The sequence below is a fragment of the Gemmatimonas sp. genome, assembly GCF_044345575.1.
In the GTDB taxonomy this organism is placed as follows: domain Bacteria; phylum Gemmatimonadota; class Gemmatimonadetes; order Gemmatimonadales; family Gemmatimonadaceae; genus Gemmatimonas.
In genome coordinates, this window is the sequence record NZ_JBIJAW010000004.1 from 1 (window position 1) to 41,163 (window position 41,163).

A 41,163-nucleotide genomic window follows, 5' to 3' on the forward strand; every position below is an offset into this window, starting at 1 on the left:
TCTTCACTTCGACGACCGGCTTGAGGTTGTTCAACGCCTGCTTGAACACCCCCACGCCCGGCTGGCTGGTCTTCGCCTCGACGATGTCCATGGCGGAGTAGAAGATGCCTTCGGCAGTGCTCTTCTTACCCTGGATCATCAGGTTGTTGATGAACTTCGAGACGGTCTGGCTGTCGTAGCGTGCATCAGGCAGCACGGTACGCTTCACGGCACTCTTGCGACGGCTCACTTCTTCTTACCTCCGGCGGCGGGCGCAGCGCCCTTCTTGGGACGCTTGGTGCCGTACTTGGAGCGGCTCTGGTTACGGCCGTTGACGCCCGAAGCGTCGAGCGTGCCGCGAACAATGTGATAGCGTACGCCCGGAAGGTCCTTCACACGGCCACCACGCACGAGCACGATCGAGTGCTCCTGGAGGTTGTGGCCTTCGCCGGGGATGTACGCCGTGACCTCGAGCTGGTTCGTCAAGCGAACACGCGCAACCTTGCGCAGCGCCGAGTTGGGCTTCTTGGGCGTCGTGGTGTAGACGCGGGTGCACACGCCACGCTTGAACGGATTGCTCTTGAGCGCGGGCGCCTTGGACTTCTCCACCACGTCCTTACGGGCGCGGCGGACCAGCTGGTTGATCGTAGGCATCAGGTTCTGGTAGCCCGGCGCATGGTGTGTACGCCGGGAAGTTCGTACTCCGACTTCTACGTGGATCGCCCCCGGCAAAACCGGGAACGGCACGGAACAGAACCCTGAGCTTAAGCTGGCCGGGGGCCCCAGTCAATTGGCGCCCCGGGCCATTTCACCGTTTCCCGCCGGGTCGCTTCCCCGATCAGCCGCCGGTGAGGGTCTTCCTGACCAGCTCGCCGATCCGCTTTTCCAGCGCCCCCAGGGAAGCACACCGGACCTCGTTCGAGGCGGCCGTCGTCGGGTTACGCCCGGTCCCCTCGAGGGTCGTGAGGATCACACTGCCACCGGCATCACTGGGCACGACCTTCGACTGAATGGTCAGCGTGAGCTGATAGGTCTCGGCGTTCGGCATCCCCGAGTCTCCACCGCAGTCGAGCGCCCGGAGGGTGGGCACGTCGCCGACACGGCGGCGCGTGCGGAAGGCGCTGTTGCCGATGGTGCGAGCCTGTTGGTTGATGTCCGTGACCGGGATATTGAGCGCGGCATACGCGGCGGAGAGCGCCTGGAATGCGCGCTCCGGCGGCGCGGCCACGAGCGTGCGGTTGACCTCGGTGATGCTCACCATGTTCATCCCGCGCGCGCTGCCGGACGCGTTCGAGAGCACCGCCGTCTGTACCGAGGACCCGCCCATCTCGGTAGACGCCTTCGACGCACTGGCGCTCGCACAGGCACCGGTGAACAGCGTGGTCGGCACCAGCAGCCACGTCGCGAACGACGCGTGGCCACGGCACCACCGCCGCGAGAGGGTTTGGCGGAACGTCTTGGGCATCGAATTAGCGCTGAAGGGGTCTGACCAGAGGGGAGGCGGTCACCGGGATCGGACTGCCACGATCTGCACGCTGCGAACGTATGATTGAGAGGGTGGGTGCGCCATCCCCGGTGTGCGCCCGGTTGACACCATCGGCGCGAGTTCGGCCTTCAGGAGACACGTGAGCGACTTTCAGACCCGTCTACAGCACGCCCTTGCCGGCGCCTTCCGGATCGAACGCGAACTGGGCGGTGCGGGAATGTCGCGCGTGTTCGTGGCGACGGAGACGGCACTGGAGCGGCGCGTGGTGGTGAAGGTACTCCCGCCGGAACTCGCGGCCGGCGTGAACGTGGAGCGCTTCCGGCGAGAGATTCAGCTGGCGGCGCAGCTGCAGCACCCGCACATCGTGCCGCTGTTGGCCGCCGGCGACGACGATCAGCTCCTGTGGTTCTCGATGCCCTACATCGAGGGCGAATCGCTGCGCGGTGCCCTCACCCGTCATGGGCGCTTACCGCCGCGCGATGTCGTGCGCATCCTGCATGACGTGGTGGATGCGCTGGCCTACGCCCACGCGCGGGGCGTGGTCCATCGTGACATCAAGCCCGACAACATCCTCACCTCGGGGATGCACGCCCTCGTCACCGACTTCGGCGTGGCCAAGGCGCTGAGCGCCGCCATTCCGGTGCACGGCGGCACCACCACCGGCATGGCCATCGGGACCCCGGCCTACATGGCGCCCGAACAGCTGGCCGCCGACCCGGCCGCCGATCATCGCGTGGATCTCTACGCCGTGGGATTGCTCGCCTACGAACTCCTCACGGGCAGCAGTCCCTTCACGGGCGCGTCGCCCCAGGCCACCTTGGCCGCGCAGCTCACGCAGGTGCCGGAGCCGCCACACCGGACGCTCAGGGACATTCCCGAGCCCCTGTCCGCGCTCATCATGCACTGCCTCGAGAAGGACGCCGACAGGCGGCCGCAATCGGCGCTGGCGCTGCTGGGCCAGCTCGAGGCCCTGCCGCTGATGTCCGCGACCACATCGGGGGCCGCGAGCGTCCTGGGGAGCCGCCCAGGAGGGCGTCAGCCACGGGCGGCGGTGCTGGCCGGGGCGCTGGCGCTGGTGGCCATGGCCGCCTGGGCGCTGATTCCGCGCGGCGGCGGGCCCCCAGGCGAGCAGGTCGGTCTCGACGCGCGTGATGCCGGCCCCGGCGGCGATGTGCGGTCGCGTCTTGCGCCGCGCCGCGCCAACGGTGCGGCGTCGGTGGCGGGTGACTCGGCCGCGGCGCTCGCCGCCAACGATTCCGTCGCGGGCTACCAGGCGATCACCGATGCCGCGTCGGGCACGGTCGTGCCCTTCGTGATTACCCGCGCCGAGTCGCTGGCCATCGCAGAGGCGGTGAGCCGGCGCGTCGGCACCCAACGGGCCGAAGTGGACCGTGCAGAGCTGGTCGCCGAGGTGGGGCGCATTTTTGCCGACTCCATGTCGCGGGCCATCAAGGAGATGGAGACGGCCATGCAGCGGGCGCCGCAGTTCGTGCGCCCCCCCGAACTGTCCCCGGCGCCGGGTACGGCAACGCGGGTCGAAGCGCGCCGCGATGGGTTCGACGCCCGCACCGCCCCCAAGGCGACGGCGTTCATGACGCCGCTGTTGGCACCGCCCAGCGATGATCGGATTCGCGTGGTCGTCACCACCTTCACCAACGCCACCGGCCGCCGTGAGATCGGTGTCATCGCGCGCGATGCCGCAACGCAACTGCGGAGCGCCGTTCCCGCCGACCGCTTCGACGTCGTCTCCGCCGACGTGACCGAACGCGCGACCCGCTCGCTCCCCGACAAGATGTCCGTCGGCTGGGCGCTACGCGCCGACTTCGTGGTGAGCGGCTGGGTGATCGCCCGCGGCGACTCCCTGTCGATGGTGACCATGCTGACGGATGTGCGCACCGGACGCTTCCAGCGCGCCACCGAGAGCGTCACCGCGCCGGACGTCGCCAGCACCAAGCCCGCGCTCGAAAACGCGAGGAAGCAGATGGGGGCGTGGCTGGACACGGCGGCGACGCTCGCGGCACGGCGGCGGGCGGCGGATACCGTGCGACGCTGAGATCGGTGACGTGAGCGGGAGAGTCGAGGGGCGAGTCTGAGACATGAGCCCGGATAGAAGCGAGACGTCAGCGTTCTCGAGGTGAGAAGTCAGGTGGTTCTGGTGGTGGCAACGCGGCAGTGTCTTGTGCCGACAACACGCGCTTGCGGAAGCCGTAGGTCATTTTTCTGACTTCGATGACCTCGTCGATGAGGGGATCGTATTCCGATGGGATCGCGCCGAGTGCACGCGCGAGACGGAGTTGCAGTTCGACTTCGTTGCAGGAGCCGATGGCGATGGCGCAGAATGTGGCCGTCTTCCCGGGGCTTTGGTGTCCTGCACCTTCCGCGAGATTGAGCGCGATCGAGTTGACGGCGCGTAACAACTGATTGCGCATCCCGGGCGAGAGCCGCGCGATGGCGGGCTGATGGCGGTCGGCCATGCGGTGCACATCGACCGACAGGACGAAGGCGCGCTGCACGACCTGCAGCCGGTGTGGGTTGTGCGACATGCGCCACGATAGGCGATGGCCGCGCATCACGTCTCACCCGAAACTCACGCATTGTGCCAATGCAACGCCCTCACTTCTCACCTCGAGGACGCTGACCTCTCACTTCTATTCGGGCTGATCTCTCCCGCTCACATCTCCATTCCTGATCTCACGTCTCGGATCTCACGTCTCATGAGGCGGGAAAGACAAAGGGGAGGCCAAATGGCCTCCCCTTCGTCATTCCCGTTCTCACTCGTCCGGCATCGTGAACGCCGACGGTTCGAAGCTCGGCAGCAGCGCATCGAAGTTGGGTTCGAGCGGCTCCGGCAGCGGTTCCGGCTCGGGGAGCGCATCGCTCTCGACGTCCACTTCCTGGTAGCGGTACATGCCTGTACCGGCCGGGATGAGGTGACCGATGATGATGTTCTCCTTGAGCCCCAGCAGGTCGTCGCGCGAGCCGCGGATGGCCGCGTCGGTGAGGACGCGCGTGGTCTCCTGGAAGGAGGCCGCCGACACGAACGACTGCGTGGTGAGCGAGGCCTTCGTGATACCAAGGAGCAGCGGCTCCGCCGTCGCCGGCGCGATCTTCCGCTTCTTGGCATCCTCGTTGACTTCGCGGAACTGCGAACGATCGACATGCTCGCCTTCGAGCAGTTCGGTGTCGCCCGAATCCGCAATGCGCACCTTCTGCAGCATCTGCTTCACGATCACGCCAATGTGCTTGTCGTTGATCTTCACGCCCTGCAGGCGATAGACCTCCTGCACTTCGTTGAGCAGATACTCCTGCACCGCGCGCGGGCCCTTGATGCGCAGAATGTCGTGCGGATTCACGGGGCCTTCGCTGATGCGGTCACCGGCGCGCACGCGGTCACCCTCGTGCACACGGAGGTGCTTACCCGACGGCACTTCGTACACCTGCTCCGCCTGGGCTTCGTCCACCTGCCACACACCCTTGTCGATGATGGCCGGGCGCACGAACACCTCGCGCTTGCCGCGCTTGATCTCGCCGAAGCGGACGAACCCGTCCACCTCGGAGATCGTCGCGGGATCCTTCGGACGGCGCGCTTCGAAGAGCTCGGCAACACGCGGCAGACCGCCGGTGATGTCGCGCGTCTTGTAGGCTTCGCGGCTGATCTTGGCGAGGATGGTACCCGCCTTGAGTTCCGAACCGTCGTCGATCGTGATCACGGCGCCCACCGGGAGGATGAAGTCGCGCACGCGCTTCTCCTTGCCACCCTTGTTCTGCCAGATCTCGATGTGCGGGTGCAGCTTCTTTTCGCGGTCTTCGATCACGACGCGCTGACGGAGACCCGTGAGTTCGTCGAGCTCTTCGGCCAGCGATTCGTCTTCGACGAGGTCCACGAAGCGCACCGTACCCTCGACGTCCGCGATGATCGGATTCGAGTACGGGTCCCACGTGAACACCGTGTCTTCCTTCTTCACGGCCTGACCATCTTCGACCATGAGGTACGCGCCGAGCGGTACCTGCAGGCGGGCTTCGATGGCCGCGTTCTTGTCGGCCGAGGCCTTGATGATCAGTTCGCCTTCGTACGACGTCACGACCTTCTGGCCGTCCGGGTTCACGACCGTCACGAGACGATCGCCGAACTCGATGACACCGGCCTTCTTCGTCTTGCGCGCCGTCTGCTCGGCGATACGCGCGGCGGTACCACCGACGTGGAAGGTACGCAGCGTCAGCTGCGTGCCCGGCTCACCGATGGACTGCGCGGCGATGATGCCGACGGCTTCGCCCAGGTCCACCATCTGCATGGTGGCGAGGTTGCGGCCGTAGCACATGCGGCAGAGACCACGCTTGGCTTCGCACGTGAGCACGGAACGGATCTTCACCGTCTCGATGCCCGCGTCTTCGATCATCTGCGCCATCTCTTCCGAGATGAGCGTGCCGGCTTCCACCAGCAGCTTCTCACGACCCGCTTCATCGCGCTCCATGGGATCGTACACGGCCTCCGCCGCGACGTTGCCCGTGATGCGCTCAGCGAGCGGCTCGATCACGTCTTCGCCTTCCTTCAGCGCACTCGTGTCGAGGCCGAGGATCGTGCCGCAATCCTCTTCCGTGATCGTCATGTCCTGCGCCACGTCGACGAGACGACGCGTGAGGTACCCGGCGTCGGCCGTCTTCAGCGCCGTGTCGGCCAGACCCTTACGGGCGCCGTGCGTCGACGAGAAGTACTCGAGCACCGAGAGGCCTTCACGGAAGTTCGACTTGATGGGGTTTTCGATGATTTCACCGATACCACCCGTCAGCTTCTTCTGCGGCTTCGCCATGAGGCCGCGCATACCCGCCAGCTGGCGGATCTGGTCGCGGCTACCACGTGAACCGGAGTCGAACATCATGAACACCGGGTTGAACCCGCCCTGCGACTCGCGCATGGTCTTGATCATGGCGTCCGCGATGTCCGTATTCGCGTGCGTCCACGTGTCGATGACCTTGTTGTAGCGTTCGCCGTTCGTGATGTTGCCCGTCGCGTAGGCACGCTGGAAGCGCTCCACGCGCTCCGACGCTTCCGTGAGAAGCACCTGCTTCTCCTTCGGAATGTGGAGGTCTTCGATACCGATGGAGACACCGCCGCGCGTCGCGTTGCGGAAGCCGAATTCCTTGAGGCGATCGAGCATGGCCACGGTTTCCGCGAGCCCCGCCGAGCGGTAGCTCTCGAACACCAGTTCGCCGAGCGCCTTCTTCTTCATGTCCTTGTTGAGGAACGGCAACGCTGCGGGCACGATGCCATTGAAGAGCACACGGCCACACGTGGTACCGATCCACTCCGACCCCGACTCCGTCTCCAGGCGCCAACGGATCGGCGTCTGGTAGTTCGCACGCCCGTTCACGATCGCCATTTCCACCTCGGCGGCGGACGCGAACGCGGGCAGCGTCTTCACGAAGTTCGGATCTTCCTTCTTCTTGTCGAAGTCGGCCGACGGCGCCTTGGTGGCAACGTAGCAACCGAGCACGATGTCCTGCGACGGCTCGGCCACCGGACGACCGTCCGACGGCTTGAGGATGTTGTTCGAGGAGAGCATGAGCACGCGCGCCTCGATCTGCGCCTCGAACGACAGCGGCACGTGCACGGCCATCTGGTCACCGTCGAAGTCGGCGTTGAACGCCGTCGTCACGAGCGGGTGAATACGAATGGCCTTGCCTTCCACGAGCACGGGCTCGAACGCCTGAATACCCAGACGGTGGAGCGTCGGCGCGCGATTGAGCAGCACCGGGTGGTCCTTGATGATGCCTTCCAGCACCTCGTAGACCATCGCGTTCTCGCGCTCCACGATCTTCTTGGCGCGCTTCACGGTCTCGGCTTCGCCGCTCTCCACCAGCTTGTGGATGATGAACGGCTTGAAGAGCTCGAGCGCCATGGCCTTCGGCAGGCCGCACTGGTGCAGCTTGAGCTCGGGACCCACGACGATGACCGAACGGCCCGAGTAGTCCACGCGCTTGCCGAGCAGGTTCTGACGGAACCGGCCCTGCTTGCCCTTGAGCATGTCGGACAGCGACTTGAGCGGACGCTTGCCGCGGCCACGAATGGCCTTCGAGCGGCGACCGTTGTCGAAGAGCGCGTCGACGGCTTCCTGCAGCATGCGCTTCTCGTTGCGCAGGATCACTTCCGGCGCGCGGTGCGAGATGAGCTTCTGCAGGCGGTTGTTGCGGTTGATGACGCGACGATACAGATCGTTCAGGTCGGACGTCGCGAAGCGGCCGCCATCGAGCGGCACGAGCGGACGCAGGTCCGGCGGAATGACCGGGATGACGTCGAGGATCATCCACTCCGGGCGATTGCGGATCTCGCCGCCCTCACCCGACGTACGGAACGCATCGACGATCTTGAGACGCTTGAGCATCTGCTTCTTGCGATGCTGGCTCGTCTCGCCCACCACGGAGCCGCGCAGCTCCTCGGCCGTCTTGTCGACGTCGAGCTTCTTGAGCAGTTCACGCACGGCCGGCGCACCGATGTCGCACTGGAACGCCGTGTCGCCTTCGGCCTTCGCCTTCTGGCGCAGCGTGAGGTACTCGTCCTCGTCGAGCAACTGGCGCTCACGCACCTCCTGGTTGCCCGGCTCGATGACGATGTAGTTGCTGTAATAGATCACCTTCTCAAGGTCACGCAGCGTGACGTCGAGCAGGTTGCCCATCGGGCTCGGCAGGGTCTTGAAGAACCAGATGTGCGCGACCGGCACGGCCAGTTCGATATGGCCCATGCGCTCGCGACGCACCTTGCTCAGCGTGACTTCCACGCCGCACCGGTCGCAGATCACGCCGCGATAGCGGATGCGCTTGTACTTGCCGCAATGGCATTCCCAGTCCTTCACGGGACCGAAGATGCGCTCGCAGAACAGGCCGTCCTTCTCAGGCTTGAAGGAGCGGTAGTTGATGGTTTCGGGCTTGGTGACTTCGCCCCACGACCACCAGGTGCGCAATCCGGCCATCTCGAGCCGTTCGCGCTCCTTGGGGTCCTTCGGGCCGCGGATCTCTTCCGGAGAAGCGATGCGGACCGACATGTAGTCGAACGCCGACGCGCGGGCTTCGCGCGAGCTGCGGAAATCGATCATGCGTTATTCCTCTCCGCCGTTACCACCGTTGTTCCCGCCGGCGTCGATCAGTTCGACGCCGGTGCCATCGCTGGCACCGAGCGTGACCTTGATACCGAGGGCCTGCAGTTCCTTCACGAGCACGTTGAACGACTCCGGAATGCCCGGCTCGGGCAAGTTCTGGCCCTTCACGATCGCCTCGTAGACACGGCTGCGGCCGTTCACGTCGTCGGACTTGACCGTGAGGATTTCCTGGAGCGTGTGCGCCGCGCCGTAGGCCTCGAGCGCCCACACTTCCATTTCGCCGAAGCGCTGACCACCGAACTGCGCCTTGCCCGCGAGCGGCTGCTGCGTGACGAGGGAGTACGGTCCGATGGAGCGCGCGTGGATCTTGTCGTCCACGAGGTGCGACAGCTTCAGCATGTAGATCTCACCGACCGTGACCGGCGAGGTGAAGTACTCACCCGTACGGCCGTCGCGCAGCTTGGCCTTGCCCGTGGGCGTGAGGCCGGCGAGACGGATGAGCTCCGCCGCCGCCGCATCCACATCGTTCTCGCCGGCGAGCAGTGCGGCAAGCGCCGGCTGACCGACACGACGGAGCGTGTCCGCCGGCGACAGGGCCGCTTCGGCTTCGAGGGCCGTGATGGCCGCCGCCGCCGAGGCCGCCGTGGCGTCGCCCGGCAGCTCATCACCAGAGCGATGCACGGCGATCGCCGCCTGCACCGCCGCCACTTCGCGCTCGGCGAGCGCACGCGCCGACGCCGACACGAAGCTCTTCACCTTGTTGAACAGCGCCTTCGTTTCGGCGCTCATCCCCTTGGCATTGAGATCGTTCAGCGTCGAGTCGGCGAGCAGCTCGACCTTGTCCGGCAGACGACGATCCGGCTTGATGTCGGCGAGCAGCGCGCGCACTTCGGCCGGCGTCGCATCGTGTGCGGCGTCACCGAGCACCAGGGTTTCCCGCGCCCAGCGCAGGCCGGCGAGCTTGAGCAGCAAGCCGATTTCGCGCTCGTTCGCGCCTTCGAACACCGGCGTCTTCGCGTAGAAGTTGAGCAGCTTCGCCGCCCAGCCGAGGTGCGTCTCGAGGATCTGCCCCACGTTCATTCGCGACGGCACACCGAGCGGGTTGAGCACGATGTCCACCGGGCGACCGTTCGGCAGGAACGGCATGTCTTCCTCGGGGACGATACGCGCCACGATACCCTTGTTGCCGTGACGGCCGGCCATCTTGTCACCCACCGAGATCTTGCGCTTCTCGGCGAGGTACACCTTCACGAGCTGGATCACGCCCGGCGGCAACTCGTCGGGCTGCAGGATGCGGTCGATGCGCTCTTCCGCACGCTCCTCGATGCGGCTCTTCTCTTCGTTCGCGGCGTCGATGATCTCGCGCACGCGCTCGTTCGCGCCCTTCTTCTCGACGCGGAACGTCTTGAGGTCGAGCGTCGCGAAGCGCAGGCCGGCCAGGATCTCCTTCGTGAGCACGGTACCGGCGGGAATCGCTTCCTCGACGGTGCCGGCCTTGAGGGCGAGCTGGATGGTTTCGCCTTCGAGCAGCGTCGCAAGTTCGGCATCGCGCACTTCGTTGACGCGGATCTTCTCCTCGCCCTCGAGACGACGCACTTCACCGATGCGCTCACCACGATCCTTTTCCACCACCTGATCTTCGACGCGCGAGAAGATCTTCACGTCGATGACGGTGCCTTCCATGCCGGGCGGCACCTTGAGCGACGAGTCCTTCACGTCCTTCGCCTTCTCACCGAAGATGGCCGTGAGGAGCTTCTCTTCCGGCGACAGCTCGGTCTCACCCTTCGGCGTGATCTTGCCGACCAGGATGTCACCCGGCTTCACCTGCGCTCCGATGCGCACGATACCGCGTTCGTCGAGGTCGACCAGCGACTCTTCGGCGACGTTCGGAATTTCGCGCGTGATTTCTTCCTGGCCGCGCTTCGTGTCACGCACATGGAGCTCGAGCTCCTGGATGTGGATCGACGAGAACACGTCGAACTTCACCAGGCGCTCGGAGAGCACGATGGCGTCTTCGAAGTTGTGACCGTACCAGGGCATGAAGGCCACGGTGACGTTGCGGCCGAGCGCCAGCTGCCCCATTTCGGTGGCCGCGCCGTCGGCGAGCACTTCACCCTTCGCGACCTGCTGGCCCATGCGGACGAGCGGACGCTGGTTGATGGCCGTGTCCTGGTTGGTACGCCAGTACTTCTTGAGCTTGTAGCGATCGAGCTGGCCAAGGCGCGCCAGCGGACGGTCGCCGTCCACCGGACCGGCGATGAGACCGGCGTCGACAATGATCTCGTCGGCGGTCACGCTGGTGACGATGCCGGCACGACGGGCGATGATGACCGCGCCCGAGTCGACCGCCACCGTGGCCTCGAGCCCGGTACCCACGAGCGGGGTGGCCGGGTTGAGGAGCGGCACGGCCTGACGCTGCATGTTCGAGCCCATGAGGGCGCGGTTGGCGTCGTCATGCTCGAGGAACGGAATGAGCGCGGCAGCGATGGAGACGAGCTGCTCCGGCGCCACGTCCATGTAGTCGATGTCCGTGGGCGGTACGAGCGGCAGGTCGCCTCGCTTACGCGAGAGCACCAGCCCGTCGACGAACGTGCCGTCGGGATTGAGCTTGGAGTTGGCCTGCGCGATGATCGCGTCTTCTTCGCGGTTCGCGTCGAGCCACACGATTTCGCCCGTCACCCGGCCGTCCTTCACGATGCGGTACGGGGTCTCGATGAAGCCGAGATCGTTCACGCGGGCGAAGCAGGCAAGCGACGTGATGAGGCCGATGTTCGGACCTTCCGGCGTCTCAATGGGGCACATGCGGCCGTACTGCGAGTAGTGCACGTCACGGACTTCGAAGCCGGCACGCTCGCGCGTGAGGCCGCCCGGTCCGAGCGCCGAGAGACGACGCTTGTGCGTCAGTTCGGCGAGCGGATTGGTCTGGTCCATGAACTGCGACAGCTGCGACGAGCCGAAGAACGCCTGGATGACCGCCGACACCGTCCGGGCGTTGACGAGGTCGTCGAGCGAGATCTTCTCCGGATCGGTGTTGATCGACATGCGCTCCTTGACCAGACGCGCCATGCGCGAGAGGCCGACGGAGAACTGGTTGGCGATCAGTTCACCGACCGAGCGGATACGGCGGTTGCCGAGCTGGTCGATGTCATCCACATCGCCGCGGCCTTCGTGCAGTTCGACGAGCTGGCGCATGATCTCCACGAAGTCTTCCTTCGTGAGGACCGTGGTGCTCATCGCCGTGTTGAGGCGCAGGCGCTGGTTGATCTTGTAGCGACCGACGCGGCCGAGGTCGTAGCGCTTGGGCGAGAAGAACAGACGCTCGAGCGCCTGCTTCGCCGTTTCGCGGTTGGGCGCATCACCCGGCCGAAGGAGCGCATAGATCTGCTTGAGCGCTTCTTCCTCGTGCTTGGTGGGGTCCTTGGCGAGGGTGTTCTTGATGAGCGTCGACTCGGCGCGGCCGGAGGCGACGAACACGAACACCTTCACGATGTCGGCCTTGCGGATCTTCTTGATCACGGCGTCGGTGAGCGCCGTGTCCTTCTCGGCCACGACTTCACCGGTGTCCTGATCGATCACGTCGCGGGCGAGCGTGCGACGGATGTCGCGCTCACCGCGATCGATGGCGTCCTGCTCGTCGCGCAGATCGATCTGCGTGTACGAGGCGAACACCTTGATGGTCGTGACGCCCTGGCGCACGAGACGGTTGAGCACCTCTTCGGTGAGCTCATCGCCTTCACGCACGAGCAGCTGGGCTTCGTTACGCTCGCGTTCGGCCTTGGCCTTCTTGGTCTTGGGCTTCGGCGCGTCCTCGGCGGTGACTTCGCCCTCGAGCGTGATGTCTTCGGCGATAATGGCGCCGAGGACTTCACGGATATCGTTGCGCGTTTCGCGCTTCTTCATGAGGTCGAGCTCGCGCTCGGCGAAGAACAGGCGCAGGATGTCGCGGTTCTCGCCGTAGCCGAACGCCCGGAGGAGGGCCGTAGCCGGGAACTTCTTTTTCTTGTCGATGTGGACGTAGATCACATCGTGGATGTCCACGGTGAACTCGACCCACGAGCCGCGGAAGGGAATGATCCGCGACGAGAGGAGGCGCTGGCCGTTGGGGTGGGTGCTCTCTTCGAACACGACACCCGGCGAGCGATGGAGCTGCGAGACGATGACGCGCTCCGCGCCGTTGATGACGAAGGTGCCGAGCTCGGTGAGGAGCGGCAATTCGCCGAGATAGACTTCCTTCTCGATGATGTTCCGGGGACGCTTGCCGTCGCCGGTATCCTCGAAGATGACCAGTTGCAGGGTGGCCTTGAGCGGGGCCGAGTACGTCATGTCGCGCTCGATACATTCGGCGACCGAGTACTTGGGCTCACCCAGAGAGTACCGGACGAACTCCAGCGAGAAGTTCTCGTGGACGTCCGTGATCGGGAACAGGTCTTTGAAGACGCGCTCGAGGCCGACGTCCTCGCGCTCCTGCTGCGCGGCATCCAGTTGCAGCAGCGACTCAAAGGCGCGCGTCTGGATGTCCAGCAGGTGGGGCATGTCCATGCCCGTCTCGAGCTTCGCGAACGAGATCTGGTTCATCATATCCTTAAGGGGCTCACCCTCTGGCGGGGCGCGCGGTCCCGCGGCGGCCGTGGCTCGGCCGGGCGGGGGCGCAAAGCGCTCCGTCCCCGACGGCGTCGGTCACTTTTTCGTGACCGACGCCCCCGGGGAGGAGCGTTACAACGACGGAACTACAGAGTGTCGACGTAAACCGGTGGCTGGAGGCCAGTCGGATTACTTGATTTCGACGCCAGCGCCTTCGGCCTCGAGCTTGGCCTTGATCTGCGCCGCTTCGTCCTTCGACACGTTTTCCTTCAGCGTCTTCGGCGCGCCATCGACGAGGTCCTTGGCTTCCTTGAGGCCCAGGCCGGTGAGCTCGCGCACCACCTTGATGACCTGGATCTTCTTGGCGCCGGCTTCCTTGAGGATGACGGTGAACTCGGTCTGCTCTTCAACGGCCGCGGCCGGGGCCGCCGCGCCGCCGCCGCCCGCCGCCACCGCGGCGATGGTGACGTTGAACTTCGTCTTGAACTGCTCAATGAGGTCGGAGAGCTCGATGACGCTCATCGCGCCGATCGCGTCGAGGATCTCGTCCTTGCTGATCGTGTTAGCCATGGTAAAACGTTCTCCGTGAATGTCCCCCAGGGGTCCTGGGGCGTGTAAATCAGGCGTACGCCTGGGGAACTCAGTTGGAGCCTTCGAGCTGCGCCTTACGGGCGTCGAGGGCGAGGGCGAACATCATCGGGATGCTGTTGAGGTAGCCGGCGAAGATCGAGAGCGCCTCTTCGCGGTTCGGCAGCGAGGCCAACTTCTTGACCATCGCCTCGTCGACCGCATTGCCCTCGTAGATGCCACCCTTCACAGCGGGCTTCTGGTCGTTCTCCTTCGCAAAGTCGGAGAGAACCTTGGCTGCCGTGATGGCATCCTTCGCCACCACCACCCCCGTCGGGCCCTTCAGGCGCTGCGCTACGAGACCGCTTTCGTTCACGGCACGGAGCGCCAGCGTGTTCTTGATCACGACGTACTCGACCCCGGCCTTGCGGAACCGGCGACGGAGCTCCGTCATGCGCTTCACGTTCAGCCCCGTGAAGTCGGTGTAGTAGAGCGCCTGCGCGCCTTCCAGCGACGTCTTCAGGCTGTCCACCAGGATCTGCTTATCGGCCTTCTTGGCCTTCGGCTTGGCTTTCATGGTTGCGTCTCCCTCTTACCGGAACGGCGTGGTGTCGACGGTGACGCCAGGACCCATGGAGCTCGAGATCGCGACGTTGCGGATGTACACACCCTTCGCCGCCGCCGGCTTGGCGCGGACGATGGTGTCCATGAGCGCGGAGAAGTTGGTCTCGAGCTGTTCCGGGGTGAACGAGACCTTGCCGATCGGGGCATGCAGATTGCCACCCTTGTCGACACGGAACTCGATCTTGCCACCCTTCGACTCCTTGACCGCCTTCGCCACGTCGAACGTGACCGTGCCCGCCTTCGGGTTCGGCATCAGGCCACGCGGACCGAGGACGCGGCCGAGCTGGCCGAGCTGTCCCATCTGGTCCGGCGTCGCAATCAGCACGTCGAAGTCGAGCCAGCCTTCCTTGATCTTGGCGAGATACTCGGTGCCGACGTAGTCCGCGCCCGCATCCTGGGCTTCCTGGACCTTCGCACCGGCGGCGATGACGAGCACGCGCATCGTCTTGCCCGTACCAGCCGGGAGAACGACGGTGCCACGCACCACCTGATCCGCGTGACGCGGATCGACGCCAAGGCGCACGGCGATTTCCACGGTCTCGTCGAACTTGGCGAATGCCATGTCCTTCACGAGCGCGATCGCCTGCTTCGCCTCATACGCCTTCGCCTGGTCGCGACGCTCACTCGCGGCGCGGAACTTCTTTCCATGCGTCTTCATGAGGCTCAATCCTTGACCGTGATGCCCATGGAACGAGCCGCACCGGCGATCATCGCCACCGCGCTCTCCATGTTTTCACAGTTCAGGTCGGGCATCTTCACGGTCGCGATCTTCTCGAGCTGCGCACGCGTGATCGTACCCACCTTCACCTTGTTCGGCTGACCGGACCCCTTCGGCACGCCGATCTCCTTCTTGATCAATTCCGCCGCGGGGGGCGTCTTGAGAATGAAGGTGAACGACTTGTCCGCGTAGATCGTGACCTCGACCGGGATGATCATATCACCGCCCTGCGTCCGAGCATTAAACTCTTTGCAGAAGCCCATGATGTTGATACCCTGGGGGCCGAGGGCCGTACCCACTGGGGGCGCCGGGTTCGCCTTGCCGCTTGGAATCTGCAGCTTGACGAATCCAGTGACCTTTTTGGCCATGCTACTTCCTCATCGCGAGTTCCACCGAGGGACCATCCCACGGCGGTCTAGCTGCCACGTTGTTTTCCGTCGAGTGGTGGCGACGAGGTACGAGGACGACCTCAGTACCCGCGAAGCTGGAGATAATCCAGCTCCACGCTCGTCGGACGGCCAAACAGGCTGACCGACACGCGCACCTTGCCCTTGTCGGGCAGGATCTCTTCCACGGTCCCGTTGAAATCGGCGAACGGCCCTTCGGTGATCGCCACCGCCTGCCCGACGAGGAACGGAATCTCCTCGCGCACCGGCGACTCGTCGGCCGGATCCGCTTGCCCCAACAGGCGACGCACTTCGTCGTCGCGCAGCGGCATGGGATCGCGATCCTTGCCCACGAACTTGATGACGCCCTGAATGGCGTTGATCTCGTGCAGGGTATCCTGCGACGCGACCATCTCCACGAGCACGTAGCCCGGGAAGATCTTCCGCTCAACGGTCACCTTCTTGCCGTTCTTGATCTCCACGACTTCCTGCGTCGGCACGAGCGCCTGACGAATCAGGCGATCCTCGGGCTGCGCCGGATCCGTGTCGATCTTGCGCTGGATCAGGCGCTGCACCTTGTTCTCGTGGCCGGACGTGGTCTGAATCGCGTACCAGCGGTGCTCGAGCATCGACACGGACATGGGCGTCACGTCAGCGACCGAACAGCATGGACGGCAGGCGCACGAGCGCGAACTGCAGCGTCACGTCCACCAAGCCGATGAGCGCACCAAGGATCAGCACGAAGATGATGATCTGGATGGTCGCCGACTGCAGCTGCGGGCGATCAGGCCAGGTCACCTTCTTCATCTCGGCGACCACGTCGTTGTAGAACGTGACCAACCGCGTGCCGAGTCCCGGACGGGAAACCTCGACGGGAGCCGTCATGGCTTACTTGGTTTCCTTATGGAGCTGGTGCTTGTTGCAGCGCGGGCAGTACTTCTTCCACTCCACGCGTTCCGGATGAAGACGCTTGTTCTTCATCGTGAAGTAGTTGCGGTTCTTACACTCGGTGCACCCGAGGATGATCTTCTCGCGCGGCATATCCCGGCTCCGTCACAGCTCTTCGAAAATTCCCGATAGTTCGGACCCACCTCCGGCTTTCACCGGAGTGGGGTGAGCCTTGCAACGTAGTAGAGCCGGTCGCCACCCGCAAGTCACGCGCCCAAGCTGTCCACACCAGCCGCCTCCCCCCCGCAAGTGCCGATGGAACCGCACGTTACCGCCCGCGTTGCCCGCCCGAAACGCCACCGAACCGTCCGTCAATAGCGCCCGCCCCGCATCCGGTACCCCTACGAGAAACCCGGAACGGATCCGTTCCGGGTCGCGAAGTACGGGTGCCCGGTTGCCAGCGGGCTACAGCCCGACCGACGCCGCGAAGCGCACCAGGTCGGCCACCGAGGCCGCCTCCATTTTCAGCATCACCCGACCGCGGTGCACCTTGACCGTCTTGAGGGCGATCCCCAACTGGGCGGCGATCTGCTTGTTCGGGAGTCCCTGCACCACCCGCTCGAACACCTGCCGCTCACGACCCGTAAGCAGCGCCAGTCGACGCACCACCCCCGCCCGCGCCTCGGCCCGCGCCTCCATCGCGGCAGGTGTCGCGACAGGTGTCGCGACAGGCGTCGCGGCAGGCGTCGCCTCGCCGGTGTCGACCACCGCCACCATCGCCGGCACTGCGTGTCCAGCATCATGCATGCATCGTCACCTGTCGGGGAACCAGATGGTCGGTAGTATCGGTCGATAACGGCGGCCGCGCCAACGACCGTACGACCGCGCCCAGCGCCGAACGCACCACGCCCCCGCCATCGACTGTGCGATAACGGGGGCGTGGTGTAGAGCTCACGACCGGGATCGAACCGGTGACCTCATCCTTACCAAGGATGTGCTCTGCCGACTGAGCTACGTGAGCGTCCTGCACCTTCGAATATCAGAGCGGGAGACGGGACTCGAACCCGCGACATCAAGCTTGGAAGGCTAGCGCTCTACCAACTGAGCTACTCCCGCGTTGCCTTCATGCTACCCACCGGATCGTATGACGATCCAGCGGTCCTGCCGTGATACAGTGGTGGGGGAAGGATTCGAACCTTCGAAGGCTTGCGCCGTCAGATTTACAGTCTGATCTCGTTGGCCACTTGAGTACCCCACCCAAGTTCCGCCGGCTCTTGCTGACCCGCCGCGAAAGCTGACGAGGGGGCTCGAACCCCTGACCTGCTGATTACAAATCAGCTGCTCTACCAACTGAGCTACGTCAGCAGAAAAGGACCCGAACTCCCAGAGACCCCAATGCTAATGGGGGACAGGGGCTTTGGGTAGCTCCCCCGCTGCAGTGGCGATGGGGCCTGCTCTCGTGCCCTTATCCGCGGCGCCAGCGCGTCCCGCTGGGACCGTCCTCGATGAGAATGCCGCGCGCGGTGAGCTCAGCCCGAGCCGCGTCGGCGGCGGCAAAATCTCGCCGCTCCCGGGCCGCCTTGCGGGCAGCCAGCCGCTCCTCCACCCACGCCGCCAACTCCCCCTCGGTGTCCTGCTCCGGCACCAGATCCAGCACCGAATCCATGAGCCGGAATGCCGCCCGGGCGCGCTCCAGCGCTGCGGCATCGGCGCCGCCCGCATCCAACTCGCGATTGGCCTCGGTGATGAACGTGAACAGCGCCGCCATCGCCTCGGGGGCATTGAGATCGTCGAACAGCGCCTCGAGAAACGCCTTCTCAGCGCGCGTGGCGGCATCGGCCAGCGCTGCCGTACCGCCAGTGGCTTCGGCGAGCCGCCGGGCGAAGGCGCCGATGCGGTTCACCGCCGTGCGCGACTGCTCCAGCGACTCCTCGCCCAGGTTGAGCTGCTTGCGGTAATGCGCGCTGAACACGAAGTGGCGATAGGCGGTGCCGCTGATCCCCTGCTCACGCAGCTCCACCACGTTGGCCACGTTGCCCACCCGCTTGGCCATCTTGGCGCCGTCGGTGAGCAGGAACTCCCCGTGGCACCAGCACCGCGCGAACTGCTTGCCCGTTGCCGCTTCACTCTGCGCGATTTCGTCTTCGTGGTGCGGGAAGATGAGATCGATACCGCCGGCGTGCAGATCGAACGTTTCGCCAAGGTACTTCATGGCCATGGCCGAGCACTCCAGGTGCCAGCCGGGACGTCCACGCCCCCACGGCGAATCCCACGCCGCTCCCGTCGCTTCGTCTTCGGGCTTGGCGGCCTTCCAAAGGGCGAAGTCCTGGGCGTTCTCCTTGGCGTACTCGTCCTGCGCCACACGCGCGCCGCTCTTCACTTCGCGCTTGTCGAGCTGCGACAGCTTGCCGTAGTCGGCGAACTTGTCGATCGCGAAGTACACCGAGCCATCTTCGGCCACATACGCCACGCCGTTGGCCACGAGGCGCTCCACGAGCTCGATCATCTCGGGAATGTGCTCGGTGGCCTTGGGATACCGCTCGGCGTCCTCGATGCGCAGGTAGCGCCGATCCGTGTGGAAGAGCGCCGTGAACGGCTCGGTCACTTCGAGAATGTGCTGGCCGTTCGCCTGCGCCTTGCGGATGATCTTGTCGTCCACATCGGTGAGGTTCATCACCTGCTCCACCTGCCAGCCGGCCAGACGGAAGACGCGACGCAGCAGGTCCTCGAACAGGAACGTGCGGAAGTTGCCCAGATGCGCGGCGTTGTAGACGGTGGGTCCACACGTGTACATGCGCACCGTTTGGCCATCGACGGGTGCGAACGGCTCGACGCGGCGCGTGAGCGTGTTGTACAGGCGGAACTCGGGCATCGGGGACCGGATTGACGGGAACGGCGCAGCCTTGAAACGCGTGGGATCTTCACGCAAAGTAACGCGTTGAAGATAGAGGGGCTGTCATCCCCCTTGGTCCCCCACCCCTTCCGGATCCGTCCATGTCCGCTTCGTCGTCCCCGTCGCGTTCGTCCCGCGCCCGCAATGCCGCCGTGGTGGTGGCACTCGTGGCGGTCGGTCTCGCAGCACGTAGTGGAGAGCAGCAGCCCGCCGTTCCCGCGGCGAAGACCACCCCGGCGGCGCAGCCGGTGGCCGCGCAGCCGGCTCCTGCCCCGGCGCCCACCGATAGCATGAAGCCGGACAGCGCCGCGGCCGACAGCGCGGCCATGCCGGCGGACTCGCTCGCCGATTCGACGGCCGCGATGACGGATTCGATGGCCGCACCCGCCCCGGTGACGGCTGCCGCGCCGGCCGCTCCGGCCACCTGGCCGGTGGATCCGGTTACGGGACAGACGCTGATCAACGGCCGTCCGGTCGTGGGGCGCGTGTTCATCATGCAGAAGACCGACGGTACGGTGAAGTATCCCAACGTGGCCGACGTGGTGTCGCACGAGGCGCTCGCGCCGTTGCCCGCCGTGGTGGGCCAGAGCTACGCGCAGGCGCCGCTCACCAGCCAGCGCCGTCATCGCGGCATCATGATTCAGGCGACGCTGTGGAACCTCGACGGCAAGCGCTCGGCCGTGCGCCAGCGCTACTATCCGGCGAGCACCCCGGCCAATCAACTGAATCCGTAAGCGACAGCACGCCGCAGGCTTTCACGACGCGCCCGGTATCTCTGGTACCGGGCGCGTCGTGTTTCCAGGGCTCCTCACTCCCACGCCCGCAGGTTGCACAGACGCCCGTGGCGCAGCCAGAGCGCTTGGGTCCGCGCGTCGGTCTCTGCCGGTGCATACGCGGCACCGGCTCGCTCGCGTAGCCGGTCACCGGTGCCTGCATCGAGGCGCGGTGGGGCTGCACGCACCAGCGCCGGCAGCGGCGTGCCGGGGGCCACGATGACGAGGGCGCCACCGCTCACCCGTACCCGATGGGCCCACCCGTGCCACTGTGCGCGCTCATGCATAGACAGGCCGGTGTGCCGTGATGCGCGCAGGAGATGCACCACCGACTCGACACCACGTGGTGTCCCACACTCGGACGCCTCGGCGGCGGCGAGCTGCTGCCACCCGGATTGCAGCGCCGAGACGGCGGCGGCGGGAATACTGCAGCGGCGAATGCGCACACCGGGCCCGCACAGCCGCTGTCCCTGCCATCGGCGACTCACGGCCGCGGCGTGGTGCCCCCCAAGGGCCGCCAGCAGAACCCGCGCGCTGGCCGGGTCATCATGGTGGACCACGACACAATCACCGCGGTACACCGTGAAATGCACGCGGTCGAGCAGTCGGACGCTCGCGCTACATGTACCAGGAAGCCCTGCATGCCACTCGGCCGTGGCATTCACGAGCGCCAGCAGTGGCGCCCGGTCGGAGGAATGATCTGGTGATCGCATGCGCCACGATGGCGCATCGCGTGCACTCGCGTGTCATCGAAAAGCGGCCGATCCCATCGAAATGACGCACCGGAATGCCAAACGCCTCCCGTGTGTTCACACGGGAGGCGCGGCATGTGCTGGCTGGCGGCGAACTGACGTGCGTGCGATCAGGCGCGCGGGTTCGTCTGCCCGAGCTGCTCGATCTCGGCGATGAGATCGGCTTCGGCCGTCTTGTGCTCCGGCGTGGCGGCCGGCAACTGCGCCGGCGCCGCCGCGGGTGCGGCCTGCTCGGTGGCCCCAGCCGCCAACTGACGCGCAGCCTGCGGTGCACCGGCCGAGAGCATACCCATGCGCTGCTTGAGCGCCATGAGTTGCATGTCCGCCGACGCGCCCCCCGTGGCGCGCTCGAGCTGCTTGAATTCCCCGGCGAGGCGATCGCCGCTGAACTCTTCGTCGATCTCCTGCGCGGCCTGCAGCTGCCGCTCGTTGGAGGTGATCTTCTCCTCCATACGGGCGAACGCCTCGAACGCCGAGTTTTCGCTGAGTCCCGACATCGTCTGCGAAATGCGCGCCTGCGCTTCCGCGCGACGCTGGCGCGCGAGCAGCAGGTTCTTCTTGCGCTTGGCCTCTTCGATCTTGTCGTTGAGATCACGCAGCGACTGCTTGAGCTTCTCCGTCTCGATCTTGTGCGCTTCCCACGTGGTGGCGAGCGCCTGCCCGTGCTCGAGATGCTCCTGCCCGCGCATGAGCGCCTGTTTGGCGAGATCATCACGACCTTCCTGCACCGCGAGCATCGCGCGCTTGTCCCAATCGTCGGCCAGCTTGAACTCGGCGTCGGCCTGGTCCTTGAGGCGCTTTTCGTCGGCAATGGCCGCGGCCACCTGCTGCTTGGCCTTCGCCAACTGGTTGCGCATGTCGACGATGATCTGATTCAGCATCTTCTCGGGGTTTTCCGCCGAGGAGATGAGGTCATTCAGGTTCGACTTGATCAGTGTCGAAAGACGATCGAAGATACCCATGGATCAGCGAGCCTCGCGGAAGGCGGCCAGCTCACGCAGATGTCCCGTGAGCGAGAGAGTCATGCTTTCGAACGACGCGAGGAATTCTTCGAAATCCAGATGCGCGAGTTCGAGCGCTTCGGTAAGCACCACAGCGTCGCCATCGATGCCATAGGCGCCGTGCAGCAGGTCGGTGGCGTTGAGTTCGAGCAGGCGGCGATTGAGCGCCGCCGCATTGTGCGCGTCGGTAGGCAGCGGCATGACCTTCACGCGCAGCAGTACCACCGGCGGATTATGGGTGACGACCACATCGAATTCGAGCGCTCCCCCGGGCCGTACCACCCAAAGCCCGGGTTCAACTTCCTGCGAGGTGGCGCCGTCGGCACTCAGCCGGTCGAGAAACGCCTCGATGTCTTCACGCGTGACCATGGACAAATCCCTGTGGGTTCGGATGCTGAGCCGTACGGGAGCGCGGGCGGTTTCGTTTCGACACGATGCGGACGCGAGTGCGGGAAGATACGTCGCTTCCGCGTGTCAGGGGCAGCGTCCCCGGTAAATCGCGCCCCCCGTCCCCTCGGTCCCGACCTGGATCCGCCCGTCGCCAAGCCACGCGACCGACTCGGCGGTGTCCTCCCGAATGGGGAGCGTACAGCGCGCCATGAGGGCACCGGGACGGCCGGTCGCGGGATCGGCGTCGAAGACGTACACGGCGCCGTAGGTCAGCAGGACCACCCGACGGCGTCCATCCGGCTGCAATGGCGACAGGCTGGCGTCGGTGACCCAGTCATGCAGTTTCCCTTTCTCCGGCGTGACCGGCAGCGAGTCGACGACCCGTGCAGTGTACTCACCGCCGTCCCAGGCCGTCCTGGGCACCTCGTAGACGCGCACCGGGCGTAGTGCTCCGCCGCTGCCTCGCTGGGGGCGTTTGGTGACCAGCCACAACGTCCCGTCCGGGCCGGCGTACATGGCTTCCACATCGTGCGGGGCGTCGGCATAGCGCAAGGACAGCGTCCGCAGGACGGGAACGCTCACCGCGGTCTGCGGCGGTTCGGCGATCTGATAGAGCGTCAGGTCGTTGCGACGCGCCAAGTTGTCGCCGACGTCGCCGATGACGAGACACTGCCCCTCGGCGCACGGCCCCGTCGTCAGCGCCTCCCAATCCCGATTCTTCCCGCCGCGCACGAGCACACGTCCGCGTGCCCTACCAGTGGAGTCGTAGGCAAACAGATGCTCATCGTTGCCGCTGTCGTTCTGGCTCCAGAACACGCCGGGCTCGGCGACCGACGCCACCATGCCCGACGATTCGTCGAGTTCCGTGTCGGCGAGCCGCCCGGTCTGCACGGCATCGCGCATGAACGTCTCGCCATCGCGAAGCCATCGGTTACGCCCCTTCGCGCCGTCACAGGCAACGAGGCCAACCACCGCCACTGCCAGCATGAGCGCCGCAACGCCACCGCCACGGCGCGCACGGGTCGAGCGGCCAGCCACCGGTCAGCCGCCAGCGCGCTTCAATTCGTACAGCCGCTCGCGGGCCAATCGGCGTCCGGTGGGGGTGGCGGCCAATCCGCCGCCGGCCGTCTCGCGGTAGCGCACGTCCATGCTCGCACCGATCTCGCCCATCGTGTCGATGACCTCGTCGGCCGGAATGGCGAACTCGATGCCCGCCATGGCCATTTCGATCGCCGCCAGGGCGATCGCGGCGCCAGTGGCGTTGCGGAAGACACAGGGCAATTCCACCAAGCCACCAAGCGGATCGCATACCAACCCCAGCGTCCCCTGCTGCGCGAGCGCGGTGGCGTGCCCCACCTGTCGTGGCGATCCGCCAAGCATCTCCACGGCGGCGCCGGCCGCCATCCCGGCTGCCGCGCCGGTCTCAGCCTGACATCCGCCTTCGGCACCTGACAACGAGGCGCGCTCGGCCACGACCGCGCCGATGAGTCCCGCCGTGGCCAGCGCATCGATGAGCTTCTCGTCGTCGATGCCACGCGCCGCCGCGAGCCCGGTGAGCACGGCCGGCAGTACGCCCGCGCCCCCCGCCGTGGGCGCCGCGACGATGACTCCCATGGCCGCATTCACCTCCTGTACGGCCAGCGCGCGCGCGAGCACATCGCGGAACGGCGTACCCGCGAGCGGACCGGCCGGACCGGTGCGCAGTTTGGCGGCATCGCCGCCCACCAATTCGGAGCTGCTGCGAAGGTCTCCCACGAGTCCGCGATCGACCGCACCGCGCATGACCTCGAGCGCGCGCCGGAGCGCGTCACGAATGTCGGCAACGGTGCGCCCCTGGTCCTTCGATTCGGCGGCGAGTGCCACCGCCGACAACGTGGTGTTCTGCGCTTCCGCTTCGCGGATCGCATCGGCCAGACTCCTGAACATCAGCGCGCCCCCGCGGTCATGCACTCACCTTGTCGAGGCGGAACGCCCAAGTGACCCAGGGGAGCGTGCGAATGGAATCGCGCACTTCTTCGCCGGGCTGATCGTCCACCTCGATCACCATGAACGCGTCGCCGCCACGTTCTTTCCGAGACAGCTTGAGCGTGGCGATGTTCACGTTGGCGTCTGCCAGAATACCGGCGATGCGCGCCACGGACCCCTTCACGTCGTTCGCCACGAGGACGATGGTGTGCAGGTTGCCCGACACCTCCACGGGGTAACCGTCGATCTCGGTCACCAACACGCGGCCAGCACCTAGCGAGGCGCCGACCATCTGCGACGAGCGACCGCCCCGCTCGAGGGTGATGCGCACGGTGTTGGGGTGGGCGTCATCACCGAGCGATGTCTTTTCGAACTGATAGTCGAGCCCCTCGCGCTCCATGATCTCGAGCGCGGTGCGGAGTCGTTCATCGTCGGGGCGGAAACCCATGAGCCCACCGACCAGGGCCTTATCGGTCCCGTGCCCCTCACCGGTGCGCGCGAAGCTGCCATGCAGTTCGATGTGCGCCTTCTCCGGCGTGCCGCCAACCAGGCAACGGGCAAGCAAGCCGAGGCGACACGCCCCGGCGGTGTGACTGGAACTCGGCCCGACCATGACGGGACCGATGATATCGAGGAGGGAAACCATACACGTGCAATGTACCCGGCCGCGCAGGAGGCAGGGAGCAGGGCCTCGCCGCTGATTACCGCACGAGCATCGGCGCGAGATATCGACCGGTGTGACTCTCCGGTACGCGCGCTACCTCCTCGGGCGTCCCCTGCGCCACGATCGTGCCGCCGCGCACGCCCCCTTCGGGCCCAAGGTCCACGAGCCAGTCCGCCGTCTTGATGACGTCGAGGCTGTGCTCGATCACCAGCACCGTATTGCCACGATCGACCAGCTTGTGCAGTACATCGAGGAGCACCCGCACATCCTCGAAGTGCAAGCCGGTGGTGGGCTCGTCGAGAATGTAGAGGGTACGGCCGGTATCCCGTTTCGACAGTTCGGTGGCGAGTTTCACGCGCTGGGCCTCGCCTCCGCTGAGCGTAGTGGCGCTCTGGCCGAGATGGATGTAGCCGAGGCCTACATCTCGCAGCGTTTCGAGCTTCTGCAGAATGCGCGGCTGATTCTCGAATACCCCGCAGGCATCCTCGACGGTGAGATCGAGCACCTCGGCGATGCTGAGGCCGCGGAAGCGCACCTCGAGTGTTTCGCGGTTGAAGCGTTTGCCCTTGCACACGTCGCACGGTACGAACACGTCGGGGAGAAAGTGCATCTCGATCTTCACGAGACCGTCACCCTGACACGCTTCGCAGCGCCCGCCCTTCACGTTGAAGGAGAAACGCCCGGGGCCGTAGCCTCGGATCTTGGCCTCGGGGAGTTCGGCGAACAGTTCGCGTACGGGCGTGAAGATGCCGGTGTACGTAGCCGGGTTCGAACGCGGCGTGCGTCCGATGGGGCTCTGGTCGATGTCGATGATCTTGTCGAGGTGCTCGAGCCCGGTGATACGCGTGTGCGCTCCGGGCAACACGCGCGCCCGGAAGAAGTGCCGCGACAGCGCCTTCTGCAGGATGTCGGTGATGAGCGTCGACTTGCCCGACCCGGACACACCCGTCACCGCCACGAAGCACCCCAGCGGGAACTCGGCGGTCACGTCCTTGAGATTGTGTTCGCGCGCGCCCTGCACCGAGAGCACGCGCGACGCATCGCGCTGGCGACGCTGCACGGGTAGCTGAATAGAACGGGTTCCGCGCAGATACGCCCCCGTGATCGACGCGGGCGTATCGATGACGTCCTGCACCGACCCTGCCGCGATCACTTCCCCGCCATGCTTGCCAGCGCCCGGCCCGAGATCGATGAGGTAGTCCGCCTCTCGAATCGTTTCCTCGTCGTGCTCAACGACGATCACGGTATTGCCGAGATCGCGGAGCTGTTTGAGGGTGGCAAGGAGACGACCGTTGTCGCGCTGATGGAGGCCGATACTGGGCTCATCGAGGATGTACAGCACGCCCACGAGCCGCGAGCCGATCTGCGTGGCCAGCCGGATGCGTTGCGCCTCGCCGCCGGACAGCGACTCAGCGCTGCGATTGAGCGTGAGGTAGTCGAGGCCGACGTCCACGAGGAATCGCAGGCGCTCCCGCACTTCCTTGAGGATAGGCCCGGCGATGCCCGGATCGAGGCCAGGGTGGCCGGCGCCGCGCACGGGTACGCTCTCGAAGAACGCGAGCGCATCGGCCACGCTCTGGTCCACGACATCGCCGATGTGCTTGCCGTGTACCGTAACCGCCAGTGATTCCGGCTTGAGGCGTTGGCCGGCGCACGACGGACAGGGCGCGGCCACCATGTACGCCTCGAGTTCGAGGCGCACGCCATCAGAGCTGCTCTCGTCGTACCGCCGCTGTACGTGGGTGACGATCCCCTCCCACGTGGTGTCGGCGGTCTTGGCAGCAGTCTTGGCGGCCGCCCCCTTCACCGCCTGCTTTACCGCCTTGCGGGCCCGCGGGGGCGCATCGCTCATGCCGTACAGCAGTTGCCGGCGTACGGCAGCAGGGATCTTGCCCCACGGCGCGTTGAGATCGAATGCCAGGAGCTTCGCGAGCCCGGGGAGGATGACCTTGCGGAGGTAGCCATCCGGTTCGCCCCACGGCAGCACCACGCCTTCGAGGATGGAGATACTGGGGTCTCCCAGCACGAGCTCTTCGCTCACGCTGCGCGTCGTCCCCAGACCGCTGCACGTTTCGCAGGCGCCGAACGGCGAGTTGAAGGAGAAGTGCCGCGGCTCGAGCTCCGGCATGGAGATACCGCAGGTGGGGCAACCGTAGCGCTCGGAGAACATTTCGGTCGTCGGCTCGTTCCCGTCGTACCGCACCACCTCGGCCAACCCTTCGGCGAGGCGCAGGGCGGTCTCCACCGAATCCGTGATGCGTCCGCGATCCTCCGTACGCACGACCAAGCGGTCGACGACTACCGAGATGGAGTGGTTGAGCCGGCGATTGAGCTTGGGCGGGTCGGCCAGCTCGATGAGCTCGCCATCGACCACCGCGCGCACGAAGCCCTGCTTGCGGGCGCCTTCGAAGAGCTCGCGAAACTCACCCTTTCGCTCCTGCACGAGGGGCGCACGAATCTCGAGGCGCGTGCCCTCGGGCCACGCCAACACCTGTTCAGCGATCTGCGTGGGGCTCTGCCGCTGGACCGCGCGTCCGCAGGTGGGGCAGTGCGGCGTGCCCGCGCGCGCATAGAGCAGGCGGAGATAGTCGTAGATCTCCGTCACCGTTCCCACGGTGGAGCGCGGGTTGTGCCCGGCGGTCTTCTGCTCGATGGAAATGGCCGGCGAGAGCCCCTCGATGGCGTCCACGTCGGGCTTTTCCATGAGCCCGAGGAACTGCCGTGCATAGGCGGACAGCGACTCGACATACCGCCGCTGCCCTTCGGCGTAAATCGTGTCGAAGGCGAGCGAGGATTTGCCCGAACCGGAGAGCCCCGTGACGACCGTCAGCTTGTCCCGCGGGATCGTGACGCTGATGTTGCGCAGGTTGTGTTCGCGCGCGCCACGCACCACAAGCGCGTCGGAGGCCGGCGCCACTCCAGGAGCTGGAGCCGGGAGCACAGACGGTTTCGTCGATTTGGGCATAGTCTCGGAAGCTGCGAGGAGCTGGAGATGGAAACAACCCCGCCGAGCGGGACGGACGTGGTGATCGCGCTCACCTCCCTGCCGCCCAATGCAGATGCGGCCGCATTTGTTCGAACGCTCGTGGAGCACGGCCTTGTCGCGTGTGGCACGCTGCTGCCCGGCGCCCGGTCGATCTACCGGTGGCAGGGCCAGGTGGAGGACGCCGCGGAAACGATCGTCCTCCTCAAGACCACGACCGCCTGCGTCCCGTTGCTCCGTGAGCAGCTTCCGTCACATCACCCGTACGAGGTACCGGAACTCCTCATCCTGCCCTGCACGGACGGGTTACCGGCGTATCTGGCCTGGGTTCGCGGAGAAGTTGCCAAGGGGTAGCCGTCGGTCGTCTTCCCGGCATGATCGAGATCACCTCGCTTTCCAAGCGCTTCGGCGATTTCACCGCCGTGCGCCAGCTCGACCTCGTGGTTCCCGCCGGTGAACTGTTCGGCTTCCTGGGGCCGAATGGCGCCGGCAAGACCACCACGATGCGCATGATTGCCGGCATTCTGCAGCCCACGGCCGGCCGTATCCGCATCGCCGGCCACGATCTGCTGGCCGATCCGCTTCGCGCCAAACGCGCGCTGGGCTTCATCCCCGACCGGCCGTTCATCTACGAGAAACTCACCGGGATCGAGTTTCTGCGGTTCAGCGCCGGGTTGTACGGGGAGGCGGGCGCCGATGTCGACCGGCGCGGGCACGAGCTGCTGGCGCTGTTCGACCTCGAGCCGTGGCGCGACGAACTCGTGGAGAGCTACAGCCACGGCATGCGCCAGAAGCTGATCATCGCGAGCGCGTTCGTGCACCGCCCTGCGGTCATCGTGGTGGACGAGCCGATGGTGGGGCTCGACCCCAAGTCGTCGAAGATCCTCAAGGATCTCTTCCGCGAGTACACGCGCCGCGGGCACACGGTGATGATGAGCACGCACACGCTGGAGATCGCCGAAGGCATGTGCGACCGCATCGGCATCATGCAGCGTGGTGAACTGGTGGCGTGCGGCACCATGGACGACCTGCGCGACTCCAGCGGGACCGACGACGCATTGGAGGACATCTTCCTGCGTCTGACCGGCGACCGCGTGGCACGTGAGCTGGTCGAGGTGCTCGATGCCTGAGGCGCTCGCGGGCGGAGCCCCGACGCTGCCCGAGGCTGGTGCCTGGTCGCTGCTGCGCCCCAAGTGGCAGATGGCCCGCAACCGCACGCGCCACCACCAGCGTGGCGACGTGCGTCGGGTGGTAGTGGTGAGCGCCGTAGCGATGGGTTTCTGGAGTGTTGCCTTCCTGCTTGCGCTGCGGCTCCTGCGGTACTTCCGGGGCGCGGAGGACATCGGTGATCTGCTTGCGGCGAAGCTGCTGGCCATGATCCTGTTGTCATTCGGGTCCATCCTGCTGCTGTCGAATACGATCGCGGCGCTGTCCAACTTCTTTCTTTCACGCGATCTCGATCAACTGGCGGCAGCGCCAGTGCGCAGTGGCGCATTGTATCGCGCACGGCTCGCGGAAACGGCCTTGCACTCGAGCTGGATGGTGGCGCTGCTATTGGTACCGCTCATCGGCGCCTATGGTGTGGCGTATCGAGGCGGCGCGGACTTCGTGCTCTTCGCCATTGCCGTGCTCGTGCCCTTTCTGCTGATTCCCGCGGCGTTGGGATCGGGCGTGACGCTGTTGCTGGTGAACGTGTTTCCGGCCCGACGCACACGCGACCTGCTGAGTGTGATCGCGGCGATGGCCATCGCCGGGCTGGTCCTGTTGTTCCGCGCCGCTCGCCCGGAACAGCTCGCGCGGCCGGAGGGGTTCGCCAATTTCATGCAGTTCGTGGCGGCCCTCGACACGCCGTCGTCGCCGTGGCTCCCCAGCGAATGGGTCAGCGAAGCCATCGTGAAGTATTTGCGCGGCAAGGCGGCCTGGCCGCCACTCCTCCGTCTATGGGGCGTTGCCGCCACGTTGATCGCCATCGGCCATGTCTTGTACGCTCGCGGGTGGCGTCGCGCCTACAGCATGGCCCAGGAGGGCGCGACAAAGCGCGGCACCGCGCGTACACAGCGGCCGTGGCTCGATCGCGCGCTCTCGTTCCTTGGTCCGCTCCGCCGTGAGCTGGTCCTCAAGGAGCTGCGGGTGTTCGCCCGCGACAGCACCCAATGGTCGCAGCTGGTGTTGCTGGCCGTACTGCTGGTGGTGTACGTCGCGAACGTGCGCTACCTGCCGCTCAACGGCTCGGGGGTCACGGTGCTGCTGCGCAATCTCATCCCGTTCCTGAACCTGGCGCTCGCCGGGTTCGTGCTCGCGTCGATCGCCGCGCGATTCGTCTTCCCGAGCGTGTCGCTGGAAGGGCGCGCGCTGTGGCTGCTACGCTCGAGCCCCCTCCCGGTACGCGAGCTGCTGTGGGCCAAGTTCTGGGTTGGCGCGATTCCCTTGTTGCTGCTCGCACTGCTGCTCGTGGGGGCCACCAACCTGATGCTCAAGGTGCAGCCGTTCGTGCACACGGTGTCACTGGTGTCGATTACCGCCCTGGTATTCCCGCTCACCGCGCTGGCCCTCAGCTACGGCACGTTCCATCCGCAATACGATTCGGAAAACGCCGCCCAGATCCCGACCTCCTTCGGCGGGTTGCTGTTCATGATTACCGCCATCGGGCTCATTGCCGCCGTGGCGTTTCTCTCCGGACGTCCAGCGTCCCGATGGGTGGTGGCGGAGCATTTCGGCCGCGAGTCCGATCCGGTGGAAATGGTCCTGCCATTCGCCGTTGGGCTTGTCGTGTGTGCGTCGTGCACGGTGATACCGCTGGTTCTTGCCCGCCGGAAGCTGGAGCGTCTCGAGCGCGCCTGATGGCCCGTCGCTGACGGGGGTGAACGTGGCGCTCTCGAGCGTTTAGCTTTTCGCGCCATGCCCCCCCGAAAGCCGGTCGCGCCGGCGCCGCAGGTCCCCGCCGACGCCGCTGTGGCGTTCCGCCGCAAGCTGCACCGCTGGTTTCGCGAGCATTCGCGGGACCTGCCGTGGCGGCGCACCCGCGACCCGTATCGCATCCTGATCTCGGAGCTGATGCTCCAGCAGACTCAGGTCTCGCGGGTGCTCGATTTCTACCGGCGGTTTCTCGAGCGTTTTCCCGATCTGCACGCCCTGGCCAAGGCCAAGCCGCAGCGGGTACTCGAGGCCTGGGAGGGACTCGGCTACTACGCCCGTGCCCGCAACCTGCACAAGCTGGCGAAGCATGTGACGGAAGCGCGCGACGGCATCATTCCCAGCGAGCCCGAAGAGTTGCGCGCGCTCCCCGGGGTGGGGGCCTACACGGCCGGCGCGGTCGCGTCGTTTGCGTACGAGAAGCGCGCCGCACTCGTGGACACGAACGTGGCGCGCGTGCTGCACCGCGTGTTCGCCCCCGACCTCGACCCCAAGAGTGGTGCGGGGCTCAAGCGGCTCTGGCAGATCGCCGAGCAGTTGCTGCCGCGCACGGGCAAGGTGGTGTGGACGCATAATCAGGCACTGATGGAGCTCGGCGCCCTCGTGTGCTCGGCCCGCTCCCCCAAGTGTGGGACGTGTCCGGTGCATCGGGTGTGCGCGAGTCGCGACCGCTTCATGGCCTCCGACCCCGTGGTGCCACTCACGAAGAAGCGCACGCGACGCGTGGTGAAGCCGGAGTGATCACCGCAACCGTGGGTAGCGTCTGCGCGCGTACGGCGCCGCTCTCGGACCGCGCGGCCCACGATGCGGCGGAAGCGCTGGGGCAGCAGTGGTTCGGCCCGAATTTCGACGAGGCGCGATTCGACGACTGGGCCCGGCGCGTGGAGCATCTCCTGTTCGTCGCCGAAGGCGCGGCGACCGGCGAGTTCCTTGGCTACGCCGACCAGCTCTTCATTGCGCCGCATGTTGACGTAGCACTACGCGCCGGTACGATCAGCGAGGAGGCGTTCGGGATCGATGCCATCCTCGACGACGCGGCGATGCATGCCATGCCGGCCGGCACGCGGGTGACGCTCTATCTCGCGGGCATGTGCGTCACGGCGCCGCGTACACCTGTGGGGCATGAAGCCGCGCGTGCGCTACGAGCCTGTCGTCGTGCGCTGCTCGCGCAGTGGCGCGGCCGTGGTCTCGAGGTGACGATGCTGATGGCCGCCGCAACGGTGGCCGGTCGTACTATCGCCACGCGCGCCGGAGGAGTCCTGATCGGACCCGCCGACGCGCGTGTGGATGGCTACGACTTGTACGAACTGCGGGAACTGCCGGACAACTAGAGACGCGGAGGCGAGGGGACGCAGGGACGGCCCTTTCCTTCTCGTATTCAGGCGGCGGCCAGTTGGTCTCCACAGCCGCTGCAGAAGCGCGAGCCGACCAGATCGATGCTCGTGCCGCAGGAGCCGCACTTCTCGGGCAGATAGCGGCCGCAGCTGGAGCAATAGGTTGCATCGGGCTCGGGGCGCGGCCCACACACGCCGCAGCTGCGTACGTCGGCGCGGGCACGGGCGATGGCGGCTTCGACTGGATCAAGGCCGGCGGTTACGACGCTCGCGGTGGCCGTCGCCGTACCGGCACCCTGCTCTGCCGCACGCAGTTCGGCGAGCGCCTCACGGGTGTAGCGTTGCTTGAGATCGGCGTAATCGCTTTCGCTCAACTTGCCGGTTTCGCGATCGAATTCGATCTCGCGCAACGCATCGACTGCGGTGCTCGGCGCATCGATTTCGGCGGCAAGCTTCACCGCTTTCCGCTTGGCGGGCGTATCGGAAGCCGGGTCGATGGCACTGAGCAGCGGTGACAACACGAGCGTGAGGGCACCGAGAACGAGTGCGGTCCCTACCACCAGCGGCAGCGCACCTTCGGGGAGCGCCATCAGCGTTCCTCCCGCAGCGCTGCTTCGAGGCGCGCGAGCTCTTCGGGTGTGGCATCAACGGCCGGCGCGTTCGCCGACTGCGCCGCGGCGCGTGCCGCACGCGCGGCATCGGCCGTCTTGGCATTGAGACGCCAGCTTCGCAGCAACGCGCCGATGCCCACGGCCCCAACGGCGACCGCCGCGAAGGGCGCGAACCACGCGGCAAGGCTGAACCCTTCCTTGCGCGGCGAATTCAGAATGAAATCGCCATAGGTGCCCGTCAGCGCCTCCATGATCTCGGTGGCCGTGTAACCACCATCGACGAGACGCTGAATGTCGCCGTGCACTGCCGGCGAAATGCCGCACGAGAAGTCCGTCGTGCGGCAGGTATAGATGTCGAGGGTACACGGACACGGGCACGCCAACTGCCGTTCGAAGTTCTCGACCTCGACCTTGCCCATGGTGGGCTGGGCACCCGGCTTGGGAGGACGTGACACCGGCTTGTAGCTGTCCGAGGTCATCTCCTCGCCGCTGTTGGTGGCGCCGGCCTGCTGCTCCGCCTGCTCCTGCGCAGCAGCGCGGCGGACGAGCAGGCTTAGCCCACCCACCACCGCCCCCGCGCGCACCACGAACGCGCGCCGGGACTGCGCACGACCGTTCGTCATGGGGTTCCGATCGACGCTCACGCGCCCGCTCCCACCGGCTCCATGTCACGGCCCATGGGGATCTGCGCGACGTAACCGCCCTCGCGCTCACCCTTGGTGGCCTGAGGCCACATCACGATGAGGCCGCCGAACGCCATGATGATGCCACCGAACCACACCCACCACACGAGCGGGTTGAAGTTGATGTGCACCGCGGCCGTGTCACGATCCACCGCACCCGTGAACACGAGATACACGTCCTGCTTGGGCGACTCGAGGATCCCCACTTCGGTCGAGGGCTCGAAGGTGGGCTCGTTGCGTGAGTTCACGTGCTGACGCTTTTCGCTGGACAACAGCCCCATGTTCTCGCCGTCGCGCGTCACCGCGAATGTCACCGCGGTCACGAAGCGATTGAGCTGCTTGTCCGAAGAAATACCCTGGCTCGTGAACACCCACTCGTGGCCGTACGCATCGGTGGCCTTCACCGACTCGCCGGTCTTGAGCGTGGCGGTCACGTCGCGCCTGAACATGAGCCCGGCAAAGGCGCAGAAGAGCACCACCACGCCGAAGTGCACAATGTAGCCACCGTAGCGGCGGCGATTGCGACCGATGAGACGGAAGAACGCCGCGAAGAACCCTTCGCTGTACATGCGGCGACGCGCGCCCACGCCCTTCACGAATTCCTGAATGATCGTGCCGAACACGAAGCCGGCGAGCAGGTACGACGCGAGCGCGTACACGTCACGCATGCCGAGCGCGAACAGCGTCACGAACACCACCACACCGGCAATGAGCGGCGCCGTGAACTGGCGCTGCAAGTTGGCAACCGACGCGCGACGCCAGGCGATGAGCGGTCCGATGCCGGTGAGCGCCAGCAGCAGCAACCCGAGCGGGCCGTTCACCGCGTTGAAGAACGGCGGGCCTACCGTGATCTTGTCGCCCTTCACCCATTCAGAGAGGATGGGGAACAGCGTGCCCCAGAGCGTGGCGAAGCAGATGCCGACCAGCACGAGGTTGTTGTAGAGGAAGGCGGCCTCGCGGCTCACCATGCTCTCCAATTCGGCTTTGGCCTGCAGGTCGTTGAGACGCGTGCTCACGAGATACGCCGTGAGCACCGTGGCCACGATGAGGAAGCCGAGGAACCAGTTGCCGATCGACGAACGCGCGAACGCGTGCACGCTTTCGATCACGCCGCTACGCGTGATGAAGGTGCCAAGGATCGTGAGGAGGAACGAGAGCACGACGAGCGTCACGTTCCACTTGCGCAGCATGCCGCGCTTTTCCTGAATCATGATGCTGTGCAGGAACGCGGTCACGGTGAGCCACGGGAGGACGCTCGAGTTCTCCACGGCATCCCACGCCCAGTAGCCTGCCCAGCCAAGTTCCACGTACGCCCACCACATGCCCAGCGTGATGCCGATGGTGAGGAAGAACCAGCTCACCAGCGCCCAGCGACGCACGGCGCCAAGCCACTGCGCATCGAGCTGTCGGGTGACGAGCGCGCCCACGGCAAAGGCGAACGGAATCGCGGTCCCCACATAGCCCAGATAGAGCATGGGCGGATGTGCCGCCATGCCGGGATTCTGGAGCTGCGGGTTCATGCCGCGGCCATCGGGGGGCACCCAATCGAGACGCTCGAACGGATTCTCCGAGAACGTCATCGTCATGAGGAAGAACAGTGCGACGATGCCCAACGTGCCGGTGACGTACGGCATCATCTCGCGGTTCCGGTTGCGGTTGGTGAACACCGCGACCGCCGAATACATGGTCATGATGAGGGTCCAGAACAGCAGTGACCCTTCCTGTCCGGCCCAGAACGCCGTGAACAGGTAGACCTTGGGGAGGTTCGCGCTCGTAAACGAGGCGACGAATTTGAGCGAGAAGTCGTGCGTGAAGAGCGCGGTCCACAACCCGATGGACGCCAGCACGACGAAGCCGAACGTGGCGTACATGGCCCGTTCGCCGCTCTTGATGAGATCAGGACGGCCCTGCATGCCGCCTGCGAAAGACACCGTGGTCGTCCAGGCCGCCATCAACAGGGCGATCCAGAGCGACAGCTCACCAACCAGAATCATGACGCCTCGCGCTTCGCGCGGAGGCCGGGCGCCGACGAGCGCCCGGCGCGTGAGTTACCACTGTGCCGACCGCGCGGGACTTCGCCCACGCGTTCGGCGAACGCTTCAGGCTTACGCCTTGGGGACGTTGTCGGGGTGCTTGGCGCCCGGCGGATACTGACCGGGCTGGCCAGGCGCGTTCTCGTAGCGCGACGCGCACTTGGCGAGCAGCGTGGTGGCCTGAAACACCCCGTTCCCGTCGAGACGCCCCTCCACAACGATGTCCACGCCGTCGGTGAACGTGTCCGGCGCCACGCCGCGGTAGTGCACCGGGTATTCCTGCTTCCCGTCGGTCATCACGAACGTGAGCTCACGGCCGCCGGGATCGCGCTTGATGGTGCCCGTGACCACGCGCGCGCCAACCTTGACGCCGTTCTTGGAGAAGCGCGGGTTGTCGTCCACCTTCGCCGCCAGTTCGCCCGGCGTGAGGTAGTACGTGGCCGTCTCGTCGATCGAGCTGGCCATGAGGTAGGAGGCAGTGCCGAGCACGAGCACACCGCCGAGCAGGAACTTGTTACGAGCTTTCACGGGATCGCCGTCCTATAAGGTCGGGAGGGTATCGCTGGAAGATACTACATCCGGGCGGAAACGGCACTGTTTTCCGAGTTCTTTTATCGGGATAGCTAGTCTACGTCCCGGGCCCAGGCGAGTGCCGAACGGACAGCCCGCCGCCATCCTCCATACGCCGCAGCGGCGGCAGCCGTTCCGGCGTCAGAGGGGGTGAAGCGGGTAAACTGGCGGCTAGCCAGGAACTCCGCACCCGATGCCCACACCCCGGCGGCCAGGCCGGCGAGGCCCGCGGCGCCGAGGGCTGTGGTTTCGACCATGTTTGGCCGGTCCACCGGTACCCCCAACACGTCGGCCTGGAACTGCATCAGCCAGTCGTTCGCCGTGGCGCCGCCGTCCACCCGCAACCGATCGAAGGGCACCTCCCCCTGCGTCCGCATGTCGCCTAGCACGTCGCGGGTGGCGTAGGCCATCGCCTCGAGGGCCGCGCGCGCGAAGTGGGCTCGCCCCGTTCCGCGGGTCAGCCCCACGATGGTCCCGCGGGCGTTCGGCTCCCAGTCGGGGGCTCCCAGCCCCACCAGTGCCGGCACGAAGTACACCCCTTCGTTTGAGGGCAGCGACCGGGCCAACGCCTCCGTCTCGGTGCTATGCGCGATAATGCCCAATCCGTCGCGCAGCCACTGCACCGCCGCGCCGGCGATGAAAATGGAGGCTTCGAGCGCGTACACCGGGTTGCCGCGTTCGTCGCAGGCGATGGTTGTGAGCAACCCCGAGCCCGGCGCGGGCCGGTGGGCTCCGGTGTTGAGCAGCAGGAAGGCGCCGGTGCCGTACGTGTTCTTGCCGTCGCCCGGGCCCCAGCCCCCCTGACCGAACAAGGCGGCCTGCTGGTCGCCGGCCATGCCGGTGATGGGGAGCGACACGCCAAGGGTCGCCACGGTGGAACGTCCCATCTCGCCGCTCGACGGCACGACGGTGGGGAGCACCTGCGGCGGCACGTTGAACAGCCCCGTCAGCTCGTCACTCCACGCGCGCGCGTGAATGTCGTACAGCATCGTGCGCGACGCGTTCGTGTGGTCGGTCGCGTGTACCGCGCCACCGGTCAGGTGCCACACGAGCCAGCTGTCGATGGTGCCCGCGCACAGCTCCCCGCGCTGGGCGCGGGCGAGATGGTCCCCCTGCCCCAGCAACCACTCGAGTTTGCTGGCGCTGAAGTACGGATCGGTCACGAGCCCCGTGAGTTCACCGATGCGCGCCGCGTGCGGCGCCAGAGCACGGCACCGATCGGCGGTGCGACGGTCCTGCCACACGATCGCCTTGTGCACCGCCCGGCCGGTCGCGCGCTCCCACAGCACGATCGTTTCGCGCTGATTGGTGATGCCGATGCACTGCGGCGCGTCGGCTCCCGCCTGCTGCGCCGACGCCATCGCCTCGCGCGCCGCATCGAGCGTGCGCTCGAGAATTTCGTGTGCATCGTGCTCCACCCACCCCGGCGCGGGATAGTGCTGCGTGATCTCGCGATACGCGCGTCCGACGACGCGGCCGTCGCGGGCGATGACGAGACAGGTGGTACCGGTGGTCCCCTGATCGATGGCGAGTACGGACATGGACGGCAGGAGGGAGGTGGGAGATACCGCTTACGCGAACGGCGGGGCGACGAGGCCTTGGTCGGTAAGGTACGCCGACACGAGCGACCGTGGCGTGACATCGAAGGCCGGGTTCCACGCCGGCACGCCGGGGGGCAGCTCACCGAGTTCGTCGCTGGCGCGATGCTCGATCACGATGTCGGCGCCCGTGGCGGTAGCCGGGTCGATGGTGCTCCAGGGCGCCGCGACATAGAAGGGGATCCCGTGCGCGCGTGCGGCGAGTGCCACAGCATACGTGCCGACCTTGTTGGCCACATCGCCGTTGGCGGTGATGCGGTCGGCGCCCACGATGACGAGATCCACCTGGCGCTGCGCGATGAGCGAGGCCGCCGCGCCATCGGGGAGCACTGTGACGTTGATCCCGGCCCGCGACAGCTCCCACGCGGTGAGGCGCGCGCCCTGACGCAGCGGGCGTGTTTCGTCCGCGTACACCGTGACCAGCCGCCCCGCCGCATGCGCCGTATAGATCGGCGCGAGCGCCGTGCCCATGCCGGCCGTGGCCAGCGCACCGGCGTTGCAGTGTGTGAGTACCCGCGCGCCGTCGGGAATGAGCGACAGGCCATGACGACCGATAGACGCACACATGCTCACGTCTTCCTGCCGGATAACCTCGGCTTCCACACGCAGCGCCTGAACGAGGTCCGCATCGGACACATCGCCCGCGCGGCGCAGCATACGCTGCACCGCCCAGGCGAGGTTCACGGCGGTCGGCCGAGCCGCAATGAGCTGTGAAGCGTACGCTGTGACCAGACGACGCGCCCGTGCGCCGTCGCTCTGGCTCGCCGCGTCGAGCGCGACGGCGAGGCCGATGGCTGCCGCGACCCCGATGGCGGGCGCACCGCGCACGGCGAGGGTGCGGATGGCGTCGACAACGTCGTCGAGCGTGACGAGATCCCGCAGGACTTCCTCGGCCGGCAGACGACGCTGGTCGAGAATGCGGAGGGCGGCGGTGTCGGGGGACCAGCCGACGGAGGGAGAGGGAAGCACGGGGGGAAGATAGTGTGGCGGCGAGTCGGGTTGAACAGCAGACGGCAGACGGCAGGAACTACAGCACGCAGTCTCGGAGGAGTGTGGTACAACAAAACGGGGGCGACCGCTTCGCGGCGCCCCCGATTTCCTTTGCGGTTGGGCCATCGCCGGCGCGCGCAGCGCAGGCTGGCGTGTTGTTCTACCGCATTCCTCCGGAACTGCGTGCTGTAGTGCCTGCCGTCTGCCGTCTGCGGTAAAGTCGCTAGGTTTAGCTAGCCACCCCACTCACAGCCCCCGCCACAGCCCGCCCCATGTACCAGTTCCTCGCCTTCGATGTCGCCGACCGGATCGCCACGATCACCGTGAACCGGCCGGACAAGCTGAACGCCCTCAACGACGCCACCATCGCGGAACTCGGGCGCGCCATCGACGAAGCGAACGCGCGTGACGACGTGGCGGCAGTGCTCCTCACGGGGGCGGGTCGGTCGTTCATCGCGGGCGCGGACATTTCCGAACTGGAGAGCCAGTCTCCGCTCGAAGCCCAGCGTCGTGCGCGCGCCGGTCAGGCCATCTTCCGTCGCTTCGAGACCAGCCCCAAGCCCACCGTCGCGGCGATCAACGGGTTTGCACTCGGTGGCGGCTGCGAGTTGGCAATGGCTTGCCATGTCCGCATTGCGAGCGAGAAGGCCAAGTTGGGGCAGCCCGAGGCGAAGCTCGGTATCGTGCCGGGCTACGGCGGCACGCAGCGCCTGCCTCGTCTGATCGGTCGTGGTGCCGCGCTCCGCCTGCTGCTGACGGGCGACATGATCGACGCCGCTGAAGCGTATCGATTGGGGCTGGTGGATCAGGTGGTGGCGCCGGAAGCACTCATCGACACCGCGCGCGCCATGCTCACGGCGATGGCGAGCAACGCCCCGCTCGCGTTGGCCGGCTGCATCGAAGCGGTGAATCGTGGCCTCGACGTGCCACTCGAGGAGGGGTGCACCATTGAGTCGGACTTCTTCGGCCTGTTGTCGGCCACGGCCGATATGAAGGAAGGGATGCGCGCGTTCCTCGAAAAGCGCGCCCCGAATTTCACGGGCCGCTGACCAACGGCTCGAGGGTCCGCCGTGCTCGTTCATCTCGCGGCGCGCGAGTATCGCAACTTTTCCCGACTCGATGTCGACGTGCCCGCGGCCGGGCTCGTGATCATCGGAGAGAACGGGCACGGCAAGACCAATTTGCTCGAAGCGGCGGCGTATCTGGGGCTGCTCCGGTCGTTTCGCGGCGCCCGTGATGCCGACGTAGTGCGCTTCGGCGCCTCGGCCTTCCACGTGCGCGCCACGCTGGCCGCGCCGAGCCGGTGGCACACGGTCACCGTAGGCTACGAGCGCAGCACCAAGAAGAAGCGCGCGACGCTCGACGGTGTGGAACAGCCGCGCCTGACCAACGCGCTGGGGGCACTCCCGTCGGTGGCGTTCTCACCCGCGGATGTGGCGCTCGTGGCCGGTGGCCCCGGTGACCGCCGCCGCTACCTCGACGTGATGCTCGCGCTGTCCTCGCCGGCGTACCTGCAGGCGCTGCAGCAGTATCGTGCCGCACTGTTGCGGCGCAATGCGGCGTTGCGCACCGCACAGCGGGAGGGCGGACGCGGCGATCACGAGGCGCGCGTCCAGGTGTGGGAGCCGGCCCTCGCCGAGTATGGTGGCGTCGTGGCCGCTGCCCGGCACCGCTTCGTGCGCGAGCATGCCGAGCGATATACGCAGCTGTGCGCCGCCATCGGCGAGCGCGTGGGGGCAATGCTGCGCTACAGCGCCGTTGGGGGCGACAACAGCGAGGCCGAGAGTACGAGCAGCCTCGTGCAGACGGACGCGCTCACGCGGGCGTTCGCCGCGCAGCGCGGTACGGAACTGCGTCGCGGCATCACCCTCGTAGGGCCGCATCGCGACGACCTGCATCTCCATCTCGGCGGGCGGGATCTGCGTACGTTCGGTTCGGCGGGGCAGCAGCGCAGTGCGGCGATTGCCCTGCGCTTGCTCGAACTCGCCACGCTCCGCGATGCGCTTGGCCACGCTCCGCTGCTGCTGCTGGACGACCCGTTTGCTGAGCTCGACCTCGGCCGCGCGGGCCGTGTGCTCGATCTGTTGGAGCACGCGGGCGCCGCGCAGGTGCTGCTGGCGGTACCGCGTGAGGAAGACATCCCACACGCCTTCACCCGACTTGAGCGTCGCACGATGCGCGATGGCGCCCTGTCATGAGTGAACACAAGCGCCGGCCACAGAAGCTCGGCGACGTGGTCTCGTCCGTGTTGGCGCACGCCGGGCTCACCGATCGCATCGCGCAGGCCGCGGTCATCCCCGAGTGGCCACGCCTCGTGGGCCCGCAAATCGCCGAGGTGACGGAGCCACTGCTGCTGCAGCAGGACGGCACGCTGGTGGTGATGGTGAAGACGCACGCGTGGATGCAGGAGCTCACGTTGCTGGAGCCGGAATTGATGAAGCGCCTGAACGGCGACGCGGCGCGTCCGCCGATCAGCAAATTGCGGTGGATGCTGCGGGGGTAACGCGTGAAAAAGCACCCTCTTGGCGGGCTACGGCACGCCGGCGGGCGACACCCCCAAACCGAGCGTCCGTAAGTCGTTCTACAGCAACACCTTACAAAGCGCTTCGCCAGTTGCTTGCGGACACCCGCCTTGGGTATATTTGGAGGTTGTGTTTCCGGGCCAGCTTTTCGCCCTCCAAACCCTCCCG

At 66.3% G+C, this 41,163-nt stretch carries 37 protein-coding genes, 4 tRNA genes and 1 pseudogene; 10 read left to right on the plus strand and 32 right to left on the minus strand.

Annotated features, from left to right (window positions below; all coding sequences use genetic code 11):
• From ACIQ6O_RS00615 to ACIQ6O_RS00625, 3 genes and pseudogenes are all read right to left on the minus strand, one after another.
• A pseudogene (locus ACIQ6O_RS00615) lies at positions 1-229 on the minus strand (30S ribosomal protein S7); the annotation flags it as partial.
• Positions 226-633, minus strand: coding sequence for a 30S ribosomal protein S12 (rpsL, locus tag ACIQ6O_RS00620; protein WP_026849978.1), 408 nt, complete (start codon positions 631-633; stop codon positions 226-228). The pseudogene ACIQ6O_RS00615 and the gene rpsL, both read right to left, overlap by 4 nt.
• Before the next feature lie 184 nt (positions 634-817).
• Positions 818-1,444, minus strand: coding sequence for a hypothetical protein (locus tag ACIQ6O_RS00625; protein WP_396205825.1), 627 nt, complete (start codon positions 1,442-1,444; stop codon positions 818-820).
• Positions 1,445-1,604: 160 nt separating this feature from the next.
• On the opposite strand from ACIQ6O_RS00625, the gene ACIQ6O_RS00630 reads away from it, so the two are divergent.
• The gene (locus ACIQ6O_RS00630; RefSeq protein WP_396205826.1) at positions 1,605-3,518 is read left to right on the plus strand and encodes a serine/threonine-protein kinase; all 1,914 of its coding nucleotides are present in this window, start codon (positions 1,605-1,607) and stop codon (positions 3,516-3,518) included.
• 67 nt (positions 3,519-3,585) lie between these two features.
• Here ACIQ6O_RS00630 and ACIQ6O_RS00635 read toward each other — a convergent pair whose 3' ends face one another.
• The 16 genes from ACIQ6O_RS00635 to cysS form a co-directional block, all read right to left on the minus strand.
• The gene (locus ACIQ6O_RS00635; RefSeq protein WP_396205827.1) at positions 3,586-3,978 is read right to left on the minus strand and encodes a four helix bundle protein; all 393 of its coding nucleotides are present in this window, start codon (positions 3,976-3,978) and stop codon (positions 3,586-3,588) included.
• Between the two features lie 258 nt (positions 3,979-4,236).
• Entirely contained in the window at positions 4,237-8,553 is a 4,317-nt protein-coding gene (gene rpoC, locus ACIQ6O_RS00640) for a DNA-directed RNA polymerase subunit beta' (RefSeq protein ID WP_396205828.1), read from the minus strand.
• A 3-nt stretch (positions 8,554-8,556) separates the two neighbouring features.
• Positions 8,557-13,131, minus strand: a complete 4,575-nt coding sequence (gene rpoB, locus ACIQ6O_RS00645; protein WP_396205858.1) for a DNA-directed RNA polymerase subunit beta — start codon at positions 13,129-13,131, stop codon at positions 8,557-8,559.
• A gap of 195 nt (positions 13,132-13,326) precedes the next feature.
• Positions 13,327-13,707: a 50S ribosomal protein L7/L12 gene (gene rplL / locus ACIQ6O_RS00650; protein ID WP_396205829.1), complete on the minus strand. Its 381-nt coding sequence runs from the start codon at positions 13,705-13,707 to the stop codon at positions 13,327-13,329.
• A gap of 70 nt (positions 13,708-13,777) precedes the next feature.
• Positions 13,778-14,281: a 50S ribosomal protein L10 gene (gene rplJ / locus ACIQ6O_RS00655; RefSeq protein ID WP_396205830.1), complete on the minus strand. Its 504-nt coding sequence runs from the start codon at positions 14,279-14,281 to the stop codon at positions 13,778-13,780.
• Positions 14,282-14,296: 15 nt separating this feature from the next.
• A complete protein-coding gene (rplA, locus tag ACIQ6O_RS00660; protein WP_396205831.1) occupies positions 14,297-14,986 on the minus strand; it encodes a 50S ribosomal protein L1 in 690 nt (229 codons plus the stop codon).
• A 5-nt stretch (positions 14,987-14,991) separates the two neighbouring features.
• A complete protein-coding gene (gene rplK, locus ACIQ6O_RS00665) occupies positions 14,992-15,414 on the minus strand; it encodes a 50S ribosomal protein L11 (RefSeq protein WP_396205832.1) in 423 nt (140 codons plus the stop codon).
• 101 nt (positions 15,415-15,515) lie between these two features.
• Positions 15,516-16,073 (minus strand): transcription termination/antitermination protein NusG, encoded by a 558-nt coding sequence (nusG, locus tag ACIQ6O_RS00670; RefSeq protein ID WP_396205859.1) that lies wholly within the window; start codon positions 16,071-16,073, stop codon positions 15,516-15,518.
• A 10-nt stretch (positions 16,074-16,083) separates the two neighbouring features.
• Positions 16,084-16,317, minus strand: a complete 234-nt coding sequence (gene secE, locus ACIQ6O_RS00675) for a preprotein translocase subunit SecE (protein ID WP_396205833.1) — start codon at positions 16,315-16,317, stop codon at positions 16,084-16,086.
• Between the two features lie 3 nt (positions 16,318-16,320).
• Positions 16,321-16,473, minus strand: coding sequence for a 50S ribosomal protein L33 (rpmG, locus tag ACIQ6O_RS00680; protein ID WP_291164129.1), 153 nt, complete (start codon positions 16,471-16,473; stop codon positions 16,321-16,323).
• Positions 16,474-16,785: 312 nt separating this feature from the next.
• A complete protein-coding gene (locus ACIQ6O_RS00685; RefSeq protein ID WP_396205834.1) occupies positions 16,786-17,127 on the minus strand; it encodes a response regulator transcription factor in 342 nt (113 codons plus the stop codon).
• A gap of 141 nt (positions 17,128-17,268) precedes the next feature.
• Positions 17,269-17,341, minus strand: a tRNA-Thr gene (locus ACIQ6O_RS00690).
• A gap of 22 nt (positions 17,342-17,363) precedes the next feature.
• Positions 17,364-17,436: transfer RNA gene (locus ACIQ6O_RS00695), tRNA-Gly, on the minus strand.
• Positions 17,437-17,495: 59 nt separating this feature from the next.
• Positions 17,496-17,578 (minus strand) — tRNA-Tyr (locus tag ACIQ6O_RS00700).
• Positions 17,579-17,612: 34 nt separating this feature from the next.
• Positions 17,613-17,685 (minus strand) — tRNA-Thr (locus tag ACIQ6O_RS00705).
• A 100-nt stretch (positions 17,686-17,785) separates the two neighbouring features.
• Positions 17,786-19,192, minus strand: coding sequence for a cysteine--tRNA ligase (gene cysS, locus ACIQ6O_RS00710; protein ID WP_396205835.1), 1,407 nt, complete (start codon positions 19,190-19,192; stop codon positions 17,786-17,788).
• Positions 19,193-19,314: 122 nt separating this feature from the next.
• Between cysS and ACIQ6O_RS00715 the strand changes: the two genes are divergently transcribed.
• Complete coding sequence (locus tag ACIQ6O_RS00715; RefSeq protein WP_396205836.1) at positions 19,315-19,947, plus strand: hypothetical protein; 633 nt, start codon at positions 19,315-19,317, stop codon at positions 19,945-19,947.
• A gap of 74 nt (positions 19,948-20,021) precedes the next feature.
• Here ACIQ6O_RS00715 and ACIQ6O_RS00720 read toward each other — a convergent pair whose 3' ends face one another.
• From ACIQ6O_RS00720 to uvrA, 7 genes are all read right to left on the minus strand, one after another.
• Complete coding sequence (locus ACIQ6O_RS00720) at positions 20,022-20,699, minus strand: hypothetical protein (protein WP_396205837.1); 678 nt, start codon at positions 20,697-20,699, stop codon at positions 20,022-20,024.
• Between the two features lie 149 nt (positions 20,700-20,848).
• On the minus strand, positions 20,849-21,700 hold the full coding sequence (locus tag ACIQ6O_RS00725) for a PspA/IM30 family protein (RefSeq protein ID WP_396205838.1): 852 nt from the start codon (positions 21,698-21,700) through the stop codon (positions 20,849-20,851).
• A 3-nt stretch (positions 21,701-21,703) separates the two neighbouring features.
• A complete protein-coding gene (locus ACIQ6O_RS00730; RefSeq protein ID WP_396205839.1) occupies positions 21,704-22,108 on the minus strand; it encodes a YbjN domain-containing protein in 405 nt (134 codons plus the stop codon).
• 105 nt (positions 22,109-22,213) lie between these two features.
• Positions 22,214-23,167 carry a hypothetical protein gene (locus tag ACIQ6O_RS00735; protein WP_396205840.1) on the minus strand — a complete coding sequence of 318 codons (954 nt, stop codon included), beginning with the start codon at positions 23,165-23,167 and terminating at the stop codon, positions 22,214-22,216.
• 3 nt (positions 23,168-23,170) lie between these two features.
• Positions 23,171-24,055 (minus strand): L-serine ammonia-lyase, iron-sulfur-dependent, subunit alpha, encoded by an 885-nt coding sequence (gene sdaAA, locus ACIQ6O_RS00740; RefSeq protein ID WP_396205841.1) that lies wholly within the window; start codon positions 24,053-24,055, stop codon positions 23,171-23,173.
• Positions 24,056-24,071: 16 nt separating this feature from the next.
• On the minus strand, positions 24,072-24,740 hold the full coding sequence (sdaAB, locus tag ACIQ6O_RS00745; RefSeq protein ID WP_396205842.1) for an L-serine ammonia-lyase, iron-sulfur-dependent subunit beta: 669 nt from the start codon (positions 24,738-24,740) through the stop codon (positions 24,072-24,074).
• Between the two features lie 55 nt (positions 24,741-24,795).
• Complete coding sequence (uvrA, locus tag ACIQ6O_RS00750) at positions 24,796-27,675, minus strand: excinuclease ABC subunit UvrA (protein ID WP_396205843.1); 2,880 nt, start codon at positions 27,673-27,675, stop codon at positions 24,796-24,798.
• Positions 27,676-27,750: 75 nt separating this feature from the next.
• Here uvrA and cutA point away from each other — a divergent pair, with 75 nt between their 5' ends.
• From cutA to ACIQ6O_RS00775, 5 genes are read left to right on the plus strand one after another with little or no spacing between them, the layout of a single operon-like run.
• Positions 27,751-28,095 carry a divalent-cation tolerance protein CutA gene (gene cutA, locus ACIQ6O_RS00755; protein WP_396205844.1) on the plus strand — a complete coding sequence of 115 codons (345 nt, stop codon included), beginning with the start codon at positions 27,751-27,753 and terminating at the stop codon, positions 28,093-28,095.
• 20 nt (positions 28,096-28,115) lie between these two features.
• Positions 28,116-28,871 carry an ABC transporter ATP-binding protein gene (locus ACIQ6O_RS00760; RefSeq protein ID WP_396205845.1) on the plus strand — a complete coding sequence of 252 codons (756 nt, stop codon included), beginning with the start codon at positions 28,116-28,118 and terminating at the stop codon, positions 28,869-28,871.
• Complete coding sequence (locus ACIQ6O_RS00765) at positions 28,864-30,582, plus strand: hypothetical protein (RefSeq protein WP_396205846.1); 1,719 nt, start codon at positions 28,864-28,866, stop codon at positions 30,580-30,582. The genes ACIQ6O_RS00760 and ACIQ6O_RS00765 overlap by 8 nt, the downstream gene beginning before the upstream one ends.
• A gap of 57 nt (positions 30,583-30,639) precedes the next feature.
• Positions 30,640-31,395 carry an A/G-specific adenine glycosylase gene (locus ACIQ6O_RS00770; protein WP_396205847.1) on the plus strand — a complete coding sequence of 252 codons (756 nt, stop codon included), beginning with the start codon at positions 30,640-30,642 and terminating at the stop codon, positions 31,393-31,395.
• Positions 31,392-31,985 (plus strand): hypothetical protein, encoded by a 594-nt coding sequence (locus ACIQ6O_RS00775; RefSeq protein ID WP_396205848.1) that lies wholly within the window; start codon positions 31,392-31,394, stop codon positions 31,983-31,985. Before ACIQ6O_RS00770 ends, ACIQ6O_RS00775 begins: the two co-directional genes overlap by 4 nt.
• 47 nt (positions 31,986-32,032) lie before the next feature.
• Here the strand turns inward: ACIQ6O_RS00775 and ACIQ6O_RS00780 are convergent, their stop codons facing one another.
• The 6 genes from ACIQ6O_RS00780 to mtnA all read right to left on the minus strand — a co-directional run bounded on the left by ACIQ6O_RS00780 (position 32,033) and on the right by mtnA (position 38,452).
• Positions 32,033-32,578: a zinc ribbon domain-containing protein gene (locus tag ACIQ6O_RS00780; RefSeq protein ID WP_396205849.1), complete on the minus strand. Its 546-nt coding sequence runs from the start codon at positions 32,576-32,578 to the stop codon at positions 32,033-32,035.
• Positions 32,578-33,222 carry a cytochrome c-type biogenesis protein CcmH gene (locus tag ACIQ6O_RS00785; RefSeq protein ID WP_396205850.1) on the minus strand — a complete coding sequence of 215 codons (645 nt, stop codon included), beginning with the start codon at positions 33,220-33,222 and terminating at the stop codon, positions 32,578-32,580. The genes ACIQ6O_RS00780 and ACIQ6O_RS00785 overlap by 1 nt, the downstream gene beginning before the upstream one ends.
• Before the next feature lie 17 nt (positions 33,223-33,239).
• Positions 33,240-35,276: a heme lyase CcmF/NrfE family subunit gene (locus ACIQ6O_RS00790; protein ID WP_396205851.1), complete on the minus strand. Its 2,037-nt coding sequence runs from the start codon at positions 35,274-35,276 to the stop codon at positions 33,240-33,242.
• Between the two features lie 111 nt (positions 35,277-35,387).
• Positions 35,388-35,843: a cytochrome c maturation protein CcmE gene (locus ACIQ6O_RS00795; protein ID WP_396205852.1), complete on the minus strand. Its 456-nt coding sequence runs from the start codon at positions 35,841-35,843 to the stop codon at positions 35,388-35,390.
• Positions 35,844-35,938: 95 nt separating this feature from the next.
• The gene (gene glpK, locus ACIQ6O_RS00800; RefSeq protein WP_396205853.1) at positions 35,939-37,426 is read right to left on the minus strand and encodes a glycerol kinase GlpK; all 1,488 of its coding nucleotides are present in this window, start codon (positions 37,424-37,426) and stop codon (positions 35,939-35,941) included.
• Positions 37,427-37,456: 30 nt separating this feature from the next.
• A complete protein-coding gene (mtnA, locus tag ACIQ6O_RS00805) occupies positions 37,457-38,452 on the minus strand; it encodes an S-methyl-5-thioribose-1-phosphate isomerase (RefSeq protein WP_396205854.1) in 996 nt (331 codons plus the stop codon).
• A gap of 293 nt (positions 38,453-38,745) precedes the next feature.
• Here mtnA and ACIQ6O_RS00810 point away from each other — a divergent pair, with 293 nt between their 5' ends.
• From ACIQ6O_RS00810 to ACIQ6O_RS00820, 3 genes are read left to right on the plus strand one after another with little or no spacing between them, the layout of a single operon-like run.
• Positions 38,746-39,522 (plus strand): enoyl-CoA hydratase/isomerase family protein, encoded by a 777-nt coding sequence (locus ACIQ6O_RS00810; RefSeq protein WP_396205855.1) that lies wholly within the window; start codon positions 38,746-38,748, stop codon positions 39,520-39,522.
• A 21-nt stretch (positions 39,523-39,543) separates the two neighbouring features.
• Positions 39,544-40,671 carry a DNA replication/repair protein RecF gene (recF, locus tag ACIQ6O_RS00815; protein WP_396205856.1) on the plus strand — a complete coding sequence of 376 codons (1,128 nt, stop codon included), beginning with the start codon at positions 39,544-39,546 and terminating at the stop codon, positions 40,669-40,671.
• Entirely contained in the window at positions 40,668-40,976 is a 309-nt protein-coding gene (locus tag ACIQ6O_RS00820) for a DUF721 domain-containing protein (protein ID WP_396205857.1), read from the plus strand. The genes recF and ACIQ6O_RS00820 overlap by 4 nt, the downstream gene beginning before the upstream one ends.
• The last annotated feature ends 187 nt before the right edge of the window (positions 40,977-41,163 follow it).

What these genes read in the sequence shown, in the direction of transcription:
- rpsL (WP_026849978.1), bottom strand. Translation starts at nt 633, where the DNA reads ATGCCTACGATCAACCAGCTGGTCCGCCGCGCCCGTAAGGACGTGGTG.
- ACIQ6O_RS00625 (WP_396205825.1), bottom strand. Translation starts at nt 1,444, where the DNA reads ATGCCCAAGACGTTCCGCCAAACCCTCTCGCGGCGGTGGTGCCGTGGC.
- rpoC (WP_396205828.1), bottom strand. Translation starts at nt 8,553, where the DNA reads ATGATCGATTTCCGCAGCTCGCGCGAAGCCCGCGCGTCGGCGTTCGAC.
- rpoB (WP_396205858.1), bottom strand. Translation starts at nt 13,131, where the DNA reads ATGAACCAGATCTCGTTCGCGAAGCTCGAGACGGGCATGGACATGCCC.
- rplL (WP_396205829.1), bottom strand. Translation starts at nt 13,707, where the DNA reads ATGGCTAACACGATCAGCAAGGACGAGATCCTCGACGCGATCGGCGCG.
- rplJ (WP_396205830.1), bottom strand. Translation starts at nt 14,281, where the DNA reads ATGAAAGCCAAGCCGAAGGCCAAGAAGGCCGATAAGCAGATCCTGGTG.
- rplA (WP_396205831.1), bottom strand. Translation starts at nt 14,986, where the DNA reads ATGAAGACGCATGGAAAGAAGTTCCGCGCCGCGAGTGAGCGTCGCGAC.
- rplK (WP_396205832.1), bottom strand. Translation starts at nt 15,414, where the DNA reads ATGGCCAAAAAGGTCACTGGATTCGTCAAGCTGCAGATTCCAAGCGGC.
- nusG (WP_396205859.1), bottom strand. Translation starts at nt 16,073, where the DNA reads ATGTCCGTGTCGATGCTCGAGCACCGCTGGTACGCGATTCAGACCACG.
- secE (WP_396205833.1), bottom strand. Translation starts at nt 16,317, where the DNA reads ATGACGGCTCCCGTCGAGGTTTCCCGTCCGGGACTCGGCACGCGGTTG.
- rpmG (WP_291164129.1), bottom strand. Translation starts at nt 16,473, where the DNA reads ATGCCGCGCGAGAAGATCATCCTCGGGTGCACCGAGTGTAAGAACCGC.
- ACIQ6O_RS00685 (WP_396205834.1), bottom strand. Translation starts at nt 17,127, where the DNA reads ATGCATGATGCTGGACACGCAGTGCCGGCGATGGTGGCGGTGGTCGAC.
- cysS (WP_396205835.1), bottom strand. Translation starts at nt 19,192, where the DNA reads ATGCCCGAGTTCCGCCTGTACAACACGCTCACGCGCCGCGTCGAGCCG.
- ACIQ6O_RS00715 (WP_396205836.1), top strand. Translation starts at nt 19,315, where the DNA reads ATGTCCGCTTCGTCGTCCCCGTCGCGTTCGTCCCGCGCCCGCAATGCC.
- ACIQ6O_RS00720 (WP_396205837.1), bottom strand. Translation starts at nt 20,699, where the DNA reads ATGCGATCACCAGATCATTCCTCCGACCGGGCGCCACTGCTGGCGCTC.
- ACIQ6O_RS00725 (WP_396205838.1), bottom strand. Translation starts at nt 21,700, where the DNA reads ATGGGTATCTTCGATCGTCTTTCGACACTGATCAAGTCGAACCTGAAT.
- ACIQ6O_RS00730 (WP_396205839.1), bottom strand. Translation starts at nt 22,108, where the DNA reads ATGGTCACGCGTGAAGACATCGAGGCGTTTCTCGACCGGCTGAGTGCC.
- sdaAA (WP_396205841.1), bottom strand. Translation starts at nt 24,055, where the DNA reads ATGTTCAGGAGTCTGGCCGATGCGATCCGCGAAGCGGAAGCGCAGAAC.
- sdaAB (WP_396205842.1), bottom strand. Translation starts at nt 24,740, where the DNA reads ATGGTTTCCCTCCTCGATATCATCGGTCCCGTCATGGTCGGGCCGAGT.
- cutA (WP_396205844.1), top strand. Translation starts at nt 27,751, where the DNA reads ATGGAAACAACCCCGCCGAGCGGGACGGACGTGGTGATCGCGCTCACC.
- ACIQ6O_RS00760 (WP_396205845.1), top strand. Translation starts at nt 28,116, where the DNA reads ATGATCGAGATCACCTCGCTTTCCAAGCGCTTCGGCGATTTCACCGCC.
- ACIQ6O_RS00765 (WP_396205846.1), top strand. Translation starts at nt 28,864, where the DNA reads ATGCCTGAGGCGCTCGCGGGCGGAGCCCCGACGCTGCCCGAGGCTGGT.
- ACIQ6O_RS00770 (WP_396205847.1), top strand. Translation starts at nt 30,640, where the DNA reads ATGCCCCCCCGAAAGCCGGTCGCGCCGGCGCCGCAGGTCCCCGCCGAC.
- ACIQ6O_RS00780 (WP_396205849.1), bottom strand. Translation starts at nt 32,578, where the DNA reads ATGGCGCTCCCCGAAGGTGCGCTGCCGCTGGTGGTAGGGACCGCACTC.
- ACIQ6O_RS00785 (WP_396205850.1), bottom strand. Translation starts at nt 33,222, where the DNA reads ATGACGAACGGTCGTGCGCAGTCCCGGCGCGCGTTCGTGGTGCGCGCG.
- ACIQ6O_RS00790 (WP_396205851.1), bottom strand. Translation starts at nt 35,276, where the DNA reads ATGATTCTGGTTGGTGAGCTGTCGCTCTGGATCGCCCTGTTGATGGCG.
- glpK (WP_396205853.1), bottom strand. Translation starts at nt 37,426, where the DNA reads ATGTCCGTACTCGCCATCGATCAGGGGACCACCGGTACCACCTGTCTC.
- ACIQ6O_RS00810 (WP_396205855.1), top strand. Translation starts at nt 38,746, where the DNA reads ATGTACCAGTTCCTCGCCTTCGATGTCGCCGACCGGATCGCCACGATC.
- ACIQ6O_RS00820 (WP_396205857.1), top strand. Translation starts at nt 40,668, where the DNA reads ATGAGTGAACACAAGCGCCGGCCACAGAAGCTCGGCGACGTGGTCTCG.